We start from the raw sequence: 57,671 nt of genomic DNA, 5'->3' as shown, positions 1-57,671 counted from the left end.
GGCCGGCCAGGTCGGCGCTCTTGTGTTCGATGAAGTCCAAGACGTCCTCCAGGAAGTGCCAGGCGGCTTGCTTGGGCATTGCGAAGGCCTTGGGGTCCTCCCATTTTCTGACGGTGATCGGGCTGACGCCAAGGGCGTCAGCCACATCGACCTGATTCAGGCCGACCAGGTCACGAAGGGCCTGGAAGTCGGCCTTGGACCGCGTGCTCGCGGCGAAGATTCGAGTCATCGGTCAGCACCTTACGTATCGCTAAGAGATATCAAAATATCTCATAAGGATATCACGGAAGAGGATCATGGATCTGCGGCGGCGCAAGGGAGACGGAGCTCACGATCCTTCGGATCGCTCGCGCTGATTCCTGTCGTTCACCGCCCCAGGGCGGTTCACTGGACCAGACTCGTTCTACCTGGCCTGGGTGCGGATTGGCCGGACCCATCATGCCATGCGCCACGCCTCCCGGTGCTCTCGGTCGTCCTTCGGCCGCCCGGCGTCACGACCGGGCCATGTGCGCGGCAAGCGTCGCAGATGCCCCGATCGCGCCGTCGCACCGCTCGCCGTGTCGCCTGGCCTGACGTGCCCGTCCAATCCGAGAGCTCACGAAAGGCGAGACACCATGACGGACACCACGACGACCCCGGCCACCTGCCACCTGTGCGGCAGCAAGCAGGCTCCGACCCAATGCCATGAATGCGGCAAGGGCTGCTGCCCGGACTGCACGAGGCGCTGGGGGGCCTTCAACCATCTGTCGTTTATCCATGCTTTTGCCATATCAACCTCTATGCGTCAGATAACAATTTGTTCCATTTAGCGATATCCAGCACCAGCTAACGGCGGTGCGCGCTGACGCATAGGAACAGGTATGAGCCAAATACAGCAAACAATGAACGATAACCCGGCTATGACACCGACCAGGCTGCTGACCCCTGCGGAAGCGGCCGAGATCCTGGTGATACCGGTGAGCACCCTGAACGCCTGGAGGGCGCAGAAAATCGAGCTTCCGTACGTGCATATAGGTCGTCTGGTTAGATACCGGCCCGAGGATGTGGCGGCACTTATCCGTCGCAATACGGTGCGGCCGGAATGAGCCGGAATGTGCCCGAAGGCAAGGGCGATGTGCCCGAAATGTGCCCGATTCGGGGCATACAAAAAATTCCAAGGCCCGGAAGCCTTGGAATCATTGCTATCTCGTCGGGCCGGCGGGATTTGAACCCGCGACCCCTTGACCCCCAGTCAAGTGCGCTACCAAACTGCGCTACGGCCCGACGGTGCATCAGCACCGAGTAGAGATAGTAGCACAGCGTCACAGGACCGACAATGGTCCGGCGAGTCCTAGCAAACAAGTCCAGACAGACCGGGTCACATGATCGACTTGCTATCATGATTCTGGACGGTCGGCGCAACCCGCGTCGGCCGCAAGTCGTCCCAGCCCGGAAGGGGTTCAATGAGCACAGACGTTTTCGACCTTTCGGCCGCAAAGATGCGCGACAAGGGCATGAGCGAAGTCTCCATCAACCAGTTCAGGCACCTCTACGAAACCTGGGAACGGGGAGATGCCAAAGCCTGCGTGCGTGAAAAGGACATCACCCCGCTCAAGGACGTGCCCCGCACCAAGGACATCCATGACTCCATGGATATGGATATGGCCCTGGACGCATTCTCCCGCACCGCCTTCATCAAGCTCAACGGTGGGCTGGGCACCTCCATGGGCCTGGAAAAGGCCAAGTCCCTGCTGCCCATCCGCCGCCACAAGGCCCGTCGGATGCGCTTTCTGGACATCATCATGGGCCAAGTGCTGACGGCCCGCAAACGCCTAGGGGTACCCCTGCCGCTGATCTTCATGAACTCCTTCCGCACCTCACGAGACACCATGCGCGTGGTCAAGCAGGACCGCCGCTTCGTTCAGAATGATGTGCCCATGGAGATCATTCAGCACATCGAACCCAAAATCGACGCCGACACCGGTCGTCCGGTCGACTTCCCAGCCAAGCCTGAGCTTGAATGGTGCCCTCCCGGCCACGGTGACATCTTTTCGACCATCTGGGAGACGGGCTTGCTGGACACGCTCAAGGAGCAGGGGATCGACTACCTGTTCATCTCCAACTCCGATAACCTGGGTGCCAGGCCTTCAAGGACCCTGGCCGGTTATTTCGCGCAGTCCGGAGCGCCCTTCATGATCGAGGTGGCCGAGCGGACCGAGGCTGACCGCAAGGGCGGCCACATCGTCATCGACAAGGCCACCGGACGCCTCATCCTGCGGGAGATGTCCCAGGTGGATCCGCACGACCGCAGCTCGGCCATGTCCATCCGCAAGCATCCCTACTTCAACACCAACAGCATCTGGGTCCGGGTCGATGCCCTGCGCGACAAGCTGGCCGAATACGACGGGGTGCTGCCCCTGCCCATCATCGAGAACCGGAAGACCGTGGACCCCACTGACCCTTCCACCAGACCCGTGGTGCAACTGGAGACCGCCATGGGCTCCGCCGCCACGCTCTTTGAGGGAGCCATCTGTGTGCAGGTGGACCGCATGCGCTTCCTGCCCGTCAAGACCACCGACGACCTGTTCATCATGCGCTCCGACCGCTTCCATCTGACCGACTCCTATGAGATGGAGGATGGCAACTACGATTTCCCCAACGTCCAGCTGGATGAGCGCTACTACAAGTACATCGCCGACTTCGACGAGCGCTTCCCCTATGGGGTCCCCAACCTGGCGGCAGCCAACTCGGTCACCATCGAGGGGGACTGGACCTTCGGCAGGGATGTGACCTTGTATGCGGATGCCCATTTGAGCGACCAGGGGCGTTCCTCATACGTGCCCAATGGCCAGTATGTGGGACCCCAGGGTATCGAACCGGACGAGTGGGTCTAAAGCAAGGCGCAAGAGGGTTCAGCCTGTCAAGAAAAGGGACCGTATTTGAGTGTTTGGCTCCCACGTTCCTAAAAATGAATCTATGATAGACAGATGTGCGTTAGGCGCACTGATAGTCAAAATTTTAACGATACGCGAGGACTGATGGCAGAAGGCACGAACGGAAGACGGCGTTTCTCGGATAAGTGGGGCAAACACGAACTCGATGTCCTGGCCGTCTTATCGTCCGCTTTCCCTCAATGGTTGACTTCTCGGCAGATAGCGCAGCGGGTCAAGGCCTATGCCGACTCCTACGGCGAGCTGGCCGATCAGGCCGCCAAGGCCGCCTTCGCCAAACAGTTCCAGCGTGACCGAGCCAAGCTGGCAGCCATGGGAATCGCCATCGAATCCCGTCAGCCCGAGTACTCCTCCAAGTCCGAGGGGCAGGATTTCGCCTCCTACCGCCTGCAACTGGGGGACGAGCCCCGCATCCGTATGCACTTCAACCAGGAGGACATGCCGGTGCTGGCCGCAGCCAACTACCTGGCCCGATCCATCGCCATGTCCCAGGAGGCATGCGAAGAGCCGGTCCGCCCGGCCTCGCGCACCACTCCTCGGGTGCCGCAGGTGCCCATCCCTGGTCTGGGTCTGGATTCCATAGCTCCTGGACTGGGAACCCAGCGCATTCCCGACAATCTGGTCAAGGTCATCGACTCCCGCCGCTTCGCCGCCACCGTAGACGTGGACGGAGAGAATCTGAACGTGGCCTATGCCGATTCGGACGATCTGGCCATGTTCGTCCTGGAACACCCCGATGCCTCCATCGTCAGCCCGCAGGAGGCCGCAGACGCCTTCCGGCGGCGTCTGGATGCTGCCGCCCGCTTCAAGCTGGCCGACGAGTCGCAGAGCCCTGGCGCAGCAACCGTCATTTCCCCGGAGATCGCTCGCACCAGCGTCGAGCACTTCGCCACCGACCTCAGTGACGACGATACCGACCTCAGGCACGCCCGCCGAGCCAGCGCATCCTCCTTCCAGACCGGATCCGAGGTGGATCGCCGCTTGCGGCTCATGCTTTTCCTGTCCGCGCACCTGGGCGAGGAATTCTCCCTGGCCGAGCTGGCCGAGCGCTTCATCGGCCATCCCAACAGCAAGGAAGAGCTGCGCAAGTACGTCAACACCATCCACAAGGACATCAACACCCTGACCACGGTCTCGGACGACGGGGAGATGGCCGGCAGCCAGTTCTTTGACATCGACTGGTCCCTGCTGGATGACAGCGGCATCGTCTCGGCCACCAACTCGCTGGGACTGGAACGGCTGGCCGGCATTTCGCCCCAGTATCTGAGCATGCTGACCGCCTCACTCAACTACCTGGCCCATTCACCCCTGCTGCCCGAGCAGTCCCGCACCCAGGCCGAGTCGCTCTACCAGCGCCTGCGCACGCATGTAGGGCCGGGCGAGACACCATGGTTATCACTCACTGGGTATGAGACCGAGCCCAAGAGCTTCTCGGTGGTTCGCCGGGCCATCAAGACCGAGTCCTTGCTGGACATGGAGTACACGGATGCTGCCGGCCGGACCCGCCGCAAGGTGGTGGCACCTGCCAAGATCTTCGTGGACGAGGGCGTCTACTATGTCGCCGCCTGGACCGATATCGGCGACGCAGCAGAAGGCACTGAAGCTGCGGACGCTCCCTCGGATTCCAGCCGCCACCTCAAGCAGGGCACCGGACGCAACAGGCAGTGGCAGGTTCTGCGAATCGCCAGAATCGAGCATGCGACCATCGTCAAGCCCAGCCATAAGGTGGAGTTCCCGGATGTGCCGGTCAGCGAGCTACGCAAATGGTCCTTCGACAACGGCACGGCTGCCGTCTTCATCACCGACCGTCCTGACCTGCCCTACATCAAGTCCCTGCCGGGCGCCTCGGTGGAGCCCTGCGGATCAGGACAGAAGGTCCATCTGACCGTCTCCTCGGACTCCTGGTTCGTGGCCTTCTGCATCGCCCACGCCAAGCACATCACCGCAGTGGCGCCCAAGACCCTACGCACTATGATTCTGGCCCGCGCCCAGCGCGAGATCACCATCAGCGACGCTCACGACAAGGAGCAGGACCGGCGCTAGTCCCGGTCGGAGAGGAGTTCCATGCCTGGATGGATCTGGATCCTTCTGGTGATCTTCATGCTGGCCATGCTGATCGGCGGAGCCGTCTACGCCATCCGACATGCCATGGCAGCCAGCCGCTCCATAGGGCGGGTCTCAGAGGATCTGAACCGCCACATGCCCCAACCCCCGGCGGCAGGGCAGTCCCAGGCAACGGATAGGACTGAGGGACCGGCCTTCGCCCTGCCCCTGTCGCAGTCAACCGAGCGATACAGCCAGGCCCATGCCCTGGTGCTGGAGCGCAAGGAGCAGCGCAGGAGGAACCACGGCCTTATCTGGCGGCGGTGGAAGCATTTCAATAGGTAGTTCTTGGAGGAACATGTCAGGTCATCGTCACCACGGACAGGATTCATCAGCATCCGAACCGGGGCCGGCGGAACGCTACGCCCGTTTCAATCGTCACCGCAAACGCATGACCGGAGCGCCTGCACGCTTTCAGTCCAAGCTGCCCTTCCCCCTGGATGACTTCCAGCTGGAGGCCATCACCGCCTTGGAGGATGGCGACAACGTCCTGGTGGCCGCTCCGACCGGCGCTGGGAAGACCATCGTGGCCGACTTCGCAGTATTCCTGGCCCAGGAGCAGAACGTCAAGACCTTCTACACCACTCCTATCAAGGCCCTGAGCAACCAGAAATACCATGACCTGGTCGACCGCTACGGCGAGGATCGGGTGGGGCTGCTGACCGGCGACACCTCCATCAACTCCGAGGCGGACATCGTGGTCATGACCACCGAGGTCCTGCGCAACATGCTCTATGAGCAGTCCTCGACCCTGACTGCCCTGAAGTACGTGATCCTGGACGAGGTTCACTATCTGGCGGACCGCTTCCGTGGGCCCGTCTGGGAGGAAGTCATCATCCATCTGCCGGCCTCCACCCGCATTGTGGGGCTGTCGGCCACCGTATCCAACGTGGAGGAATTCTCCGACTGGATCTCCTCGGTGCGCGGACGCACCCATCTGGTGGTCTCCGAGCGCAGGCCCGTGCCGCTGGAGCAGCACGTCCTGGTCCAGGCCGACAGACACACCGAGCCAGAGATCCTGGACCTGTATCGGCACGACGGCTCAGGACGGCAGACCCCAAAGATCAACCCGCGTCTGGTCTCCCGGCTGGCCCAGCTGGACAAGGCCGGACAGGAGCATGCCCAGGCCCGTAACCAAGGGCATCATCATCGTCATGGTAGGGGTGGCAGGCCGGAGCGACGGATGGGGGAGCGGTATCGTCCAAGCCGGGCCGACGTGGTCGATGAGCTGGACTTCATGGACATGCTGCCTGGCATCTACTTCATCTTCTCCCGCACCGGCTGCGACCAGGCCGTCCAGCAGTGCATCCGGGCAGGGCTGCAGCTGACCACCGATGAGGAGGCCCGCCGCATACGGCACATCGTGGACTCCATGGCAGCCGGCCAGCTCAGCAAGGAGGATCTCAAAGCGCTGGGATTCGCCCAGTTCCGCTTCGCTCTGGAGCAGGGGTTCGCCGCCCATCATGCCGGCGTGGTCACCCTCTTCCGGCAAATAGTCGAACATCTGTTCGAATTAGGCCTGCTCAAGGTGGTCTTCGCCACCGAGACCCTGGCCCTGGGCATCAACATGCCCGCCCGCTGCGTGGTGGTCGAGAAGCTGGAGAAGTTCGACGGCACCGGCCATGTGGCCCTGACGCCCGGCGAGTTCACCCAGCTGACCGGCCGGGCCGGCCGGCGCGGCATCGACGACATCGGCCATGTAGTAGTGGTCGATCACCGGGACTTCAGTCCCAAGACCATGGCCGCCCTGTCCAGCAGGAGGGTCTACCCGCTGCACTCCAGCTTCCGGCCCACCTTCAACATGGCCGTCAACCTGCTCAACTCCTCCAGCTATAGCCGGGCCCGGGACACTCTGGACCACTCCTTCGCCCAGTGGGAGGCCAACCGATCAGCCTCGGAGCTGGAGGAACGCATCGAGACCCTGACCAGCGGCCTGGAGGACTACCGGAAGGCCGCCCAGTGCAGCCGTGGCGATCTGATCGAGTTCATGCGCATCCGTACAGCCTTGTCTTCAGCCCAGAAGAACGACCGCCGCCGCCTGAAGCGTCAACGTTTCACCAGCGAGAAGGCCCGCGACCGGGCGTTCCGAGACCTTGACCGGCACATCGACCAGCTGCGCGAGCAGGAGCGCAACCATCCCTGCCGCCAGTGCCCGGATCTGCCCAAGCACCTGCGCTGGGGGAACCGGTGGATCCGCATGGACAAGGAGCTGCAGCGCACCCGGGAACAGTACGAGTCCAAAACAGGGTCGGTTTCGCGCCAGTTCGACAGGATCTGCCGGATTCTGGCCGACCTGCGCTACACCCGGCCCGTGGATCCTGACGACTGCCGGTTGACCCGGAAGGGGCAGCTGCTCCGGCGAGTTTACAGCGAACAGGATCTGAGCCTTGCCGAGATCCTGGATCGGGGCATCCTCAACGATCTGGAGCCCGCTGAACTTGCAGCGGCCGTCTCCGGGCTGGTCTACGAATCCCGTCGTGGGGTAGGGGAGCAGCCGGGGGAGAGGGCCGGATATCGAGCTCCTAGGCTGGTTGAGGCCATGGAGGATATGAAGCGTCAGTGGTCCCAGGTGCAGGAACGCTGCGATCAGGCTGGATTGGAGCTGCCACCTGAACTCGACTTTGGCTTGGGGCCGACCATCTATGACTGGGCCTGCGGCGACTCGCTGATCACCATCCTGCGTGACAGCGATCTGACGGCGGGGGACTTCGTGCGCAACGCCAAGCGCCTGTCCGATGTGCTCACCCAGATCGTTCAGGTGGAGCCCTACCTGGGCAGGGGAGGGCATCACCTGGCCAGGACTGCCAGCATCGCCGCCGACCAGGTCAATCGCGGCATTGTGGCCTATACAGGCGTGGAGTGAACACGGCCGTATATAGGGAATAAGTTTCAGGTCAACACTGTTCTGTAGCTTGGAGGCAGTGACGGACACGAGTATGGAGGAATCATGGCAGAGCGCAGTCTTCGCGGCATGAGCATTGGGGCGAAGTCCCTGGAATCCGATCAGAATGTGGATTTCGCTGCACGCAGCGAGGTCGCCTATGTTTGCCCCAAGGGGCATCGGACTATCCTGCCCTTGGCCGAAGGCGCTGACGTACCGCAGGAGTGGGAGTGCCGCTGCGGGCAGATCGCTCATCTTGAAGGGCATGACGAGCAGGAGTCCGGCAAGACGGGCAAACCGACCAGGACCCACTGGGACATGCTGCTGGAGCGCCGGTCCGAAGACGAGCTCAAGGCTGTGCTTGACAAGCGTCTGAAAATGCACCGTGAAGGATGGTTCCCGGACTATGAGTAAATCACCGCGCCGCCTGGTTCTGCTGGATCTGGACGGCACCCTGACCGCCTCGCATCCGGGCATTATCGCCTCCGTGGTGCAAACTTTCAAAGAGCTTGGTCATCCTGTGCCCGATGAAAGCGAGCTTCGCCGATTCATAGGCCCTGCCGTTGAAGTATCCCTGCGCCGCAACGGCATCAGAGAAGAAGACATCGATAAGGGCGTCCAGATTTACCGGCGCTATTACAGCGAGATAGCGGCATTTGATGATCCTGACCACCCTGGACAACACATCCCTGGACGTCTGCTCGCTACGGTCTTTGACGGCATTCCCGAACAGCTGAATCGTATGCACGAGCATGGTCTGACCTTGGCCGTGGCCACCTGCAAACCCGAGTACCAGGCCCAGCCGGTATGTGACCACTTCGGACTGATGCCACTGGTAGATGGTGTCTATGGTGCCAGCAAGGACTCCACACGAATCACCAAGGCCCAGGTCATCACCCATGCTCTGCAACAGCTTGGCTTTGACACCAAACTCGGTGACCGTGCCCTTATGGTCGGCGACCGCTGGACTGATGCCGATGGTGCGCTGGAAACCGGTCTGGACTGTCTGGGATGCGGCTGGGGCTATGCTGAGCCCGGAGAACTTGAATCTCACGGCTGTTATCGAGTCATCAACCAAGTCGACCAATTGTGCCAGGCTGCCGAGGATTACTTCGACAACGATCCAACTGAGCACTGAGTCGGCTAGAACTGTATCGTCTCTTTTAGGGTCACCCGAGGTCACCTGGGTGACCCTTATAATTTGTGAGTGATGCTATTGCAACCTCACCGAATTGGCCACAACCGAGTAACCATGAAATCACCGGAAAACGAAAAATCGAATCGTGACCTAGTAAGCCGATAATGTACGTTATGTCAGATTACCTATCGTTTTTCTCCCCTGTTCAGCTTCCACAAGCCACTGGTGCGATTTCGCCATCGCGGGATTCATGCAGCCCGCTGACGCTGCTCGTGCTGCTGCTCCAAGCGCTGACGCAGACGCATAGCCGTCAGTTCGTCGATAGGTCGCTCAGGCAGACCCGGGGTCAGCTGTCCGGTAGTCAAATCCACGTGGTCACAGGTCTGCAGCTCCAGATCCATACGATGCCAGATAGCACCCACAGAGATGGCAAAAACGGCACGCCCGGACTGCATCAGTGCAAAGACCTGATCAGGTCCTGAACATTCGGTGACCTGATCACCATCGCAGACAACAGTCACATGCTCAAGTTGACCGACTGTTCGACGCTCGAGATAGTTCACCGTGTTCGTGGCATTGACCAAATTGACACCGGCATCCAAGAGACGCTTGAGGACAGCCAGGATAACCACATCTTTGAAGGAGTAGAGCCTGCGGGAGCCTGATCCGTGCGAGGCCTTGATTGACGGCTCTACAATCCTCTTGCGGGCCCAATAATCCAGTTGCCGATAGGTAATGCCAGCCACCTTGGCCGCGACCGTTCCCCGGTAACCCCGGGTCGTGCCCTCAGCCTGCTCAGGAGAAAAGAGTTCACCCTGTACCAGCGTCGGCATCTCACCGGCCATGTCATGCCCCCTTGTCAGTTCTTGGCGATGACTGCCCGATTATCGAAGTAGACCAATCTGAACTTGCCGATCATGATCTCGTCGCCATTGTGCAGGTCGGCCTGATCCACGCGTTCGCGGTTGACATAAGTGCCGTTGAGGCTGCCAGTATCCTCGACCCGAAAACCATGGTCAGTCCGCACGAATATGGCGTGCGCCCTGGAGACCGTCGAATCGTCCAACAGAATATCCGCCTTCGGATCGCGACCCACGCTGACCTGATCCTCGTCCAACAGATAACGCGATCCTGACACCGCTCCCCTGGTAGAGATCAGCAGGGCTGTGCCCTCAGGCAATCGCGCCATGGTCTCCAGGTCGTCCTTGGTCAGTGGACGGTCACCGTTGGAAGTGACTGGAATGTTCAGGGCCGGCATGCCGATGATGGTCGTCTCGCCCGCAGTGGGAATAGGATCTGTCATAATTGCCTATTCTACAGGCTTTGCATACTGGTAGTCCTGCACGCGTCGAACCTGGTCGATTCTGACACTATTTGACTGCTCCACGGATACGGTCGCATGGAACTGCACCTTGATCCGCGAACCCACTCCCCCGGCGATCTGAACGGCATTCTGCAGGCTGTCCGGATCCCCAATGGCCTTGACAATGTAGGGGCTGCGCAGCTTGGCGTGGTCGCATTGCAGGCCGGTGCGGGTGTCCAGCAGATAGGTGCTGGTAACCACTCGGACATCGTTGAAGGATATGACCTCGGCGCCAGCGTTGCGCAGTTCTTCGATCAGATTGAACATGGTAGAGGCGTCCACCCGGTCACTGTCCTCGGTGACTGTCACCACCACTCCCCTGCCCTGGGCAGGCAGCCGTCCGGCCAGGATGCCGCTGCTCTGCTCATTCTGCTGGGCTATGCGGGCGGCTTCCTTCTGCTTGTCGGCGGCTGACTTGATGGAGGTCAGCTGCTGGTTGAGCTGGCTCTTGCGCTCCTCCAGCTTGTCGACCTGGTTGCTGGTCTCGTCCAGCACCCGTACCAGCTCCTCCTCGGACAGACTCTGGTAGGAGGACTGGTTATTGTGCACCTGGACCGCATACCCGAAACCCAAGAGGGCGCACATAAGGGCTACCAGGACGCTGGTAACCAGTCTGACCCGAGTGGCGTTGGAATTGAGGGTGCGCAGAGGCCGACGGCGAACCACCGGAAAAGCACCGGTCTGCGTATCGTCGGCTGGAGCCCTGACCCGTCCGGGCCTCCTGGGCGGAATGCTCTTGGGCATTCCCTCGTCGCGCTTCTTCCTCAAGGTGTGTCTCATATGCTCACCCCTTGAAAATGAACCGTCGAATAGCGGAGACGTTGGAGAAGATGCGGATGCCCAGGACCACAATGACGGCCGTGGACAGCTGAGAGCCCACGCCCAGCTGGTTGCCCAGGAAGACCAGCAGAGTGGCCGTGATCACATTGGAGATGAAGGAAACCACGAAGACCCGGTCCGAGAAGCTGCGTTCGAAGTAGGAGCGGACTGCGCCCATCAGGGCATCCAGGGCTGCCACCACCATGATAGGCAAATAAGGCTGCAGGACAATGGGGATGTCGGGCTTGAGGAAGATGCCCGCCACCACGCCTAGGATCAGGCCGAGAATTGCCGACATGTCAATGACTCCTTCCGGCATAGGACAGATTGGGCAAACTCACTGCATTCAGATTCAGGCGCCGCTGCTTGGCCACATTGACAGTGATGTTCGCCCTTTTGAGGTCACGCAGGCGGCCCTGCAGATCGCTGCGAACCATCAGATCGGACAAGGCGCCTTGGTCGCCGATGGCTTCGATCTTGTAGGGTGACTCGATCGAGGTGGTCCCCACCAAAATGGTCTGACCGGCCGTACGCACTGATGTCTGTGTTCCTATTCTATTGCCATTGATGGCAATGGCTTCGGCCCCAGCAGACCAAAGCTTGGTCAGGAACCACTGCAGGTCCTGGTCGGTGAGCAGTTTGATCTGATCGGCATTGTCCCGGGAATCCTTGGAGGCAATGGGGTTGGCCAGGGTGATGACGACGCCCTGCCCCTGCACCTTGCTGGTGCCGTTGGTCAGATCGTCAGCGGTCTGCGTGCTGTTCTGCCCTTGGCCGCCCTCCTGAGCCGAGAGCGTGTCGATATTGCCGTTAAGGTCCGATATCTGACTGTTGAGGTCATTGGCACGCTTGCTGACTCCCTCCACCTGGGAGATGAGCTTCTCGCGTACCTTCTGACGCGGGTCCCGGTGCAACACCTGCACTATACCCGTGCCTGCCAGGCCGACCAGCACGCAAATGACGAAGACCAATATCCGATTGACCCAGACGCTCAGCGGCGATCTACGCTCAGCGGGCAGCAGACGGGCATCCTCGAACATGGGGTCCATGGGACGGTTGGTCAGGTCGTCAATCAGCCTCAGAGACTCATCAGCCATGCGCCGACGCATGGATTCCTGGGCGGGCTCCGAGCTTTCCTGGTCCACATAGTGGCGTTCCAGACCTGCGCTGGAATGCGAAAAAGCCGCCCGGCGGTGAATCAAGGCACGGTCAGGCGGCACAGGGAAGGACTCTGGGGTCATCTGCGGTTCAGTCATGATGGCGGTCCTGACGAAGCAGCCCGATGCCCTGACGTGCGTAGATCAGCCCTGCCAGCCAGTAAAGGCCAACCCCCCAGATGACAGCCGCAAGAGCCACCAGGTGGAAGAAACGGAAGAAAGCTGAAGTGCCCACATCCGCAAAAATCAGGGCCGGTATGGCCAGCATGAGCACGGCCGTTCCAGTCTTGCCGGCGAAATGCACCGGCAAGGGGCCATAATCATGCTGGGCCAGCGCCAAAACCAACAGACCCATGAGCACATCCCGGGCACCGACCAGAGCCAGAAGCCACCATGGCAGTATGGAGGCGATGCTCAGGGCAAGGACGGAACAGAGAATCAGCAGTCGATCGGCAACCGGGTCCAGGATCTGCCCCAGCTTGCTGACCTGGTTGAACCTGCGGGCAATGATTCCATCCACACCGTCTGAAAGGGCCGAAATCAGCATGACCACCAAGGAAATGATCAGATGCCGGTTGGCCACCAGATAGGCAATAAGAGGTATGGATAGGATACGAAGCAGGCTGATGACATTGGGTACGGTGAGAATCACCGACCGTGGCTCAGGGCTGTACCTGCTGCGTGAAATTCGATCAATCAGTGCCATCCGACTACATTCTAGAAGCTTGAAGGGCAGTTACAAGGATGGCACGCGCACCGATCTCATAGAGGCGGTCCATGAGGTTGTTCACCTGGTCCCTGGGGACCATGGCCCTGACTGCCGCCCACTGTTTATCGTGCAGGGAGGAGACCGTCGGCGACTCATAGCCGGGCGTGATGCCCACCGCCATGGCTACGCGCTCCACCGGGATGTCATAATCCATCAGTACATAGCGGCGGGCTGTCAGCACACCCTCCAGCCTGCGGGACATGACCGCCAACCGCTCATCATCTGGATCCAGACGGGGTGATCTGATGAGAATCCCCTCCGATTTCAGAATGGGATCGCCGAAGACCCGAAGCCCGGCGTTGCGCAGGGTGGTGCCCGTGGAGACCACATCGGCGATCAGGTCGGCTACCCCGAGCTGGACTGAGGACTCCACTGCCCCGTCCAAGTGGATCAGTTCGGCCTTGAGCCCCTTGCTGGTCAGGTAGTCCTCAAGAAGCCGGTCGAAGGTGGTGCCGATCCGTTTGCCGTCCACGTCCTGCAAGGTGCTGATGGAGCTGGCCTCCGGAGCGGCGAACCTGAAGGTGGACGCGCCGAATCCCAGTTGCATGACCTCGACGGCCCTGGTTCCGGAGTTGAGCAGCAGGTCACGCCCGGTGATGCCCAGATCGATGGTCCCCAAGCCGACATAGACCGCTATATCGTTGGGCCTTAAGTAAAAGAGCTGGATGTCGTTGTCGACGTCATCGACCACCAGTTGCCGGTCATTGGAACGCAGACGATAGCCGGACTCTGACAGCAGCCTCCATGCGGGCTGGGACAACATGCCCTTGTTGGGCACCGCGACCTTCAACACGGCAACCTCCTAATTGCGGAAGCGAATCTACAGCGGGATGGGATGGGGGTCACAGATACCTGTAGACATCCTCCAGGGTGATGCCCCGATCGATCATCATGACCTGGATGTGGTACAGCAGCTGGCTCATCTCCTCGGCCGTCCGCTCCTTGCCCTCATACTCAGCGGCGATCCAGGTCTCTCCGGCCTCTTCATTGATTTTCTTGCCGATGAAATGCGTGCCCTTGTCCAGCTCTTCAACGGTCAAGGATCCTTCTGGGCGCTCCTTGGCCTTGGCCGTGAGCTCCTCAAACAACCCATCGAAGGTCTTCATCTGGCTATCTCCATTCTTCCTGCAAAACCTGTCAGTCCTTGTAGCTTACCTGTGCGGCCTGCCTGATCTGGTCAATGGCCTTGGCCGGGTCGTCAGCGCCGTAGACCGCTGAGCCTGCCACCAGGACATCGGCTCCAGCCTCTGCCACGATGGGAGCCGTGGTGGGGCTTACCCCGCCATCCACCTGGATGTGGGTCTTCAGGCCACGGGCGGTGATCTGGTCACGCAGACGGCGGGTCTTAGGCATCTGATTGTTCAGGAACTTCTGGCCGCCGAAACCTGGCTCCACAGTCATGACCAGAATCATGTCAAACTCATCGAGAATGTCGAATATCGGCTCCACCGGTTCGGCGGGGCGCACGGCCAGGCAGGCCTTGACCCCCATATCGTGCAGCTGGCGGGCCAGACGGACCGGGGCATGAACGGCTCCGGTATGGAAGGTGACGGAGGCAACACCCAGCTTGGCGAATTCCGGGGCCCAACGGTCGGGGTCCTCGATCATCAGATGCACGTCCACCGGTAGGTCGGTCACCTGGCAGATGCGCTCCACCACGGGCTCGCCAAGGGTCAGGTTGGGAACGAAATGGTGGTCCATCACATCCACGTGAACCATATCGGCATTGGCAATAGCCTTGAGATCCCGCTCCAAGTTGGCGAAATCGGCGGAAAGAATGCTGGGTGCTATCTGAATGCTCATGGAGATTATTCTATGTTGTACGGAAGACCGGCGGCACCGGTTTGCGGCTCAATTGCACACCTACCGACCCACGGATAGCTAACCCCTGTCCTACTTGCTCTGGGCCTCGGATTCCTGACGCACCTCAAGCTCGGTGATGGTCCGCAGCTTTTCAGACAGCAGTGAGGTCGGCTTGCCCTTGCGCGCTATGAGGACGAAGGCTGCAGCCGCCAGGAAGAAGACCGTCATGGACACCCAGACGTTGACCCTGACACCCAGGAATTCGTGGGCGAAGTCGATGCGAAGGGCCTCGATCCAAGTGCGCCCCAGGGTGTACCACATGACATAGAGGGCGAAGAGGGAGCCGGCCTTGAGCACGTTCACGGCCTTGTGGCCGATCCAGACCAGGAGGGCCGCGCCGATCAGGTTCCAGATCATCTCATAGAGGAATGTGGGTTGGAAGAGGGTGCCGGTCGGGCAGGTGGCCCCGTCATAGCACTGTTCGCTGCTGCCGATGGCGGAACCTGCCGCATCGATCTTCAGTCCCCAGGGCAGCGTGGTGGGGGCCCCGTAGAGCTCCTGGTTGAACCAGTTGCCCAGTCGCCCGATGGCCTGGGCCACCAGAAGGGCAGGAGCCACGCTGTCGGCCAGCAGGGCGGTCGGGTAGCTCTTGTGACGGCACCAGGCCCAGGCTGCCAGTGCTCCCAGGAGGACTGCACCCCAGATGCCCAGACCGCCACGCCAGATGCGCAGAATGTCCGCTGGGTTGCCATCAGCTCCGAAATACCGCTCAGGGGTGGTGATGACGTGGTAGAGCCTTGCGCCGACGATGCCGGCCGGTACCGCGCAGATGGCGATGTCCAGAATCTGGTCGGTCCGGCCGCCCTCCTTCTTCCAGCGCCTGGCCGTGATCCAGGCGGCCACGATGATGGCCAGGAGCATGGTCAGCGCATAGAACCTGATGGTGACCGGCCCCAGATGGAAGCTGGATATTCCCGGCGATGGAATGTAGGCAAGCGTCATAAAGCCCCAATCTAGCCCTTGGGCCTTACAGCCCCATTCACTTCCTTGACTGGGAGATGCCCCAGCGCAGGTCGGAGCAAACCTCAGCCAAGGACTCCAGTGCCTTTCTGCGGTCCTTCCGCGGCCTGCCCTCGTCATCCAGAAGGCAGTGGACCAGGGCCGAGCCGACGATGACCCCGTCCGCGTAGGCCCCGACCTGGGAGGCCTGCTGGGCGGTAGACACCCCGATGCCCACGCAGACATAAGGGGCACCAGCCTGCCTGACTCTCGCCACCAGGTTCTGGGCCGAGTTGGACATGCTGGTCCGTTCGCCGGTCACGCCCATCCGGGAGGTCGCGTAGACGAAGCCCCTGGCTGCACGGGATGTGATCTGCAGACGCGCATCGGTGGAGTCTGGCGAGACCAAGTAAACCCGGTCAAGGCCATACCGGTCCGACTGCTCTATCCATTCCCCAGACTCGTCGACGATCAGATCCGGGGTGACCAGACCGGACCCGCCGGCCTCGGCCATGCGGGCGGCAAAGTCCGCCACTCCATGATGCATGATCAGATTCCAGTAGCTCATGACCAGAGCCCTGGCACCGTCCGCCTGGACCTGACGGACCGCGTCGAAGACACCCTCGACCTTGACGCCATTATCGATGGCGCACTTGCTGGCCGCCTGGATGACCGGGCCATCCATGACCGGGTCGCTGTAGGGCAGCCCGATCTCGACGATGTCAACCCCGCTTTTCACCATGACCCGCATGGCCTCCAGGGATGTGGGCACGTCCGGGAATCCATAGGGGAAGTAGCCGATGAATGCCGGCCTGCCCTCTTGGCGGAGGGCCTGCAGAGTGGACGCCACCGGGCTGGCCGTGCGGCTGAACCCCTTAGGCTGGACAGGCTGGGATTGCACAGGCTGGGGTTGGACAGGCTGGGCGGGGGCTTTCTGCCATTGCCATTGCTGGTTGACCATTATCGGGCCTCCTCTTCTGCTTGATCGCTTCTGTTGCGCCCGGCCTGGGCTTCCAGAGCGCTGACCTCCTGCTCGGACAGGTAGCCGAACCATCTGCCCGCCGTGGCTACATCCTTGTCGCCCCTGCCCGAGATGTTGATCAGAATGACAGGATTCCTGATTCCCTTGCGCAAAAGGTCGGTGGCCGCCTTGCTGGCTCCAGCCAAGGCGTGCGAGGACTCCAGGGCGGGGATGATGCCCTCGGTCCGGCACAGGTCGCTGAAAGCCTGCATGGCCTCCTTGTCAGTTGCATAGTCATACTTGACCCGGCCCATGTCGTGCAGCCAGGCATGCTCAGGCCCCACTGAGGCGTAATCCAGACCGGCGGAGATGGAGTAGGTGTCCATGGTCTGACCCTGGTCGTCCTCCAACAGATAGGACTTGGTCCCTTGGAAGACGCCGATCTGACCGGTGCCTGGCGACAGGCGAATGGCGTGCTTGCCCGACTTGGGCCCGTCCCCGCCGGCCTCATATGCGTAAAGGGAAACCCGGGGATCGTCCAGGAAGGTGTTCATGATGCCGATGGCGTTGGAACCTCCGCCGACGCAGGCCACAACCCCGTCGGGATGGTCGATGCCGTATGCGGACAGCTGCGCGGAAGCCTCTTCGCCGATGATCTTCTGGAAGTCCCTGACGATGGTCGGGAAGGGGTGGGGGCCGGCAACCGTGCCCAGCAGGTAGTGGGTCGTCTCCACGTTGGTCACCCAGTCGCGCAGGGCCTCGTTGATGGCATCCTTGAGGATCCTGGTCCCGGTGGTCACCTCGACGACTTCGGCTCCCAGCATTCGCATCCTGGCCACGTTCAGGGCCTGTCTGCGGGCATCGATCTGCCCCATGTAGATTCGGCACTTGAAGCCCAGGAGGGCACAGACCGTAGCCGTGGCCACGCCATGCTGGCCGGCGCCGGTCTCCGCAATGACGCGGGTCTTGCCCATACGCTTGACCAAAAGCCCCTGACCCAGGGCGTTGTTGATCTTGTGGGCGCCCGTGTGGTTCAGGTCCTCCCTCTTCAGAAAGACCCTGACCTGGCCGCCGACCCGATCGCCGATCAGCTTGGCGAACCGAGGCGCCGGCGTCAGGGCCGAGGGACGCCCCACATAGACCCGGTTGAGTCTGTTCAGCTCCTCACGGAAGGCCGGATCGGCCTTGGCCTCCTTGTAGACACGCTCCAGCTCGTCGAGGGCGCCCACCAGGGCCTCAGGGACGAAACGTCCGCCATAGGGGCCGAAATAGGGACCGTCATGGGTTGAGAGGGGCCTGGCCTCGGCGGCCTTGAAGCGGTGACCAGCCTGAACCAGCAAGCGGACGGTACCCTCCTGGTCCTGTGAGGTGACCAGACCTTCTCCTATCAGGACCGCATCGGCCCCGGCCCGGGCATACCGCTCCAGCTCGACCGTGCCGAACACTCCGGACTCGGCCACCTTGACCACATCCTTGGGCAGGTTGGAGGCCAGGCGGGCATACTGGTCAACGTCAACGCTCAGGTCCTTCAGATTCCGGGCGTTGATGCCGATCACCCTGGCGCCGGCCGCGATGGCCCGCTCGATCTCCTGACGATCATGGGTCTCGACCAGGGCAGTCATGCCCAGGCTCCCGGCAAGGTCCAGCAGGTGCTTGAGACGGGCGTCATCCAAGGCCGCCACAATCAGCAGGATCATATCGGCCCCGTTGGCCCTGGACTCCCAGACCTGGTAGTCGGAGACGATGAAGTTCTTGTTGAGCACGGGAATGCCCACGGCCTGCCTGACCTGCCGCAGATCCTCCAAGGATCCCAGGAAGCGTCTGCCCTCGGTCAGGACCGATATGGCCGAGGCACCCCCGTTGGCATACTGCCGGGCCAGGGCGGCGGGATTTTTGATGTCGGCAAGGTACCCCTTGGAGGGCGAGGCTCGCTTGATTTCCGCGATGATCGGAATGCCGACGCTCTCCCTGAGCAGTCGCGCGGCATCCAGAGGTTTGCGCTTCATGCTCCTGACCTGTTGCTTGAGGCTTTCCAAGGGAATCTGTTGCACCCGGCTCCTGGCATCCTCCACGGCGCCGGCCACCAGTTCATCCAAGACGGTCATAGAGCCCTTCCCTCCAGTTTCTTGTGTGTTCCCTGTCACAACCTTAGCGTCTTTCTGCACTGGATTACCCATTACCCTTCCTCGCTCTGCATCTGTGCCTGAGTACGATTGCCCTGCACCGCTGGCAAGGGTCCTCCGGCTTCAAAACACGACCTGTGTCCGGTGTGGCAGGCCGCCCCCACCTGGTCGACTTCGATAAGCAAGGCGTCCCCGTCGCAGTCGATGCTGACTGCCTTGACGTATTGGACATGCCCGGAGGTGTCTCCCTTGCGCCAGTATTCCTGCCTGGAGCGGGACCAGAAGGTGACCCTTCCCGTGGTCAAAGTCCGTCTCAAGGCCTCCTCATCCATGTACCCGACCATGAGCACCTGACGGCTGTCATACTGTTGGACCACAGCGGCCACAAGTCCCTTGGCATCCTTCTTCAGCCTAGCCGCTATGCTCGGATCCAAACGTGCTTCCTGATCCTTCGAAGACTGTGACATTGATCCTCATTCTCCTTGATTCATCTACTTGATTCAGCTGATTTGTCCGACATATCCCTGCCGGTTGATTGTTTCAGATATGGGTATGGTTTCCCGATGACTGCCAACATGGCCAGCAAATGCCATGCAGCATGCGGTGTCGAATTATCTGCGGGATTGGTTCAGGCCTGCCATCGAACCGGATACCCGGCCGCATGGAGCGCCTGCTTGACATCCTTGATGGACACCTGGCCGAAATGGAAGACGGAAGCCGCCAGGACCGCATCGGCCCCGGCCTTGACAGCTGGAGGAAAATCGGCGGCCTTGCCTGCGCCACCGCTGGCGATAAGGGGAAGGGATACGGCCTTGCGCACGTCGGCGATCATTTCCAGATCGAATCCCTGACGGGTGCCGTCTGCATCCATGGAGTTGAGGAGGATCTCACCGGCTCCGAGTCCTTGGGCCTGCTTGACCCAATCGATGGCATCGATGCCGGTGGACTGGTGGCCGCCCATGGTGGTCACCTCATATCCTGAGGTAATGCCCTGGGCATCGGATCGGCGGGCATCGACCGAGAGCACCAGGACCTGGCGACCAAACCGCTGAGCGATGTCGCCGATGACCTGCGGATTGGCAATGGCTGCCGTGTTGATGCCGACCTTGTCGGCCCCTGACCGCAGGAGAGTGTCGACATCCTGCGGCGTCCGCACGCCTCCGCCGACGGTCAATGGAATGAAGATCTGGTCGGCAGTGCTCTTGACCAGGTCCACCATGGTGGCTCGCCCGCTTCCAGAGGCAGTCACATCCAGAAAGGTCAGTTCGTCGGCGCCCTGTTGGTAGTAGGCGGAAGCCAGTTCGACCGGGTCGCCTGCATCGTGCAGATTCTTGAAGTGGACGCCTTTGACCACACGGCCCTGGTCGACATCAAGGCAGGGAATGACACGAACCGCTACCGTCATGCGACCCGCCTTCCTGCCTGAACCGATTTGTTTGAATCAAGACCTTAGCTTCTCTGGCATCCGAAGACCATGGCATGTCCACACTATGGCATGGTGATTGCAGAACGCCGGATTAGGCCTGGAGCTTGACGGCCTTGGCTGCCAGCTGGCCGCAGGCGCCGTCGATGTCTGATCCGCGGGTGTCCCTCATGGTTGCAGTGATGCCGGCCTTGTGGAGGATGTCCAGAAAGCGCTGCTCGTCCTCGGGCTTGGAGGCCGTCCAGCGAGACCCCTCAATCGGATTCAGGGGTATGGGGTTGACATGCGCCCAGTCGTCCCCGTAGTGGTTGAGGCGCTTGGCCAGCAGACGGGCATGCTCGGCCTGGTCGTTGATGCCGCGCATCAGGGCGTACTCGATGCTGACCCGTCTGCCGCTGGCCAGGTAGTAGTCGTGGGCCGCGTCCAGGACCTGGGTGGTATTGAAGCGCCGGTTCATGGGAACCAGCTCGTCGCGCAACTTGTCGCTGGGGGCATGGAGGGAGACGGCCAGACGGACCGGAATGCCTTCTTTGGTCAGCTTGCGGATGCCGGGCACCACGCCGACCGTGGAGACGGTGATGTTCCTGGCCGAGATGCCGAATCCCTTGGGCGGCAGGGCGCTGATCTGCCTGACTGCGGACAGGACGGCCCGGTAGTTGCCCATGGGCTCGCCCATACCCATGAAGACGATGTTGCTTAGGCGCCCGGGTCCTCCGGCGACCTGTCCGGACCTCATCATCCGGGATGCGGCCCTTACCTGTTCCAGAATCTCGCCGGTCGACATGTTCCGGGTCAATCCAAGCTGACCTGTGGCGCAGAAGGGGCAGCCCATGCCGCAGCCGACCTGGCTGGAAATGCAGAGGGTGGCTCTGGAAGGGTAGCGCATAAGTACGGACTCGATCCTGGACCCGTCGAAGAGCTCCCAGAGGGTTTTGATGGTCGTCCCCTGATCCGCCTTCTGGACGGTGACCGGGGTTATCAGTTCAGGAAAGAAGCGGTGTGCGGCATCCTGGCGGCTGGCCGCAGGAAGATCCGTGAAGTCGTCCGGATTGGTGGACAGATGGTTGAAGTAATGGTTAGCCAGCTGCGAGGCCCGGAATTTCGGCAGACCCAGTTGAGCGCAGACCTCCTGACGCTCCTCTAGGTCCATATCCGTAAAGTGACGCGGCGGCTTGCCTCGACGGGCATGGTCGGCCGCCAGAACGTCCCTGAAGGCGCCATTCTTGCCACCAGGGGTGATGCCGGTTTCAGGCTCGGCACCAGTCATGTCGACATCTGTCATACCTCTACCTCATCCCGTATCAGTCATCCGACCATCAATCCCGGTCACAGGCCGGTAATCAAAAGAACCAGTGTGATGAAGGGCGCGGACATGAGGATGGAATCCACCCTGTCCAGTACCCCGCCGTGGCCCTTGAGCAGGTGGCCCATGTCCTTGATCCCCAGATCGCGTTTGATCAAGGATGCGCTCAGATCCCCTAGGGTGCCTGTGGCTCCGACCATGATGCCCATGAGCAGGGCGACCCACCAGATCCTTCCCCAATCCGCCATGGGATAGGTGGCCGCGAAGATGACCAGGGCGCCAACCAGACAGCAGAGCATGGAGCCTGCCAACCCTTCCAACGACTTGCCGGGAGAGATGCGGGGCGCGATCTTGTGCTTGCCGAAGAGCGAGCCGAAGAGAAGGCCGCCGATGTCACTTAAGGCAGGCAGGAAAATCACCATGAAGGCATGTGCTGCAGGATGCCCGCCGAAGGTGGTGGGCAGGGTTATCAGACAGGCCAGGAGGGTGATGTAGACAACAGTCAGCAGGGTGACGCCCACATTGGCCAGGCTGCTGGACCGGCTCCCCTGCTCTGCAGCACCGTAGGAGGCGTCGGCCATGGTCTGCGCATCCTTGCCCGAGAGCTTGGCATTCACCGCCTTAGCCAGACGACCGCCCAGACGATGGTTGCGGGTGGCCGCAAGAGCCCCGACCAGGGCAGTGACCAGAACTCCGGCGGTCATGACCGCCACGTGATCCGGTGCGTAGAAGGAGGCCAGCATGGTGGCCGCCGAGCAGATCCAGAGCTCGACTACCGGTATATGCAGGCCCGCTGTGGCAAAGTCCACCCTGAGCTCCCAGAGCCCCAGGGTCATGAAGATCACGATCAGGTAGATGAATGCGTCGATGCGCACCAGGATGCAGGCCAGGATGATGACCACCAGAAGCGCGCCAGTGGCCACCGCCTGCGGCATGTTGCGCCCGGTTCGCTTGTTCAGAATTGCGACGGCATCCTGACCCGCCTTCTCGGCAGAGCTTTCCTTAGTACTCATGAAGTGTGGATCCTCCCCAGGCGGATCAGACCTCGAGGATCTCCTTCTCCTTGGCGTCCAGGAGCTGGTCGATCATGTCGTTCTTCTGCTTGGTGACGGTCTCCAGCTCCTTCTGCAGCCGGTTGCCCTCATCCTCGCCCAGGTCGCCATCCTTGACCTTGGACTCCAGCTCCTCCTTGACCTTGCGCCGAATGTTGCGGACGGCCACCTTGCCCTCCTCGGCCTTGGTCTTGGCCAGCTTGACATAGTCCCGGCGGCGTTCCTCAGTCAGCTCGGGCATGGTGACCCTGATGACGTTGCCGTCACGGCTGGGGTTGACGCCCAGATCCGAATCGCGGATGGCCTTCTCGACCGCGCCTGCCTGGGAGGGGTCGAAGGGGGTGACAGCCAGGGTTCGGGGCTCCGGGACGCCGATGGATGCCAAGGACTTGATGGGGGTGGGTGTGCCGTAATACTCCACCATGATGTCGTTGAGGAAGGAGGGGTTGGCACGCCCGGTCCTGATTCCCGAGAAGTTCTCCTTGGTCGCCTCGATGCTCTTGTCCATCTGCCTTCCGGCCTGGTCCACCACTGTGGTCATGATCTGCTCCTTGCTGTATGGACCATCCGCCTGTGCGCGCGAGGTCCGTCATTCTTATACTCTACGGCCATGGGGCCACTGGGGCCAAGCGGCGCAGGGTGTGCCCGCAGCCGGTCACAGGGTACGATCAGAACCGCCGTGGACCAAGGTGCCCAGGCGCTGGCCCCTGAGCGCTCCGGTCACGTTGCCTTCACCCTCCAGTCCGAAGACGCGGATGGGCATGTCGTTGTCCCTGGCCATGGACAGGGCTGCCGCGTCCATGACGGCCAGATTGTCCACCAGGGCCCGCTGGTAGCTCAGATTGGTGAACATGCGCGCAGAAGCCTGCTTGTTGGGATCAGCCGTGTATACGCCGTCCACGCCGTTCTTGCCCATGAGGACCTCGACGCAATGAATCTCCAGGGCCCGCTGGATGGAGACGGTGTCGGTTGAGAAGTACGGCATGCCGGATCCGGCGCCGAAGATGACCACGCGTCCCTTCTCCAGGTGACGGATGGCCTTGAGCGGGATGTAGGGCTCGGCAACCTGGCCCATGGTGATGGCTGTCTGCACCCTGGTGGCCTGCCCATCCTGCTCCAGGAAGTCCTGCAGGGCCAGGCAGTTCATGACCGTGCCCAGCATGCCCATGTAGTCGCCGCGCGAGCGTTCGATTCCGGCCTGGCTGAGCTCGGCTCCGCGGAAGAAGTTGCCGCCGCCTACCACGATGGCCACCTGAACGCCGCTCTGCACCGCCTGGACGATCTCCTTGGCCACCCGCTTGACCACCTGCACGTCGATGCCGACCTCGCCTCCCCCGAAGGCCTCCCCGGAGAGCTTGAGCAGCACACGACGAGGCGATGCTGGGTTTTGCGCTGAATCGGATCCGGTCATAAAAACCCTTTCTCCAGACATGATGACGGGCGGAATACGCCGCTAATAGGGTATCGAGGCTGGGCGACAACCCCTCCTTGAGCAGGCTGATGTGATAGGCCCAGGACGGAAGAAGGGGAGCGGCCACAAAAGCCACTCCCCTATCGTCAGTCATCATCAATGCCGGCCGTCTGTCTATCCCTCAGACAGGATCGGACGAGACGACCCAAGACATTGCTGGGCTACCGACTACTCCTCGTCGCCCTTGCCGACCTCGAGACGGGCGAAGGCCAGGGCCTTGCCGCCAGCCTGCTTGAAGAGGTCGCCAATGGTCTTGGAGGTGTCCTTGACGTACTGCTGCTCCAGCAGGACGGTCTCCTTGAAGAAGGCGTTCAGGCGCCCCTCGACGATCTTGGGAATGATCTTCTCGGGCTTGCCTTCGGCCTGGGACTTCTCGGTGGCCACGCGACGCTCGGACTCCACCACGTCGGCGGGCACATCCTCGCGGCTGAGCCACTTGGGGCTCATGGCGGAGATCTGCAGGGCCACCTCATGGGCCACCTGGGCGCCGGCCTCGTCAGTGGCGATCATGGCCACGATGGAGGGGGGCATCTCCACGGATTTGCGGTGGGCATAGATCTCCACACGGGGACCTTCGACCCGGGCCACCTGGCCGACCTTGACGTGCTCATGGAAGAGCGCGCCGGCCTCCTCAACGGTCTCCTTGACGGTGCCCGACTTGGATGGAGCGGCATCGACCTGCTCGGCGTTGGAGGCATCAGCCTTGGCCACGTCGTCGATGACCTCCTGGCCGAACTCGATGAACTGAGGGGTCTTGGCCACGAAGTCGGTCTCGGAGTTGAGCTCGACGGCATAGCCGATCTGGCCCTGTCCGCCCTCGACGACGGTGGAGGCTATCAGGCCCTCCTGAGCCTTGCGGCCCTCGCGGGCGCCTGCGGCCTGGATGCCGGTGGCGCGGATGATCTCCTTGGCGCGGGCCATGTCGCCCTCAGCCTCGGTCAGGGCCTTCTTGACGTCCATCATGCCGGCGCCGGTCTGATCACGCAGCTCCTTGATCAGTGCAGCGGTGATTTTTGCCATGAAACTCTCCTATCTGGTCTTTCCTGAATGCATCTGCCTAGACGCCAGATTTCAGGCGGCCTGATCAGCAGCGGGGGTCTCCTGCTGCGGTTGCGCAGGCTGCTCGGCCTGGGGAGCCTGGGCGGTCTCCTGGGCCTGCTCCTGCGGCTGTCCGTCCTTGTTCTCCAGCAGGTTCTTCTCCCACTCGGCCATGGGCTGGTCGGAGGCCTCCTCGGTCTTGGCGGCCTTGCCGGAGCGCTCCAGCAGACCGTCGGCCACGGCATCGGCCATCAGCCTGGTCAGCAGCTCGACGCCGCGAATGGCATCGTCGTTGGCTGGAATGGGGTAGGTGACGAGCTCAGGATCCGTGTTGGTGTCCACCAGGGCCACCACCGGAATGCCCAGCTTGTTGGCCTCGGAGACCGCCAGGGCCTCCTTGTTGATGTCGACCACGAACAGGGCCGAAGGGGTGCGGTTCATGTTGCGGATGCCGCCCAGCTGGCGCTCCAGCTTGTCCTTCTCACGCCGCAGGAGCAGGAGCTCCTTCTTGGTCAGCCCCGAGCCGTGCACGTCGTCGAAGTCCATCTCCTCCAGTTCCTTCAAGCGGCCGACCCGCTTGGTCACGGTCTGGAAGTTGGTCAGCATGCCGCCCAGCCAGCGCTCGGAGACGTAGGGCATGTTCACCCGGGTGGCCTGGGCCTTGATGGCCTCCTGGGCCTGCTTCTTGGTCCCCACGAAGAGCACGGTGCCGTTGTGGGCCACGGTCTGCTTGATGAAGTCATAGGCCTTGTCGATCAGACCGAGCGACTTGAAGAGGTTGATGATGTGGATGCCGTTGCGCTCCATCAGGATGTACTGCTTCATCTTGGGGTTCCAACGACGGGTCTGGTGTCCGAAGTGGACGCCGGCCTTCAGCATTTCGCTCATGGTGATCTGTGCCATGTCCGTACCTTTCATTGTCGGTTATTGCCTGGCCATGTGCACCTGCGTGCAACTCCGAGGAGCCGACCGACACAGGACGTCGCGGACATGGCGCGAATTTGCGGCGTGCGTTCGGGAATACTCTTGGCGCGCTTGCCCGCCCGTGACAGCAGACCTGCGCAATGACACGCCGAATTACCATGATACCTGAGGCCAATGACCTCGGGTATCGCGTTCGCCCTCTGCCTACCTGGCTGATCTGAGCTGCTGCATGGCCTTGCGGCGAACGTCGCTCTCCAGCCGATCCACATAGACATGGCCGTCCAGGTGGTCGCACTCGTGCTGGATCATCCGCCCCATGATGCCATGGCCTTCAAGAGTCACCGTCTTGCCGTCCAAGTCGATGCCGTGGGCTCGGGCGTAGTCGGCCCGCTTGGTCGGATACCAGAGGTTGGGCAGGGACAGGCATCCCTCCTCGCCATACTGCTCGCCGGAGGTCTTGTCGATGACCGGATTGATGATGTAGCCCACCTTGCCGCCGATGTTGTACGAGAAGACACGCAGGCCCACGCCGATCTGGTTGGCCGACAGGCCGGCCCGGCCCGGGTCGTCGACAGTGTCCACCAGGTCACGCACCAGACTGCGCACAGCCGGGGTGATGCTGGTCACTGGATCGCAGGGGGTGCGCAAAACCGGATCTGGAACCACTCTGATTGTACGAATCGCCACTGCTTACTCCTCGTCATCCCGGCCGTCGCGGCCGTCCTTCTCGTCCTCTGGTGCCGCTTCCTCCTCCTGGCGGACATCACGCATGCGTCCGGTCATGCTGGCCAGGGAGTCGCTCATGGTGGTCCGAGCCCTGCTGACGATGTCGTTCTCCTTGGCGGCCGGCTTGGCCGGCGTCCTGGGGGCATAGAGGACCTTGTCCACGAGTTCGGCATACTGGCGGAGCACCTCGGGGCGCACCACCTTCAGGCTGGGGGTCAGGGTGCCGTCCTCCTGGCTGAAGTCCTTGTCCAGCACCAGGAACTTGCGCACCGACTCGGCCCGCGAGACGTTGCAGTTGGCCTTGTCCACATACTGCTGGATGAAGGCATGGATGGCCTCGTTGTGGCTGGCCTGCTCCATGCTCATGTCAGCGTCCAGGCCCTGGGAGGTCAGCCAGGACTTCAGCATCCCGGCATCCAAGGTGACCAGGGCACCTACGAAGGGCCTGCCGTCGCCCACGACCACGGCCTGGGAGACTATGGGGCAGGTGCTGATGACATCCTCCAGGGGAGCCGGGCTCACGTTCTTGCCGCCGGCGGTGATGATGACGTCTTTCTTACGGCCGGTGATGAAGACGAAGCCCTGGTCGTCGATCTGGGCCAGATCTCCGGTGTGCAGCCAGCCGTCCTTATCGAGCACGGTGGAATCAAGCTCGGGCTGGTGGTAGTAGCCCATGAAGACGCTGGGGCCCTTGACCAGGAGCTCATCATCGTCGCTCAGCCTGACCGTGATGCCCGAGCCAGGGCGGCCGACCGATCCCACCTCGTTGGCATCCTCGAAGTTGACGATGCAGGGTGCTGCCGTCTCGGTCATCCCGTAGCCCTGAATGAAGGTGATGCCGTCGATCCCGTTGAAGAAATGGGCCAGGTCGGCATTCATGGGCGCGCCGCCGCAGGCCAGGTAGCTCAGGTTGGAGCCCAGGGCGGACTCGATCGTATTGCCGACGGTCTTGGTATAGAAAGCGTGGGCCAGGCGGGTAAACAACGAATGACCGTGCCCCTCCTGCTCGTCTTTGGACCACTTGATGAAGTGCTTGGTGGCCTTGGCGAAGACCTTCCCGGCCAAGCCTGTGCCGGCCTTCTGCGAGGCGGCGTTGTAGACCTTTTCGAAGACGCGGGGCACGCCCAGCAGATAGGTGGGCCGGAAGGTGCGCAGGTCGGTCAGCAGGTGCTTGGCGTTGGAGACGTATCCGACCACCCCCTGAGCGCCGATGGCCACGTACTGGATGTAGCGGGCGAAGCAGTGGGCCAGGGGCAGGAAGAGCATCAGGCGGGAGGGCGCTGCCAGCATGTGGTAGAGCACATCCCAGCCCACGAAGACGATGTGGACGAAGTTCCGGTTGGAGAGCATGGCGCCCTTGGGCTCCCCAGTTGAACCCGAAGTGTAGACGATGGTGGCCAGATCGTCGGCCTTGACCTGGGCGATGGCCTGATCCAGGCGCTCGTCTTCTATCCCCTGGCCGAATTCACTGACTGCGTTCAAGCCCCCGGCTTCGAAATTGAAGACGTACTTGAGCTTGGGCGAGGACCCCCGGACCTGCTCCAGGATCTGCGCGTGCTCAGAGTCGCCGGCAAAGGCCAGGACACAGTCCACGTCCTGGACGATCTTCTGGGCCTGGTTGGGCGAATCGGTCTCATAGATGGGCACAGAGACCGCCCCGATGGCAGCGCAGGCGAAGTCCGTGACCCCCCAGTCGTAACTGGTGGAGGCGTAGATGACCACGGTACTGCCCTTTTCCACGCCCAGGGCCATCAAGCCCTTGGCCACGGCGCGTACCCGTGCGGACATCTGCCCTGCCTTGACATCGTGCCAGTTTCTGGTCATGGGATCCTGCCACTGGGCAACCAGCTCCTCAGGATCGCGGGCGGTGCGTTTTGCCAGGAGTGAATAGATGGTGTCCTTGTCCGTCGTCGGGTGTTGAAGCTCGACCGTATATTCACGCAACATACCCACCATCATATGGGTCACCCCGCCAAAGCCGCCGCCTAACCCATGTCGAAGCGGACGCAAACCCAGCGCGAACCGCTTCTGGCGACGATCAGGTTGGTCAGCACTGTGCGCTCGCCGACCAGAAATCCGATGGTGGTTTCGTACCGGTCACGGTCTACGCGGTAGAGCTCGACCAGTTTAGGAATCAGCGGCAGGTATGTCATGCCGACGTGATCCGCCGTGCGGACCATGCCCAGATGCCGATCCCGCAGCAACTGGGCCAGCAGGGCCAATCGCTCCATGCAGACGCGGTTGAGCACACGGTCCAGGCTCTTCATAGGCAAACGGCCCCGCAACACATCGAAGACCCTGGATGCCAAGGCGCACAGATTGACAAGAATACGCTTGAGATCTGAAGACAGACCCTCATGCCCGGCAGCATCCCCCGGCCGAATGAAGTTGACCGTTCGCACGGTCAGATTGATGTCGCCAAGTCCCAGCGGCACCTGCGTACAGGTAGACGGCCACCAGCCGCCATTCTCCTGTCCTGCCGACTCCTCGGTTGCTTGATCTTGATCCCAGACCGGTGCCAGATCCATATACTCCGTCATACTTCTCTCCTCGCACTCCGATGTGCTTGTCCCCCCTCCCATGCCGGCGAGGCGCACTGGGCAACCGACGCAACGACAGCGATTACGTCCAGAGTAGGAATGCACAGAGGGATTGTAAAGGCCGGTTCAGGAATGTGGTCAACCTGAACCGGCCTTTATGCGGATTGTGGATAACTGGACCGTGAATGCCCTATTCTGCTCAGCAGCGGGGGCCGGGGGTCACTGCCACACGGCACTTCTGGAAGTTCTTGACATCCACATAACCGGTGGAAGCCATGGCCCGGCGAAGTGCCCCGATCAGATTCAGACTGCCGTCGGTGCGGTCGCTGGGACCGAAGAGTATGCGCTCCAGGCTGCCCACCTGGCCGACCTGGACCCTGCGGCCCCTTGGCAGTTCAGGATGATGAGCCTCGGCCCCCCAGTGCATGCCCTCGCCGGGAGCCTCCGTAGCCTTGGCCAGGGGCGTGCCCAGCATGACCGCGTCGGCCCCCATGGCCAAGGCCTTGACAAAGGAACCCGAGGTACCGGTCTCCCCGTCGGCGATGACCTGAACGTAGCGTCCGCCCGACTCGTCCAGGTAGTCGCGACGCGCCTCGGCCACATCCGAGATGGCAGTGGCCATAGGCGCTTGGATTCCGATGGTGGCGGAATCGGTGGAGGAGGCTCCCCCGCCGAACCCGACCAGCACCCCGGCGGCACCGGTGCGCATCAGATGCAGGGCAGCCTGGTAGGTGGCGGCCCCTCCGACGATGACCGGAACGTCCAGGTCGTAGATGAACTTCTTCAGATTCAAAGGCTCATGGCTGGTGGAGACGTGTTCGGCCGAGACCGCCGTTCCTCGGATCACGAAGAGGTCCACGCCCGCATCGACCACCGTGGTATAGAACTCCTGGGTGCGCTGAGGGGACAGGGCTCCGGCCACCGTGACCCCGGCCTTGCGGATCTCCTGCAGACGGCGGGTGATCAGCTCCGCCTTGACCGGTTCCCGGTAGGCCTCCTGAATGACCCCGGTCGCCTGCTCCGGCGAGGCATGGGCTATCCGATCCAGCTGGGGGCGCGGATCCTCGTATCTGGTCCACAGCCCCTCCAGGTCCAGCACGCCCAGTCCACCCAATCGTCCCAGAGCAATGGCCGTCTCAGGGCTGGTCACCGAGTCCATGGGCGCCGCCAGCAAGGGCAGGTCAAACTCGTAGGCATCCACCTGCCAGGCTGTGGAGACATCCTGGGGATCCCGGGTCCTTCTGGAGGGGAGTATGGAGACATCATCGAGCGTGTAGGCCACCGTGGCCTTCTTGCCGAGACCGATTTCGATATCCTGTGTCATGTCTGCCAGCCTAGCGCCTCATGATGACGCTCCGGCGTGCTACGAACGAGTTACGAGCCTGGGAACAGAGAGTAACAAAATTGGGATAGAACAGTTCGCAAGCGCAACTGCGGCACCGGGAGCAGGATCCGGCCCCCGACCCGCCGACCGATAGGAGGCCGCCATGGACAAGATCGCCGTGAAAGGACGCATCGTCGAGCTCGACGGTGACGAGATGACCAGGGTCATCTGGAAAATGATCAAGGAACGGCTGATTCTGCCCTATCTGGACGTGGACCTGGACTATTACGACCTGGGCATCCGCAACAGGGACGCCACCGACGACAAGGTCACCGTGCAGGCGGCCCAGGCTATTGAGCGCGAGCATGTGGGCGTCAAGTGCGCCACTATCACCCCTGACGAGGCCAGGGTGAAGGAATTCGGCCTCAAGCGCATGTGGAAGTCGCCCAACGGCACCATTCGCAACATTCTTGGCGGAACCATCTTCCGCGAGCCCATCGTCATCGATAACATCCCCCGGCTGGTTCCCGGGTGGTCCAAGCCCATCGTAGTGGCCCGACATGCCTTCGGCGACCAATACCAGGCCACTGATTTCACCGTTCCGGGGCCGGGAAAGCTCAGCGTCGTCTTCACTCCTGAAGACGGGAGCGACCCGGTGACACGGGAGGTGACCGTCTACCCAGGTCCAGGCGTGGCCCAGGTACAGTTCAACCTCGACGACTCCATCCGCGACTTCGCCCGCTCCTGCTTCAACTACGCCCTTCAGAGGCACTATCCGGTCTACCTGAGCACCAAGAACACCATCCTCAAGGCCTACGACGGCCGGTTCAAGGATATTTTCGCCCAGGTCTACGAGCAGGAATACCAGAGCCGGTTCGAGCAAGAAGGGCTGACATACCAGCATCGGCTGATCGACGACATGGTGGCCTCCTCGCTCAAGTGGCAGGGCGGCTACGTCTGGGCCTGCAAGAACTACGACGGCGATGTCCAGTCCGATGCGATAGCGCAAGGGTTCGGGTCTCTTGGCCTCATGACCTCCATGCTGATGACGGCCGACGGGCAGACCGTTGAAGCCGAGGCCGCCCATGGGACCGTGACCAGGCATTACCGGCGCTGGCTCAAGGGGGAAACCACCTCCACCAACCCGATCGCCTCCATTTTCGCCTGGACCGGCGGACTCAAGCAGCGGGCGCGGCTGGATGAGACACCCAAGGTGGCCGAGTTCGCGCAAACACTGGAATCCGTGGTCATCGAGACCGTTCGCTCCGGTCGCATGACCAAGGATCTTGCCAGTCTGGTAGGTCCTGATCAGCCTTGGCTGGACACCGAAGGGTTCATGGACGCCTTGGACCATGCTCTTGCCGAGCGTATGTCTTCAGGTGCCGCAGAGGCCAAGGGACACAAGGCGGCCAAAGCAGACTAGCAGATCAGAGAAACAACACCCGCCTTTTGCCATTGCGGACGGTTATTGCAGGCGGTTGATCTTTTCAGATCCGCCTTCACTGTCTGTACCATCAGCGAGGACCGTGTACGCGAAACATCGACCCTTCATACACTCCTGCCCGAGAGCCCATAGAATGGTTGCTCGGGACCCGGCCAGAGTCAGGCCCTGTCGGAACGAAGGAGCGAACGTGAAGAAGACCGGCTTTGCACGGCGTTTGTCCAGCTTGCTGGCCCTGCTGGCAGGCCTGGCCATGGTAGCCTCTGCTGCCGCTTGCGGTGGTCCGGCCTCGGGCAGTGGACAGCAGTCTCCGAGCGCCCCGCAGAGCCAGGGAACCGCTGCGGCCGCTGATGTCCCCGGTCGGGTGGCCATTTTCACTCCCTCCGACGGCATCACGCTCTCCCAGCACACGCCCATCAACAAGTGGGCCGCGCTGGTTCCTGAGCTCAAGGCAGCACTGGCCAAGGAGCATCTTTCCGATAAACACATCGACACCTACACCAGCGGAAATCTGGAGGATCAGAGCAAGGAGCTGCAGGATTACCTGGTCAACCGTCTTTCGGAGCGCAAGGCCGGGAAGGCTTCAGAGCCGACCACACTGGTGGTGGCACCCATGACCTCGCCTGACTCCATTACCCGCCAGTATGGCGACTACATCAGCAAGTCTCTGGTTGCCGACTCCAAAGACAAGGCGCGGGCACGTCTGGTCTCGTCTCTGCGTCTGGCTTCGGGCGCCGGCATGCATGTGGTTCTGCTGGCCAACCAGGTGCCGGGCATCCAGCCGGACCTGTTCGTGCAATTGTCCGATGCACGAGCCATTGGTCAGATGCAGGCGGACAAGCTGGCCAGCAAGCTGGAGCTGGACAAGGCCAGCAAGGACAACCCCTGCCGCATCGAGATTCTGCTGCCGAACCGGACAACTGATGCGTCATCTGATGAATCCCCTGCTGACAAGGGCGGTGAAGCAGGCCAGGCTGAGCGGAACCAGCAAGAGGATCAGGATGAACAGCATTCCTTCCCCGCCCAGGCTTTCGCTGGAATCTGGCAGGTGCTGGGGCCCTACTTCAAGGATGGACGGGCTGTCAGCCCCTCGGGGCTTCTGAAGGCAGACAGCACCGAGAAGGACTGGCAGGCGATCGCCTTCGATCCGGGCAAGGACGCTTCGGCTACCGGCAAAGAGCTGGCGACCCGCCTGGCCATGAACGATGGCGCCAAGACCCACACCGAGGTGGACGGCATTCTGGCCATGAACGACTTCATTGTTTCCGGTGTGGTCTCTGAGCTCGGGGATCTGGGATATCGGGGTTCTTCAGCGGACGTCAACCCAGAGATATCAATATCAGGCATTGTGGGATCCATGGTCGGTCGCCAGGATCTGCACCGGAAGCGCGTGCCCAAACCCGCTCAGAGCCCTACGGCACAGAATTCGACGGGGTCGCAGGAGGATCCTTCACAGGGCACGGGCAGGGCTCAGGATTCCACACCCTCGGACGACCACGCTGCCTGGCCCATCATCAGTGGATACGGCGCCTACGTAGACAACATCCCTCAAATCGTGGACGGACGGCAGTGGATGACTGGTCTGGAGGACAGACTGGGGCTTGCGGCTGATATTGCCAAGGCCTGTGTCGGACTCAACAGCCAGGGCAAGGTGCCGGCCATGGATACGATCCAGACCGTCAACCAGGACAGCAAGCAACTGCGCCGCCTATCAAGACCACTGGTTGCGGTTTCAGCCTCCAATCTCAAGGCGGCTCTGATTGATACAGGCTACATCAAGCCAGCCGACGCAGGTCTTTGAGCATAGATCCTCTGCTCGATCTGGTCTTCATACCGCTTGAGAACCTCCTGACGACGGGGCTTGTATGATGCGGTGAGCAGTCCGTTTTCACGAGTGAAGTCCTGGTCCAGAATCAGATAGCGACGGATCCCCTCGGCCCGGGAGACCTGAGCATTGGCCGCGTCTACCGCACGATCGATCTCCGTGCGGATGATAGGGTTCTCCCCAGCCGAAGCGGCATCGTCCAAGGGTTCAGCGCCCTGGTCCCTCAGCCACCTGTTGACCTCCTCGAGATTGAGGGTGATCAGGGCCGAGATGAAAGGCCTGCGGTCCCCGATGACCATGCAATGGCTGATAATGGGCGAACGCTCGACGGCTGTTTCCAGCAGCGACGGCGAAATGTTTTTACCCCCTGCCGTGATGATGATCTCCTTGCGCCGGCCGGTCAACCGAACGAACCCGTCCTCGTCCAGACTGCCCAGATCGCCGGTCAGCAGCCAGCCGTCGCGAATCTGCCTGGTGGTGATTTCCGGATGGTTGTGGTAGCCCATGCAAACATCGGGGCCCTTGACGCATAGCTGGCCCTCCTGGTCGATGCCCACGGTGATGCCGGGCATGGGCAGGCCGATGGTGCCCAGCCTGTAGCCTTTGGTGGGGTTGACCGTCACCGGACCCATGGTCTCGGTCATGCCGTAGCCCTCCAGCAGGGGCAGACCTATGCCGTTGAAGAAGTCCGCGATGTCCCTGTCCAGAGGAGCGCCGCCCGAAATGGCATACCGGACCCGGCCGCCCAGGGCCTCCAGGATCGGATCGTAAACGGTGCCCGTATACATGAGGTGCTTGGTCTTCAGCGACATGGGGACCCGGCTGCCGGTCTGCTGATGACGAGACCACTGCCTGGCCACCCCTGCGGCATCCAGGAAAATCCTGCCCCTGGCGCCTGCTCCGGCCCGCTGGGAGGCAGCGTTGTAGATCTTCTCGAAGATTCGCGGCACAGCCAGGATGAAAGTGGGCTTGAAGGTCTGCATGTCCTGCAACAGATTGCGGATGGACCCGGTAAGCCCCAGCGTGAGATCCGTGGCGATGGCGAAGAACTGCAGACAACGGGCGAAGGCGTGGGCCAGGGGCAGGCAGAGCAGAAGCCGTCTGCCCTCGCCTAGGCAGATGTCAGGGACTGCCTGGGTACCCGAACGAACGGTGAAGACGATGTTGCTATGACTGAGTTCTATGCCCTTGGGCTTGCCCGTGGAGCCTGAAGTGTAGACGATGGTGGCCAAGTCGGATCCCCGCACCGAGTCGGCACGGGATTGGAAGTCTGCCTGGTCCACCGCCCGTCCGTAGGCGGTCATGGTGGTCAGCGCTCCCCTGGTGATCACATACAAGTCGTTCAGATAGGCGCACTGGGAGCGAACCGCATCCACCCGGGCCCTCATGTCGTCATCCTCCAGAAAAGCCATGCCGACATGGGAGTCGTTGAAGATACGCCGGATCTGATCGGGAGAGTCCGTCTCGTAGACTGGCACCGTCACGGCCCCGATAGCCAGGATGGCCATGTCCAGGGCAGTCCATTCCCATCGGGTGTGCGAGACGATAGCCACTGAATCCCCCCGGTCTACCCCCCGGGCCATAAGCCCCTTGGCCAGCGCGACCACACGGTCGCGAAACTCCCGGGCCGTTATCGTGTTCCACTCGCGTCCGCTCCGGTATTCGATCAGAGGATCGTCGCCCAGGCGCTTCACCCTGTCCTCAAGCAGGGAGAAGACACCGGCATCGGCGTCTATGGGCTTCTCAAGCGGACGCGTAAATTCTTGCTGCATGTTCTGCATGACCACTCCCTGCTGAAACGGCGTTATGCTTTACGATTCTAACCGCTCCCCCGGGCCTGCGATATACCTGGTCTGCAGACGCGCGAGTCTTGCAGGCGGACCCCTGCACTCCTATAGAGGCTTGAGAAGAATGCGATGCCGTCCGACTTTAGCGCCTGGATCCAGATAGTGGTTATGACCATCTTTCAGCCCCCAGTGCAGGCAATCTTGGTCACAATGGTCAGAGACCCCATCTACCTTTCCCCAGACTGTGCCTGCCTGCAACCGGGTTCCCTCCGGCAACGAGCTCTTCGCTGGCTCATAGGTGGAGGTCAGTTTGCCGTGACGAATGGAGACCACGTCCTTGCCTGCTACAGAACCGGTGAAAGTGATGACACCGTCTGCTGGGGCCCGGATGCGCCTGCCTTGTTGCACTGCCAGATCAATCCCGCGATGACCGCTCAGCCATGGATGATCCGGAGGATCGAAGGGACGCATGACCTGCGGAACAGCCTTGTCGCCAGGCAGAGGTTCAAGGGGCCACAGCCAGCCCCGGCGGCAGGCAGAGGTCGATGAGGTAACTCGATCAATCTGCGCCGGAGCTGCAGCCGAAGGCAGGGTCGGCGCAGGCTGAGCCGCGACGGTTGCCGCAGGCCCTCCGGCCGACAGGACCAAGGCCAGCATCAATGCCAGCAGGGACCTGGGGAACCAGGGAGGCCAACAGCCGGAAGGCATGTCAGGCATCCGGCCGGTAACCCTCTGGATGCCCTTCTTCTTATGGTCACGCGCACAGGCCATAATCGCACCTTCATTCCGTCATCACGGATGCCCGATTGAGCGTCCACCATCATGATGGACTTGATGCCGGAACCGCAGTAATCAAGCAGGAGCATGTGGTCGAATATGGAGTCGTGCACAGTTCGTCCAGCGAGGAACCTAATAGTGATCGTTCGTGCAAGAGTGCAAGGAATGAGGAAAAGATTTGTCAAAAGCGTTGACTGAATCTTATATTTCGTAAACCGATAACCCTTCTAATAAAAGTAGGTAAAGGCCACGCTAGCAGTTATTGAATGCATATAGATCCTCATGTACATTTCGTCTAATATAGATATACGATTGAGAAACAACTTCCAGGCTACTAGACAATTCGGCGAATTAAAATCAATGAATCATAGAGATGGCCAGTCTTAAACTGAATTCACTAAAAAATACTTCAACAAATAATCTCATTCTTGCAAGTATCGAATCACATTCAAAGGTCAAGCCGCATCTGCTTGGTTTGTTGCAGTCACTGCTACAGTATGTTTTTCTGTTGGGAAAGCCAAGGTCGAATCACGCTCTACGAGCCGGAAATCGGTTACAAAAGTCCTCGGTTTGCCCTTGTACCCATTGATGCGCTCAATCAACATATCAATTGCATGCTCAACATAGTCATTCAGGCACGGATCAATGGTGGTTAGCGATGGAGTCGAGTAAGACGATTCCGGCACATCGTCGAACCCCACGACTTGGACATCTTCAGGAATACGAATTCCCTCGTTCTGCAAACCATGCAAGGCACCCAGTGCCATGGCATCAGTCAAGCAAATAATCGCATCCGGACGTATACCTCTGGACAACATTTGTGTCACAGCCTGTACGCCGCTAACTCCTTCCATCCAATCCTTGGGCAGGAGCATCTGCCAATCCACCGATAGTCCCCGCTCTTCGAAGGCCTCGATATATCCCCTAATCCTCAGTTCCTGCAGGCCTTCAGTAGCGCACATGTATTCATTGCGCGTCTTTGGCTTTTCCGGTGCACCGAAGACTGCTATATGACGACATCCCATATCGAGCAACCTGCCTGTGACATACCGAATGGCTCTCGTATTAGGCATAGTCACCCAGTCAACACGATCATAAGAGTTGTAATCACCGGCTAGAACAATAGGATAGGGCTGATCAAGGATGATGCCTTCATTCTTTAAAGGTTGGTCCGAAAAAAGCAGCCACCCATCTGCTGATAGCTGAGTGATTTCATCCATGATGACAGGCAGACCTGATCCGTCCGACCCGTAAGTGCTAATTACTGTTCCATATCCATGTTTTCGTGATATGTCTATGACCTTATCTGCCAAATAAGGGGCGAATGGCTGCGAAAAATCGAAAATTCCCAGACCTAAAAGTTTAGTCGCACCCGTTTTTAATGAACGGGCCGATACATTGACCATGTAGCCAAGTTCACGAATGGAGTCCTGCACGCGTTTTCTGGTGGAATCACGCATGCTGCCAGTACCGTTGATAACATTGGACACTGTTTTGATGGAAACACCAGAATGCCTGGCTACATCCTTGATAGTCACTCTGGTTGTCAATAGAGCCCCTTACCAATCGGCAATTACATATATTCCGAATTCGCACAACTCCGCATAGTGAACTTGTGCGAATTCGGAATACGTAACAACAATTCTATTTTCAGTTTATCTCAACTAAGAAAATGTAGCTTTAACATCAGGCCTCCCTTGAATCATGATTTGACAGATCCGGCCGTCAATCCCCCTACCCAGTACCTTTGTAGGAAGAGGAAAGCCAAGACCATGGGAATGATCGAGATGAAGGCTCCAGAAGTCACCAGATTCCAAACCTGTTCTGATGCTGCTCCGGCCTGGGATTTTGTCTGCCATTGGGTCAGCCCGACCGTAATCGGGAACAACTTTGGATTAGTGAGAACAACCTGGGGCAGGAAGAAGTTGTTCCAAGCACCGACGACGGAAAGCAGAAAGACTGTAGTAATTGCTGGGGTCATAATAGGCAGAGAAACTTGTGTGAAAGTTCTCAACTCACCTGCCCCATCAACTCGAGCCGCCTCAATCATTTCATCGGGTAGGGATTGCATGCAGTAGATTCTCATCAAGTAAACACCCATTGGATTGAGCAGGGATGGCAAAAGCACAGCCCAAATGGTGTTGGTCATACCAATGTCAGACATCAACAGGAACGTGGGTATCACCAAGGCTGTCGAAGGAATCATCAAAGCACCGAGAACGATGTTGAAGTACAGATTTCGTCCGCGGAATCTGAACTTGGAGAAACCATATCCAGCCATAACCGCCACTACTGTGGCGCCGAACCCTCCTACAAGAGCGTAAAGGAAGGAGTTGAAAATCCAACGCCAATAAATGCCATCCTGATAGCTCGTAAGCTGACCGATGTTCTTCCAAAGGTCGAAATCCTTATCGAACCACATAGAGCCATGGGCACCGAAGAACAATCCCGAATTTGACTTTGTGGAAGCGACGATCAACCACCATACAGGCAGGAGGAAGTAGACCATGGCCAATATCAGTACTACATAAACGAAAACGCTGGTATTACCTTGAATGCGTCTGGCGCTTCTGCGAACGCCGCTTGTTCTTGTGGCTGACATGTCAGTCCTCCAATCCAGACTGATTACGAGTCAGTCTCATGAACAAAACGCTGAATATCACCACGACCAGTCCCAGCGCGAATGAAACCGTAGCAGAGTAGTTGGTCTGGTTGTAATTGAAAGCAAGAGCTTGCGCATACATATTGGGCGTGTACTCCGGCGGTATGACCGTCGGCGCCTGATTACGCAAAATAGTGGGTTCTGTATAGAACTGCAGGGTGCCGATAAGCGAGAAGATGGTCACCATGACCAATGATCCTGAGACCATCGGCACTTTGATCCTTGTAGCAATCTTCAGTTCTGATGCCCCATCTATTCTGGCCGACTCGTAGAGTTCATGCGGAATGGACTGCAGGGCCGAATATAAAATCACCATGTAGTAACCCGTCCATTGCCATGTCACGACATTGACCAATGAACCGAAGATGCCGTTGGCAGTAAGGAATCCGGGGGTCTGCATTCCAAACAGCCCGAATATGGTAGTAAACGGGCCCATATTCTTGGAGTACATAAATCCCCACATCAATGCACCGATGACTCCAGGAATTGCATAAGGTAGGAAGATAACCAGCCGGGAAACTGAGGCAAACTTGTTCTTAAAGGAGTCCAGGAGCAGAGCGAATATCAGCGCTAGTCCCAGCTGGATCGGAACCATGACAACGGTGTAAAGAATGACGCGGCCCATACCGACCAGAAATATCGAGTCAGTAAAAACGCGCTGATAATTGGCGAACCCCGAGAAGGACTCCCCTTTGACCTGTGTATAAGTAAACAACGATACATAGAATGCGTAAGCAAGCGGTATCACAAGGAACAACAGAAAGATGACCCCAAAAGGAGCAGTAAAGAACCAGCCCCACATCCCTCTATGACTGCTACCGACATTGGATTTCGTCTTTCTGGGCTTGTCTATTGCGTTCGAAGCCATTTCAGAACCTCCTAAAAAGGAGGGATACCGATGACGACATCCCTCCAATTAAATGAGCAGTCACTCTGTAGTGAAACCTTGCTGCTTGGCATAATTGTTCAGCTTGGTTTCCAGAGTCTTCAGGGTCTCCTTGCAATCATTGCCTTTCTTAACGATTGCAGAGAAAGACTTAGTCTGTTCGTCATAGGCATAAGTCTGGAAGGGCAGGAACTCGTCGCCTTTCCAAGCATTAGCCACCGGAATGGTGACTTCATTAGGCTTTTGGTTGCCCAAAAATGGCTCTTGCATGTTCTTGAAAGCGTCCGATGCGAGCTGCTTCTTCCAAGATGGGAACAATGCACCATCGGTGACACCGATATGCTGTGCTGTATCTGAATCGAACAGATCGTGAGCAACGCTGGCCGCTGCTTTGGTGTCTTTGGCCTGATCAGTTACAGCCCAAGCGGATCCTCCCTGGTTGACCTGAGGCGTGGAGTCATCCCAAACCGGTGCCTTATAGATCCTGAAATTGCCGCTTGAAGAATTGTCCAAACCCTTGATGTAGCCAGTCAGCCAGGAAGCCTGAACATAGGCGGCATACTTGCCAGAAATCATATTGTTGTTCCAGTCGGTCGTATTGGCGTCCGTGGTGTCGACCAGACCCTCCTTGACCAGGTTCTGCCAGTATTCTAGAACCTTCTGAACGCCTGGGGTATCCAACTTAATACCTACCTTGTCAGGCGTCTTTGACGAATACTCGTATACCTTCTCTCCTGCCTGAGCAAAAAGTGCAGGATTGACAGCAGTGCCGTTAGGAGCCCAATCGCTCAGGAATCCGTCGAAACCAGCAGCTTTAAGATCCTTGCCTGCCTGCTCGAATTCCTTCCAAGTAGTAGGAACCTTGACGTGGTATTTATCGAAGATGTCCTGACGCACATACATGACGAAGGGACCAAGATCGACAGGAACGCCATAAACGGAGTTGCCGCCACCCATGCTCACGCTCTTCCAGGCGCCTTCCGTGTACTCCTGCTTGTGATCATTCATGCCATACCTGCTAAGGTCAACCAGATGCTTTTGAGCTCCCGCGACAAATTGCGGCATTGCTTCATACTCAAGCTGGATGATGTCAGGACCGCCGGACTTGGCTTTTATAGCATTATTGAATTTGGTGTATTCGGGACTTCCCTGACCAGCATTCGTCCAGCACACTTGAATATCATCATGATTCTCGTTGTAGTCATCGACTACTTTCTGAATGGCCGGATACCAGGCCCATACGGTAACCTTTTCTGCATTTGGCTTCTTGACCTTGTTCTGGCATTGAGCATTGGCATTCGCAGTTTTATCGCTGTGCTCAGCCTGACTTTCATTCTTGGCTCCTCCGCCACCGCCACAGGCAGCCATGGAAATCGCCAAGACTCCCGAGAGTGCCGCTGCAATGATTCTCACAGTTCTCCTCATTATTTCTCCTTTGAATATATGTGGAAACCAACAATTTGTAATTATCAATCTAAGTGGATAGCCGTCCACGAAACCGGAGGAAGCATGATGCTCAGTTTGCCGTTCTCAAAGGTAAAGTCCTTACGCGTCTGCAAACCGATACGTTCGGGATCCTCAAGCGTATTGCGAGCATCAACATCGTCATCATGAAGGCTCTGGACAACCACTTTCCCAGCTTTATAGAGTCCAGAAAGGTCGGAACGATACTCCACGCTCCGATCAAGACTGCGGTTGACAACAAAAACAGTCAGCGAACCATCAGCTCCTCTGACCACCACAGAGTCCGTCATCGGCACATCGCCGTATTGGCTGGTTTCGCATGTTTCAGCATCTTCCTGAGAGGGTAAGACACTGCCACCCTTGGCGTATTTGGCAGTCAGAGCAAATGGGAAGAAGATGGTTTGTCTCCAAGCAGGGCCGCCGGGTTCTGTCATGATGGGTGCAATGACGTTGACCAGCTGAGCCAGACTGGCGGAATGCACGATATCAGCATTTCTGAGCAGGGTGATCAGTAGATCGCCAAACACCACTGCATCAGCAACCGAATATATATCTTCCAGAAGTCTGGAACCCTGAGGCCAGTTGCCTATGCCTACTGGAGGCTTACTCGGTTCTGCATCCTGATACCAGACATTCCATTCATCGAAAGATATATAGACCTGATGCTTGCTCTTGAGTCTGCCTCGAACTGCAGCTATGACCGAAGCCACATCGCGGATGAACCCATCCATATCGACGCCGGAAGCCAAAAAGCTGGCCATATCACGATTGTGCGGCTCATAATACGCGTGGCAGGAGATGAAGTCGATTTGATTGTAGGCTTCCTCCAATACAGTCCGTTCCCATTCACCAAATGTAGGCATACTGTGTGAAGAAGAGCCACAGGCCACCAACTCTAGATCGGGATCGACCATACGCATCGCCGTTGCAGTCTGAGCAACCAGTCTGGCGTATTCGTGGGCGGTCTTGTGCCCGATCTGCCAAGTACCATCCATCTCATTGCCTAAGCACCACATTCGAATTCCAAACGGTTGCTCACGGCCATTGCGCCGACGCATGTCAGACAAAGCCGTGCCAGAAGGAATATTGGCGTACTCAAGTAGATCAAGGGCCTCTTGAATACCCCGTGTACCAAGATTGACAGCTTCCATGAGCTCGTTGCCGCCCAACTCATCCAGCCAATCCGCCATCTCATGAAGACCGAATTCATTGCTTTCGCCCGAATGCCAGGCCAGATCGATACGCTTAGGACGTTCGGAGCGCGGACCGACACCATCCTCCCAGCGATACCCGGATACAAAATTCCCGCCGGGATAGCGGATGGCAGTGACACCAAGCTCCTTTACCAAATCAATGACGTCCTGTCTGAATCCCGCCTTGTCCGCAGTCGGATGGTCTGGTTCATAGATGCCTGTATAGATACCACGACCCAAATGCTCAATAAACGAGCCGAAAATGCGTTCATTGATGGGAATGGACCTTGTCCGCGTGTCCAGAATCAGATGCGCTTTTCCAGGCTTTGATTGTTGCCGTTCTTCCATGGATCTGGTCTCCTTCCCCCTGCCTTTTGTGTCTATCAGCAGTGCAGGGTTTTACGTTTTAAGTACAACGTTGTTTTCATTACGAAATATGCAGAAGTATCATTTCTTTGCCTCGCTTTTCTTCGTGCAGCCCTGCACATCGCTGCTTACACTATACAACAAAATGAAAGAGCAGAATCAACAACACATACAACGTTGTTCTAGTTTGCCTGAAAAGAAGCGCGACACGCCATCCGCAGCAACACGATGTTTGAGGGATCTGTCGGGTCTTATGACTGTTGTTATCCATAGGTATAGCTCAAAGTCGACTATCTATTCACTGAGTTAAAGAAAATACATAGAGAGGCAGAGCCACGACTATCTCCTATGAGCCACTCAGTCGAAACCAATAAGCTAGCCCATTGCAATGACGAGCCTGTTCGTAGCAGATAGCACCAGTATGCTTATATAAAGAAAAACCGCCGGATAACCGGCGGTTGGAAGCTCCCGCAGCTGGGCTTGAACCAGCGACATTTCGATTAACAGTCGAACGCTCTGCCAACTGAGCTATGCGGGAATGTCCCGTTCAACTCTCGCTGAACACAGTTACCATACTATAGTCAGGACTCTCGTATCCGACAACTTGGCGTGTCGATTACATGAGAACCCGATCCATGGGCATGGCCGAATCGATGGAGAAGTCAGGAGCAGAGGGAGCCAGTCCGGCCTGAACCAGATTGACGCCCAGCATGGCCACCATGGCGCCGTTGTCCGTGCACAGGTTGATCTTCGGAATGCGGACCTTGATGCCCTCCTGGTCGCCGAACTCCTGGAGCTTGCCACGCAGCTGCGAGTTGGCCGAGAACCCGCCGCCGACAATCAGGGTATCCGTGTCGAACCTGTGGCAGGCGGCCATGGCCTTGCGGGACAGGACGGTGGCCACGGAATCAGCCAGGGAGGCGCAGACATCATCCACGGGAATGTCGAGCCCGGCCTGCCGTCTGCGTTCGACCCATCGAGCCACGGCCGTCTTGACCCCGGAGAAGCTGAAGTCATAGGGATGCTCGGCTCCGGCCCGGCCTTTGGTCAGACCCTGGGGCACGGCAATGGCATGAGGATCGCCCAGACAGGCGTGGCGGTCGATGTGGGGGCCGCCCGGATAGGGGAAGCCGAGCAGACGGGCGATCTTGTCGAAGCACTCCCCCGCTGCGTCGTCCAAGGTGGTGCCCACCACCTGGACCGATCGCGCCAGATCATCCACATGCAGCAGTGAGGTGTGGCCGCCGGAGACGATCAGGGCCAGGGCATTCTGAGGGAAGGGGCCGAACTGGAGCTGGGTGACCGCTATGTGTCCTATGACGTGGTTGATGCCATACAAGGGCTTTTTCGCCGCCCAAGCCAGCGCCTTGGCACCGGAAACGCCTACAGCCAGGCATCCAGCCAATCCAGGACCAGCCGAGACCGCTATGGCATCCACCTGGGACAGGTCCATATCCGCATCCTTCAGGGCCTTGGAGACGACCGGCACAAAGGACTCAGCGTGTGCCCGCGAGGCGATCTCAGGTATGACGCCGCCGTAGCGGGCGTGCTCGTTCATGGAGGATGCGACCACGTTGGACAGCAGTCGGTTGCCCTGGACCAGGGCGGCAGCGGTCTCGTCGCAGGTGGATTCGATGCCCAGCACCAGGGGCTCACTCATGGTCAATGATCCTTTCCTGTCCCTCCGAAAGCTTGTTGCTGACAAAACCCACCGGACCCGGTCCAATCGAGCTTAAAGGTCTGGTCATAGCCCAGGCGTCAACATCCTCAGGCTGATAGTAGCCCTTGCACAGACCCGTCTGTGAGAAGCCGAAGTCCTTGTAGAGGTCAATGGCCGCAGGGTTGTCTACGCGGACCTTCAGGTTCATGCGTTGCAGACCCTCGCGATCGGCTCCGGTAATTATCCTGGCCAGCAGAGATCCTGCAATGCCGCGATGCCGGGCTTCCGGCAAGACCCCGAGGGTCATCAGCTCGGCATCCCTTTCGCCTGACCAATAGCCTCCGTAGCCCAGTATGGCACCCTGGTCTTCCCATACCAGGTAGGTGCGTGAAGGCGCAGACAACTCGAACCGCAGCTCCTGCCGGCTCCAGGCCTGGTCGCCGAAGACGCGCGATTCCAGATCGACCAACCGGTCCAGATCCTCTAAGACCGCCCCGCGAATCATGATTGGACTGCCACATGCTTAAGCGGATTGGGCACGGAGACATCCGGCCGGCGAAGATAAAGTGGCTCCACCGGGTCGATCAGACCATGCTGGGCACGTCTGGCAGCGCAAGCAGCCATCAGGCCTGTCCCCCGTGTCCGATCCTCCAGGAAGGATCCTTCGTCCAGCACAACCCGCATATCGGAATGCTGATCCAGACGCTCCCACTGGTCGGCATAGCGGGTGGCTCCATGGCCGCTGATGACCAGAGTGACAGGGTCCTGATCCACAGACTCCCGCTCTTCCGCAATGGCCGCGATCTTCTCACAAATAACCGCCGGATAGTCTATGCTCATTTCGGTCAGCGGCCGTGCCGGAGCCTCTGCGCCACCGAAGTCGTCAAAGAGACGGTAATAGAGCTGCCGCCGTCGAGCATCGTTGACAGCCAGAACCAGAAGCCGTGCATGGTCTTGGCCCTGCCGCTTGAACCTGCTGTAGGCATAGCGGGCCTGCGGCTCCAGGATGTCCTGTCCCAGCAGACAGGCACCCGTGGCGAACGCCAGGGCTTTGGCGGTGACGATGCCTGCCCGCAGACCGGTGAAAGGCGCAGGCCCCAGTCCCACTACGATGGTCCGCAGATCGTCTGCAGACAGCCCAGCCTGGTCCATGACCTTGGCGATATTGACCTGGAGGCGTTCAACGTGCGAGCGCGAGTCGGTCTCGATGCACGGCTCCCGCCCTGGCAGCCCCACAGTCGAGCCATATGAGGTATCGATCACCAAAAGGGACGTATCGGTCCCACTCATGCCGTCATCGCCTTTCTCAGCTGATCCATTCTATTGGCCCATGACGGGCCCACTCCACGCAGACGTACCATACGCTGACCCTGGGAGCTGGGTGGCGCCTCAGGATCTTCCCGGGGATCCACGGGTCGGGCGATGCTCACTTCCAGACGTTGATCGGCCAGGGCAGAGGCCATCTGCTCGCCCCATTCCATCAGAATGATGGTCCTTTGGCCAGGGTCTTCCAATTCCTCATCCAGACCAAGGGACTCCAGCTCGTCCAGGAGCCGATCCACGGCATCCTCCCCGGGCAGATAGCCCTGTCCACCCAGCCGGTAGGCATCCACGTGGATCAGGGTAACCGGCGAGCCGTCGGACAGATGGCCATGCAGCTCTCTTGCGATGGTGAAGGTGGGCGAGACCACAGGGCCGTCCACTCCAAGTCCGTGGCCCAGCCCCTGGGCCAGCGTGGTCTTGCCTGCCCCCAGAGGCCCGGACAGGAGGATCACGTCCCCGCCTTGTAGACACGAGGCCAGGTTTCTGCCCAGTCCTTGCATGTCCTCGCCTGTAGGCACAGCCAGTTCAAATCCGTCCTGTTGCCGGGCACTGACCTGCAAGCTCATGCCAATGTCCTTCCCTTGGCGGCGATCAGCTCCACTGCCCGTTCCAGGGCATAGCGGGCGTCGCCGCTGCTGGTCTTGCTGATCTCATCAGCTCGGGCCAAGGCCTCGATGCAGGCCGCCAGGCCGGCGGAGGTCCATCCATGCAGCTGTCTCTTGGCCTCCCGCAACTGCCAGTAGGCGGCCTTGGCCTCGGCTGTGGTAATGGATCCCGACTCGATGGCCGCCTCCTTGCCTAGCGTCCGCAGCTTCAGGGCCAGTACGCCAATCAGGGAGACGGGTTCGTTGCCCTGCTCCAGGGCTGTACGCAGAGCGACGACGGCTTGGGCCGGACTGCCGGCAAGGGCCCTGTCCGCCACCGCGAAACCGGATACAGCCGGGTTATCGGTCAGATAACGGTTGACGATCTCCAAGGTCATGGGATCCTGGTCGAAATCGAAGCAGAGCTGGGAGCACATGGCAGCCAGTTCCGGAGTGCGCTCGCCCAGGACATCAACCAGGCGCTGGGCCGCCCGTGGCTGGATGCGGCGCTGATGGGCTTTGAAACGCCCGTAGACGAAGTCGACCTTGTCGTCGAACTTCTTCAGATCCGGCATCCGCTCCGTCACCGCTCCGGCCCGCGCCATTTGGTCCAGAAGCCTGCGACCCCGGTTGCCCCCGTCATGACGTGCGATGACGATGCTGGATCCGGCCCCTGCGCTCTCACGGCAGAAATCGATCAGGGCCTGGCTCAGGGCTTCATCAGCCGCCTGCAGATCATCCAGACAAACCACAGATGTCTGACTGAGCAGGGAGGGTCCGACCGCCTCCTGAAAGGCGTACGCGTCGCAGTCTGACGCGTCCAGCTCAATGTATTCGCTGTCCGGATGGGCGGCGCATGCCTGCGCGCACAGCTCTTTGAAACGCTGAGCGTTGAGGAAGGGATCGCCGCCGACCACCAGATGGACGGAAGGGTTCTCCTGCTGAGCTTTGGTCATGACTCAAATCTCCCTTCATCGCTGGACATTAACCTGGGTCGTTTTTGAAGACCAGCTGGGCTAGAAGGCCATAGGTCTGCCGCAGCCAGCGCTTGGCTGACAACCAGGCCGACGGCCGGAATGGAACCCCCGAATTCGCCCCTGTCACAGCCGGCCATGAATGGTCCCGCCCCCGAGCACGGATGAATCGCATCAACCGATGATCGATCAGGGTCATGAGACCCAGACCGACCAGGCAGGCGCTGCCGACCGGCCCCGGTGGCCAGGCCGCCGGAGCAGCCGCTTCGCCCAGCCAGGTGGCGGCAAAAGCCATGACTCCGGTACCCAGGGAGGTCAGTCGGGCCAGCAACAGACCCACTGGAGGCCAGAGCCAGGAGGTGAGCAATGCCAGCAGGCCGGTCACTGTGGCAGCGTCGACCACAGGGGTGACCAGCAGGTTGGCCAGTGGAGCCAGTAGAGGTAACCCAGGACTCATCAGCACCTGCACGGGCAGCGTACCGGCCTGGGCGCACATGGTCGTGGCCAATGGACGTGCCAGAAATGCCGGCAGATGATCCTCAAGGAGGGCCGACAACCGCCGGTTGCCCAAACCGATGCCCAGCACGGCTCCACAGGAGAGAGCGAAGCCGAAGCTGGCAGCCATGGAAGGTCGCACGATCAGAACCAGCAGGACGCACCAGGACAGCGTGTTCAATGACTGGGCAGGCCGGCAGGCGGCCAGAGCCAATGCCGAAAGAAGCCCCATGGCCTGAGCTCGCAAGACTGAATCCCCGGGAACCATCAGCATGCCCAAACCCAGATAGGCGGCAGACAAAACCAAGGCCATCAGCAAGGGCGGCGAGCGCAGGGCTCGCATGATCCTCACCAGCAGCGAGGCCAGGATCATGAAGTGCCCGCCGGAGACAGCCATCAGGTGCAGGATGCCCGATGCCCGGAAGTCCTGGGTCAGACGGGTTGCATAGGCGGGCTCCACTGCCGGTCTGCCCAGGGAGCCATCCGATCCGGGCAGGGCCTGGTTGCCGAGGATGCCCATGGTCAAACCCGGCACCAGGATCCTTCCCTGATCGTCCAGTCTGCCGGTCTGTTCGAGAAAGGCCCTTTGCATACGGGCGATCAATCGTCTACAGGGGCCTGGCGGCTCGACCTGTTTTGTGCCGTCTTCCACAGCCAACCAGGGAATAGGACGGCCGTAAGCAGGGGGCTCCAACAGGCCCCGCGCAAGATACTGCCCGCCCTGTTGCAGCAGGCATGATCGGCTTCGAGCGAAGAGCATGATCCGTTCATCGGAAGGCATGCGCACCCCGGCCACAGTCACCCATTGCAGCCTGATCTCCGCCTGACAGTCCCAGCCTCGCCGAGAGGATGCACTCATAGGGCCCACAGCCCGGCCGCGAATCTCGGCCAGCGCTTTTCCCTGACGGATCTGCCGGGCTGCCGGCCCGCTGCGCGCTGACTCATGACCGACTGCGGCGGCCAATGCTGCAGTCAGAGCCACCGCAGCCAAGACAGCCAAGGTCGGCACGGTGGGGATACACGGAGACTCACAACCTTGGGGCAGCCGGTTCCGTGGGCATGTGCGAGAGGGGTGACGCAATACCTGACCCTTGCAATCGGAGTTCTCTGCAGCGACCAAGCAAACGAGTTTGAAGGCAAGCAGGACCATTGCTATGAGTAATGGAAGCGCCAAGACAAGCGGCATCAACCAGACTGAAATGCCCGTGCCCCCACCAGCTATGCCACCTCTGGACTCCCCTGCCGTCTTGGACCAGCCGCCGCTTTTGGCTGACCCGGCCACGGATCCGCCCATGATGCGGTCCAGAAGCCACGGGATCAGCAGGGCAATCGCCCAGGCCAGACAGGCAGCGGGGAGCATACGAAGATTGCGATTGCCGTTTTCTCGATCAGCAGCAGGACGATCTCCTGCCTGGCCGGCCATCATTGCGCCACCAGATATGGGCGTAATCGGGCCAGGGTCTTGGCACCGATGCCGGGGACATCCAAAAGCTGATCGACCGAGGCGTAGCGACCGCCGATAGCACGACGATGCTCCAGTATTTTTGCTGCTGTGACCGGTCCGATTCCCTTGACATTCTCCAGATCCTCTTGGCTGGCGCTATTGAGATTCACTCGGCCAGTCTGATCTACTGTTCCTGCGGAGGTGCTGGTGGCCGGAGCAGCAGAGGGATTGCCCGCCCTTTCACCATGCTGAGCGGAATCTGAGACCGAGTCAGTATGCTCGCTGCCTTCATCACCATGGGTGTTCCGACTGGGATCGTTTCCTGAAACATGCTTGCTTCGGTGTGCAGCACTGTTGGCATCGCCGTCTGCAGGAGTCGATGAGATGCCCCCGGATCCGTCGACTGCTACTCCTGCAGCCAGCGCCCGTTCCTGCTGGACCAGCAGGGTCAGGCTGACAGCAAGGGCAACCACCAGCATAAGAATGGCTGTCAAGGCCTGAAGCGGGGTAAACGACCAGACGGGCCGATTACGCCGAGTCTGGGATTCGGCCATGCCTTCGGCTGACCCCTCTGACCGGGCAGATTGATTCAGAGCCAGAGCTTGCAAGGGCGGCGCCGGCGGCTGGGTGATGTTGATGCTCATGGACCCAGCCTGGCATGAAAAAGCCCCCCGATATGAGGTCGGGGGGCTATGTGGTCGAAGGTCATCGCCTGTCCACAGCCTGGCTGCGGGCAGTGCAGGGTCACGCTGGCACGACCGAAACGATCTTGGGCGCCTTGACGATGACCTTGCGAGGCTCCTTGCCACCCAGCCGTTCCTGAACGGCGGGCAGTGCCAGGGCCATGGCCTCGAGCTGGTCGGGCGCGATGTCGGGGCTGACCTGCAACTTGCCGCGGATCTTGCCCTTGACCTGAACTACGGCGGTGACCGTGTCCTCGCCAAGATAGCGATCATCCCAGGTCGGCCACTGGGCATGCGCCAGGGATTCCTTGTGACCCAGACGGCTCCAGAGCTCTTCGCAGATGTGGGGGGCGATGGGCGAGAGCATGAGCACCAGTGGCTCAACGGCTGCCCTGGGCGTCGGATTCAGCCCGGTCAGATGGTTGTTGAGCACGATCATCCTGGCGATGGCTGTGTTGGGCCGCATGGCCTCCATCTCCACAGTCACGTCGTGGATGGTGGTGTTGAGCAGCTTCAGGGTCTTCTGGTCGGGCTCACCCTCGTCCAGGACCACCTCACCGGTCTGCTCGTCCACCACGTTGCGCCAGAGCCGCTGCAGGAAGCGCATGCCGCCCACCACGTTGCGCGTGTTCCAGGGCCTGGACTCGTCCAGGGGTCCCATGCTCATCTCGTAGAGGCGGAAGGTGTCGGCCCCGTAGGTGCGGTACATGTCGTCCGGAGTGATGATGTTCTTGAGGCTCTTGCCCATCTTGCCGAACTCGCGGTTGACCGGCTGCCCCTGCCAGGTGTAGCTGACCTTGCCGCCCTCCTCATGCTCCTCCACCTCGGCGGCGGGCACGTACTGGCCGCGCTGGTCCGTGTAGGCGTAGGCCTGGATCATCCCCTGGTTGAAGAGCTTGTGGAAGGGCTCCTTGGACGAGACATAACCCAGATCGTAGAGGACCTTGTGCCAGAAGCGGGCATAGAGCAGGTGCAGCACGGCGTGCTCCACGCCGCCCACGTAGAGGTCGACGCCGCCCGACTCACCGGCCGTGGCGTTGTGCCTGGGCCCCAGCCAGTAGTCGTATTCCTCCGGATCGACCATGTGCTGGTCATCCTTGGGATCGATGTAGCGCATGTAGTACCAGCAGGAACCGGCCCAGTTGGGCATGGTGTTGGTGTCCCTGTGGTAGACCTTGGGGCCGTCGCCCAGATCCAGGGTCACGTTCACCCAGTCCTGGTTGCGGCTCAGCGGTGCCTCGGGGCTGGACTGGGCATCCTCGGGGTCGAAGGTCTTGGGCGAATAGTCGGGCACGTCCGGCAGGGCCACCGGCAGCTGGTCGTCGGGCAGCAGGTGGGGCAGGCCCTGGTCGTCATAGACCACCGGGAAGGGCTCGCCCCAGTAGCGCTGACGGGAGAAGAGCCAGTCGCGCAGCCGGTAGGAGACCGTCCCATGACCGACTCCCGCCGACTCCAGCCATTCAGTGACCTTCTCAATGGCCTGGTCAACCCGCAGACCGTCCAGGCTGAGCGGGTCGCCAACGGCCTGAGTGGCATGGACCGAAGAGTTGACCACAATGCCGTCGTGGGAGACGAAAGGCGCCTTGCCCCGATAGTCGTCCAAGGTCTGTCCGGAATCGGCCAGCGGGCTGACCGTATAGACGACGGGCAGGCCATACTTGACGGCGAAGTCGTAATCGCGCTGATCGCCGCCTGGCACAGCCATGATGGCTCCAGTGCCGTAGTCCATCAGCACGTAGTCAGCAGTGAAAATAGGCAGCTTGGCCCCGGTGATGGGGTTGAGAGCGTACAGCCCGGTAAACAGGCCTGTCTTGGCCCCGCCCTCGTCCACGCGATCCTTGGCGGTTTTGGCCTCGGCGGCCCTGCGATAGGCCAGCACGCCCTCCGCAGGATTGGCATAGCCGCCCTTCCACTGCTCAGGCACATCCTCAGGCCACTCCTGGGGCAGGTGCTGCAGCAGGTCGTGCTCGGGAGAGACCACGGCGAAGGTGGCGCCGAAAAGCGTATCGGGACGGGTGGTGTAGACCTCCATGGTCTGATCGCCGTCAGGGCTGGGCACAGTGAAGTCCACCGAAGCCCCGTGCGACTCCCCGATCCAGTTGCGCTGCATGAGCTTGACCTTTTCGGGCCAGTCCAGAATGTCCAGATCCTCCAGAAGCCGGTGACCGTAGGCGGTGATGCGCATGGACCACTGCTTGAGCTCACGCTGGTAGACCGGGTAGTTGCCGCGCTCGGAGCGCCCTTCAGCGGTCACCTCCTCGTTGGCCAGGACCGTGCCCAGCCCGGGGCACCAGTTGACCGGCGAGCGTGAGATGTAGGCCAGGCGGAAGTCGTTGAGCACCTCGGAGCGCTCGGCATCGTCCAAATCATCCCAGGAGGCGTCGGGATGGCCAGGGATGGCCTTGCTGCCGGACTTGAAGGCTTCGACCAGTTCGCTGATAGGCCTGGCCGAGCCCGTCCCCCCGTCGGCACGGCGGTAGTCGGGGTCGTACCAGGACTCGTAGATGCGCGAGAAGATCCACTGGGTCCAACGCACATAGTCGGTATCGATGGTGGCGAAGGAGCGGCGGTCGTCGAAGCTGAGCCCCAGCCGGTGCAGCTGCCAGCGCATGTTGGCGATGTTCTGCTCGGTGGTGACCCGGGGATGCTGGCCGGTCTGGACCGCATACTGCTCAGCGGGCAGGCCGAAGGCATCGTAGCCCATGGCGTGCAGGACGTTCTCGCCCTTCATCCGGTGGTAGCGGCTGACCACGTCGGTGGCGATGTAACCCAGGGGGTGACCCACATGCAGGCCCTTGCCCGAAGGATAGGGAAACATGTCGATGACGAAGTAGGGACTGCGGCCCCCAGCATGATCGCCCTGGGCATCGGTCAAGTCGCCCTTGGTGTTGGCGGCCCAGAAGGTGCCCTCCTTGTCCCAGCGCTGCTGCCAGTGCTCCTCGATGGTCTGAGCCATGGCGGCATCGTAGCGGAACTTGGGCTGATCGGATTCCTGGGTCTGCTGATGATCCCTGTCTTCATTCGCGTTCATATGGTGAATTATCGCCATTCACATGGACACGGCCGAGCCAGTGTCCAGCATCCGTCATCCTGGCGGAAGCCTTGCTCAGCGATCGCCGGGCCGCAGCGTGCGGGCGGCGGCATCAATGGAATAGCCGATGGACCTGGAGGCCCGGCCCAGGGCGGCCTTGAAGGAGCCGTCCCGCATCATCCTCTTCAAGGCCTGGTCGATGACGTCCACCAGCTCCGGATCCCCGTGGGGCACGCCGATGCCGTAATGTTCGTTGGAGAAGGGCTTGCCGACCAGGCGCAGTTGGCCGCCGCCACGAACATGAGCCAGTCCGGCCAAGGCAAAATCGTCACCGCTGGCGGCATCCGTATCCCCGCTGAGCAGGGCCGTGACGCACTCGGGGAACTCCTCACGCTCCTGGACCTGGGCTTGAGGGGCCAGCGAGCGCACCAGGGCCCCGGAGGTGGACCCCGCTGCCACGCAGACCCGCTTCTGGGCCAGATCCTCCACCCCGGCGATGTCATTCTGTGTTCGACGAACCAGCAGGTCCTGCCCTGCAGCCAGGTAGGGTCCGGCGAAATCCACCAGCTTCTGCCGATCCTGGGTGATGGAGTAGCCGGCCACGACCATGTCCACCTGGCCTTGTTCGAGCATGCGCTCGCGGTCTGCAGGCTTCACCTGGCGGAAGACAATCTGCGACTCGGCGTATCCCAGCTCGTGGACCACGTACTGGGCCACATCCACATCCAGACCCCGGTACTGGCCGGACTGGGCGAATCCAAGCCCGGGCTGGTCGAAGGAGATGCCCACGCTGATCTTGGGCCCGATGGAACCCGCCCGGTAGCGATCCTCCTGACGGCCGCACCCGCTCAGGGGCACCGCCAGAACCAGTGCCAGCAGAGCCGCCGCAATCCTGCGTGCAAACATGATCGGCACCTACTTGAACATTCTCGAGCGCGTCAGGAACCAGGTCACCAAGGCGGTCACCAGACCCGAAAGAATCACCACGACCGCAAACCCCCAGGGCTTGTCGGTGAAGGGCATGCCGAACATGCCCTGGTTGAAGTTCATGCCATACATGGAGAAGATCAGCGTGGGCACCGACAGGCTGATGGAGATGATGGTGAAGATCCTCATCACATTGTTGACGTTGTTGGAGACGATGGAGGCGAAGGCATCGGTCATGTTCGAAAGCACGCTTGAGTAGATGTTGGCCATCTCGATGGCCTGCTTGTTCTCGGTGATCACGTCGCCCAGAAGGTCCTCGTCGTCCGGGTAGCGCTTGATCCGCTCCAGCCCGGTCAGCTTCTCCAGGACGATCTCGTTGGACTTGAGGCTGGTGGCGAAGTAGACCAGGGTCTTGTTGAGCTCCAGCAGCATAAGAATCTCGCGGTTCTGCATGGAGTGGCGCAGCTTGAGCTCCAGCCGGTCCGACTCGCGGTCGATGATGCGCAGGTAGCGCAGGTAGAGGGTGGCGTTGCGGTAGAGGATCTGCAGGATGAAGCGGGACTTCATGAAGGTGTTGAAACCCCGGATGGTGCCCTCCATAAAAGGATGGAGCAGGACGGTGTCCTGCATGCAGACGGTGACGATCAGATCCTCGGTGACGATGATGGACAGAGGGATGGTCTCGTAGTAGTCCCGGCCGTCGCGTTCCTCAGCCCGGGGAATGTCGACGATGACCATGGTGTACTCGTCCTCAACGTCCACACGCGAGCGCTCCTCATCGTCCAGGGGGGCACGCAGGTCAGCCAGGTCGATACCGGTGGTCTGGGAGACGTTGGCCAGCTCGACATCGGTGGGCGCCGATAAGCATATCCATGAGCCCTTGGAAGCCTTGCCGATCTGCTCGATCTGCCCGTTCATGGTGCTGAATACTCTCATCATCGCCATCACCGCCTCTCGTGCTCGAACCTGGCCGACGTTTCTGGCCGAACCGATAGTAGCAGACAACCAGTTACCGCCGTGTTCAATTCCGCAGGGTAGTCCCCGGTCATCCCCGCCATGGCCGCAGGACGGCGGGTTGGATTTTGGAGGCGTCGAAGCGAAAATGCCCGGTGATGGGACGGTGGCCTGGCGAGCCCAGGTAGTCGTTCTCCCTGTCGCGCTGGCCCATGTTGTGCAGAAGCAGGGGAATGCCACGGCTGTCCCTTCTATCGGAGGCCATGCCGATGTGCCAGGAGGTGTCGAAGATGACGATGTCGCCCTGCTGCCACTGGTCGGTGGTCGCAGTGTCGTTGGTCAGACGCTGGGCATGCCGGGACAGGAATACGCCGAGGACGTTGGTCCGCCTGAAGTCGATGTTCGGATCCGGGCTGTTGATCACTCCGGCATAGGCCCCAGGAGACGAGGCGATATCGGCATCGACCATGGTCTTCAGATCGTAGCCGGCCTGCCGGAAGGCCCTCCAGATCTCGTCGGTGCAGGCGCCGCGGTCATCGGGAGGATAGCCGCCCTGGTAGTAGCCGCTGTCATAATGAGGATGGCGGCGGGCCTCCTGATGGGCTCCACGCACCATGGCCGTGTAGTCATCCACGCCGTCATGGTTGTAGTCTACAGGCGAGGTCAGAGGCGAATGGGCCGCGGTCTGCTCTGGAGAATATCCAGGAGGGCCGTGAGAAGCGGTCCTGGGGCCGTTTGCGGAGGAGTTTTGATTGTCTGAATGGCGAGCAGGCCCGACGCCCACCAGCCTGCCAGCCAGGGCCAAGGAGCCCGCCACAATCAATGCAAGCGCCAGCAGGACGGCCGCCCACCGCAGAACCACTGTCCGCCGCTGGCTGCGGCCGCCGCGGTTTCGCTCTGTAGACACAGCGGTCACCTCATCCGGTTGCGCAGGGGCCTGCCATCCATGAACCGATGAAGGTTATCCAGGCAGATTTCCCGAACCTTGTCCATGTTGGAGGGCAGGTAGGCTCCCCCGGCCACATGCGGGGTGAGCAGGCAGCGTGGTTGCCTCCAGAGCGGGTGGTCTTCAGGCAGGGGCTCCGGTTCGGTCACATCCAGACCTGCACCGAAAATGCCGTCCTTATCCAGGGCTTGGGCCAGAGCCATGCAGTCCACGGCATCTCCCCTGCCCGCGTTGATCAGCACGGCGGTGGACTTCATCAATGCAAGACGATGGTCATCGATGATGTGCCGGGTCTGCGGCGTTGAAGGCAGGGCCAGAGCCACTACATCCATCTCAGGCAGCAGGGCATCCAGATCATCAAAACCAGCCAGACGGTCGAACCCCTCCACCGGCTGGTCGGGATGGCGCCTGATACCGATGGTCCGAGCGCCTACGGCCTTGGCCAGACGAGCGAAGGAGGCTCCGATATCCCCTGTGCCTAAAACCAGGACCTGGCAGCCATGCGGCGAAAGGACGGCCCCGCGAGGTTCCCAACGGCCCAAACGCTGATTGTCCCGGTAGGCCGGCAGGTCCTTCATCAGAGCCCACATCATGGCGAACATGTGCTCGGAGACCGACTGCCCGTAAGCGCCTGAGGCACTGGTCAACATGGCGTCCGGAGGCAGAACCCCCGGTTTCATGTAGGCATCCACACCCGCGCTGCTGGTCTGCAGCCAGACCAGGTTACGGCAGGCAACCACCTGCTCGGCCGGCGGATTACCCAAAATGATCGTGGCCTCCGATCGGAGGGATTCAGGGACATCGATGAGCCAATGCATGCTCTGCCGCATGTCCGTGTCGACAATGAACTCCTGACGAACGCCTGGAGCCGCCTGGAGGAATTCCTGTCGTTCACTCTGGTCCAAGGGCAGGCAGTTGATGATGAGCTGGTCCCCAGGATGGTTCTCGTTCCGCTTTTCAACCCGCACTTCGGCATCGTTTTTGCCGGTCATGGTCCGCCGCCTTTCCGTTGCTGCCGACCCCCTTGGTCGCCCCTTGTTCATCATGCTAGCGCACTTGCAAGCTCAGGAATGACTCCAGACCATTCGAGGATAAAATCCATCAATTAGCTCACAATCCCTGCAATTCCGGGGCAACACACTGAGTTGCTCCATTTGCCAATCCCGGTGTACTATAAGCAAGGCTTCACCAAGCAAGGCAAGCACGGGGCTATGGCGCAGCTGGTAGCGCGTCTCCATGGCATGGAGAAGGTCGGGGGTTCGAATCCCCCTAGCTCCACAGATAGGATCTCGAGGTCACCTCGGGATCTTTTTATATTCATTGGGCTTGCAAACGCCAGATCGGGGCCTATAGGAACTAAACGCGTTGTTTTAGGTTCTGTGTGTGGGTTTGGTTGTGTGTT

The 57,671-nt window shown here is 60.3% G+C and carries 52 protein-coding genes, 3 tRNA genes and 2 pseudogenes (1 of these 57 running past the window's edge); 11 read left to right on the top strand and 46 right to left on the bottom strand.

What is annotated here, in order from left to right; genetic code table 11:
- Positions 1 to 229: the start of a helix-turn-helix domain-containing protein gene (locus QRX40_RS03875; protein WP_045924386.1), read on the bottom strand. The gene continues 236 nt to the left of window position 1, outside the view; 229 of the gene's 465 nt are visible here — the first part of the coding sequence; its start codon is at positions 227 to 229; the stop codon falls past the left edge of the window.
- A gap of 631 nt (positions 230 to 860) precedes the next feature.
- Between QRX40_RS03875 and QRX40_RS03870 the strand changes: the two genes are divergently transcribed.
- Entirely contained in the window at positions 861 to 1,085 is a 225-nt protein-coding gene (locus tag QRX40_RS03870) for a helix-turn-helix domain-containing protein (protein WP_045924380.1), read from the top strand.
- Between the two features lie 104 nt (positions 1,086 to 1,189).
- Here the strand turns inward: QRX40_RS03870 and QRX40_RS03865 are convergent.
- A tRNA-Pro gene (locus tag QRX40_RS03865) sits at positions 1,190 to 1,263 on the bottom strand.
- A gap of 179 nt (positions 1,264 to 1,442) precedes the next feature.
- Between QRX40_RS03865 and QRX40_RS03860 the strand changes: the two genes are divergently transcribed.
- The 7 genes and pseudogenes from QRX40_RS03860 (at position 1,443) to QRX40_RS03835 (ending at position 9,052) form a co-directional block, all read left to right on the top strand.
- Entirely contained in the window at positions 1,443 to 2,873 is a 1,431-nt protein-coding gene (locus QRX40_RS03860) for a UTP--glucose-1-phosphate uridylyltransferase (RefSeq protein WP_313836430.1), read from the top strand.
- 144 nt (positions 2,874 to 3,017) lie between these two features.
- Positions 3,018 to 3,801 (top strand): annotated as a pseudogene (locus QRX40_RS08760) (WYL domain-containing protein); the annotation flags it as partial.
- Between the two features lie 74 nt (positions 3,802 to 3,875).
- Positions 3,876 to 4,973 (top strand): annotated as a pseudogene (locus QRX40_RS08755) (helix-turn-helix transcriptional regulator); the annotation flags it as partial.
- A gap of 21 nt (positions 4,974 to 4,994) precedes the next feature.
- Entirely contained in the window at positions 4,995 to 5,318 is a 324-nt protein-coding gene (locus QRX40_RS03850) for a hypothetical protein (protein WP_101432313.1), read from the top strand.
- Between the two features lie 13 nt (positions 5,319 to 5,331).
- Positions 5,332 to 7,896 carry a DEAD/DEAH box helicase gene (locus QRX40_RS03845; protein ID WP_313836428.1) on the top strand — a complete coding sequence of 855 codons (2,565 nt, stop codon included), beginning with the start codon at positions 5,332 to 5,334 and terminating at the stop codon, positions 7,894 to 7,896.
- An 84-nt stretch (positions 7,897 to 7,980) separates the two neighbouring features.
- A complete protein-coding gene (locus QRX40_RS03840; protein WP_198189708.1) occupies positions 7,981 to 8,328 on the top strand; it encodes an RNA polymerase-binding protein RbpA in 348 nt (115 codons plus the stop codon).
- A complete protein-coding gene (locus QRX40_RS03835) occupies positions 8,321 to 9,052 on the top strand; it encodes an HAD hydrolase-like protein (protein ID WP_313836427.1) in 732 nt (243 codons plus the stop codon). Before QRX40_RS03840 ends, QRX40_RS03835 begins: the two co-directional genes overlap by 8 nt.
- A gap of 248 nt (positions 9,053 to 9,300) precedes the next feature.
- Here the strand turns inward: QRX40_RS03835 and QRX40_RS03830 are convergent, their stop codons facing one another.
- The 24 genes from QRX40_RS03830 to QRX40_RS03715 form a co-directional block, all read right to left on the bottom strand.
- Positions 9,301 to 9,897 (bottom strand): MerR family transcriptional regulator, encoded by a 597-nt coding sequence (locus tag QRX40_RS03830; protein ID WP_024627698.1) that lies wholly within the window; start codon positions 9,895 to 9,897, stop codon positions 9,301 to 9,303.
- 14 nt (positions 9,898 to 9,911) lie between these two features.
- The gene (locus QRX40_RS03825) at positions 9,912 to 10,355 is read right to left on the bottom strand and encodes an FHA domain-containing protein (protein WP_024627697.1); all 444 of its coding nucleotides are present in this window, start codon (positions 10,353 to 10,355) and stop codon (positions 9,912 to 9,914) included.
- 6 nt (positions 10,356 to 10,361) lie between these two features.
- The gene (locus tag QRX40_RS03820; protein ID WP_101432310.1) at positions 10,362 to 11,195 is read right to left on the bottom strand and encodes a DUF881 domain-containing protein; all 834 of its coding nucleotides are present in this window, start codon (positions 11,193 to 11,195) and stop codon (positions 10,362 to 10,364) included.
- A 4-nt stretch (positions 11,196 to 11,199) separates the two neighbouring features.
- Positions 11,200 to 11,532, bottom strand: a complete 333-nt coding sequence (locus QRX40_RS03815; protein WP_015021764.1) for a small basic family protein — start codon at positions 11,530 to 11,532, stop codon at positions 11,200 to 11,202.
- 1 nt (position 11,533) lies between these two features.
- Positions 11,534 to 12,490: a DUF881 domain-containing protein gene (locus tag QRX40_RS03810; RefSeq protein ID WP_313836423.1), complete on the bottom strand. Its 957-nt coding sequence runs from the start codon at positions 12,488 to 12,490 to the stop codon at positions 11,534 to 11,536.
- Entirely contained in the window at positions 12,483 to 13,097 is a 615-nt protein-coding gene (locus QRX40_RS03805) for a CDP-alcohol phosphatidyltransferase family protein (RefSeq protein ID WP_045924372.1), read from the bottom strand. The genes QRX40_RS03810 and QRX40_RS03805 overlap by 8 nt, the downstream gene beginning before the upstream one ends.
- A 4-nt stretch (positions 13,098 to 13,101) precedes the next feature.
- On the bottom strand, positions 13,102 to 13,953 hold the full coding sequence (gene hisG / locus QRX40_RS03800) for an ATP phosphoribosyltransferase (RefSeq protein WP_313836420.1): 852 nt from the start codon (positions 13,951 to 13,953) through the stop codon (positions 13,102 to 13,104).
- Between the two features lie 49 nt (positions 13,954 to 14,002).
- Positions 14,003 to 14,266: a phosphoribosyl-ATP diphosphatase gene (locus QRX40_RS03795; protein ID WP_101432307.1), complete on the bottom strand. Its 264-nt coding sequence runs from the start codon at positions 14,264 to 14,266 to the stop codon at positions 14,003 to 14,005.
- 31 nt (positions 14,267 to 14,297) lie between these two features.
- A complete protein-coding gene (rpe, locus tag QRX40_RS03790; protein ID WP_046322854.1) occupies positions 14,298 to 14,963 on the bottom strand; it encodes a ribulose-phosphate 3-epimerase in 666 nt (221 codons plus the stop codon).
- 90 nt (positions 14,964 to 15,053) lie between these two features.
- Positions 15,054 to 15,965: a prolipoprotein diacylglyceryl transferase gene (lgt, locus tag QRX40_RS03785; RefSeq protein WP_313836418.1), complete on the bottom strand. Its 912-nt coding sequence runs from the start codon at positions 15,963 to 15,965 to the stop codon at positions 15,054 to 15,056.
- A 37-nt stretch (positions 15,966 to 16,002) separates the two neighbouring features.
- Positions 16,003 to 16,923, bottom strand: coding sequence for a tryptophan synthase subunit alpha (gene trpA / locus QRX40_RS03780; RefSeq protein ID WP_313836417.1), 921 nt, complete (start codon positions 16,921 to 16,923; stop codon positions 16,003 to 16,005).
- On the bottom strand, positions 16,923 to 19,028 hold the full coding sequence (gene trpB / locus QRX40_RS03775; protein WP_313836416.1) for a tryptophan synthase subunit beta: 2,106 nt from the start codon (positions 19,026 to 19,028) through the stop codon (positions 16,923 to 16,925). Before trpB ends, trpA begins: the two co-directional genes overlap by 1 nt.
- A gap of 71 nt (positions 19,029 to 19,099) precedes the next feature.
- On the bottom strand, positions 19,100 to 19,513 hold the full coding sequence (hisI, locus tag QRX40_RS03770) for a phosphoribosyl-AMP cyclohydrolase (protein WP_045924367.1): 414 nt from the start codon (positions 19,511 to 19,513) through the stop codon (positions 19,100 to 19,102).
- Between the two features lie 161 nt (positions 19,514 to 19,674).
- Positions 19,675 to 20,451: an imidazole glycerol phosphate synthase subunit HisF gene (gene hisF, locus QRX40_RS03765; RefSeq protein ID WP_313836415.1), complete on the bottom strand. Its 777-nt coding sequence runs from the start codon at positions 20,449 to 20,451 to the stop codon at positions 19,675 to 19,677.
- 112 nt (positions 20,452 to 20,563) lie between these two features.
- Positions 20,564 to 21,751 (bottom strand): 23S rRNA (adenine(2503)-C(2))-methyltransferase RlmN, encoded by a 1,188-nt coding sequence (gene rlmN, locus QRX40_RS03760; protein WP_396176792.1) that lies wholly within the window; start codon positions 21,749 to 21,751, stop codon positions 20,564 to 20,566.
- Between the two features lie 44 nt (positions 21,752 to 21,795).
- Positions 21,796 to 22,785 (bottom strand): phosphatidate cytidylyltransferase, encoded by a 990-nt coding sequence (locus tag QRX40_RS03755; protein WP_313836414.1) that lies wholly within the window; start codon positions 22,783 to 22,785, stop codon positions 21,796 to 21,798.
- Positions 22,786 to 22,810: 25 nt separating this feature from the next.
- A complete protein-coding gene (frr, locus tag QRX40_RS03750; RefSeq protein ID WP_045924363.1) occupies positions 22,811 to 23,365 on the bottom strand; it encodes a ribosome recycling factor in 555 nt (184 codons plus the stop codon).
- Between the two features lie 114 nt (positions 23,366 to 23,479).
- Positions 23,480 to 24,235: a UMP kinase gene (pyrH, locus tag QRX40_RS03745; protein WP_313836413.1), complete on the bottom strand. Its 756-nt coding sequence runs from the start codon at positions 24,233 to 24,235 to the stop codon at positions 23,480 to 23,482.
- A 228-nt stretch (positions 24,236 to 24,463) separates the two neighbouring features.
- A complete protein-coding gene (gene tsf / locus QRX40_RS03740; RefSeq protein ID WP_029678902.1) occupies positions 24,464 to 25,315 on the bottom strand; it encodes a translation elongation factor Ts in 852 nt (283 codons plus the stop codon).
- Between the two features lie 51 nt (positions 25,316 to 25,366).
- Complete coding sequence (gene rpsB, locus QRX40_RS03735; RefSeq protein ID WP_306222108.1) at positions 25,367 to 26,236, bottom strand: 30S ribosomal protein S2; 870 nt, start codon at positions 26,234 to 26,236, stop codon at positions 25,367 to 25,369.
- Between the two features lie 225 nt (positions 26,237 to 26,461).
- Entirely contained in the window at positions 26,462 to 26,944 is a 483-nt protein-coding gene (locus QRX40_RS03730; protein WP_313836412.1) for a peptide deformylase, read from the bottom strand.
- A 3-nt stretch (positions 26,945 to 26,947) separates the two neighbouring features.
- Positions 26,948 to 28,930 carry a long-chain fatty acid--CoA ligase gene (locus QRX40_RS03725; RefSeq protein ID WP_045924360.1) on the bottom strand — a complete coding sequence of 661 codons (1,983 nt, stop codon included), beginning with the start codon at positions 28,928 to 28,930 and terminating at the stop codon, positions 26,948 to 26,950.
- A 38-nt stretch (positions 28,931 to 28,968) separates the two neighbouring features.
- Positions 28,969 to 29,523: a hypothetical protein gene (locus tag QRX40_RS03720; RefSeq protein WP_313836410.1), complete on the bottom strand. Its 555-nt coding sequence runs from the start codon at positions 29,521 to 29,523 to the stop codon at positions 28,969 to 28,971.
- Between the two features lie 199 nt (positions 29,524 to 29,722).
- Positions 29,723 to 30,847, bottom strand: a complete 1,125-nt coding sequence (locus QRX40_RS03715) for a GuaB3 family IMP dehydrogenase-related protein (protein ID WP_313836409.1) — start codon at positions 30,845 to 30,847, stop codon at positions 29,723 to 29,725.
- Positions 30,848 to 31,010: 163 nt separating this feature from the next.
- Here QRX40_RS03715 and QRX40_RS03710 point away from each other — a divergent pair, with 163 nt between their 5' ends.
- Together QRX40_RS03710 and QRX40_RS03705 are read left to right on the top strand one after the other, a co-directional pair.
- Positions 31,011 to 32,270 (top strand): NADP-dependent isocitrate dehydrogenase, encoded by a 1,260-nt coding sequence (locus QRX40_RS03710; protein ID WP_045924357.1) that lies wholly within the window; start codon positions 31,011 to 31,013, stop codon positions 32,268 to 32,270.
- 208 nt (positions 32,271 to 32,478) lie between these two features.
- A complete protein-coding gene (locus tag QRX40_RS03705) occupies positions 32,479 to 34,089 on the top strand; it encodes a hypothetical protein (protein ID WP_396184264.1) in 1,611 nt (536 codons plus the stop codon).
- On the opposite strand, the gene QRX40_RS03700 is transcribed toward QRX40_RS03705, so the two are convergent.
- The 20 genes from QRX40_RS03700 to QRX40_RS03605 form a co-directional block, all read right to left on the bottom strand.
- Positions 34,059 to 35,885, bottom strand: coding sequence for an AMP-dependent synthetase/ligase (locus QRX40_RS03700; RefSeq protein WP_313836725.1), 1,827 nt, complete (start codon positions 35,883 to 35,885; stop codon positions 34,059 to 34,061). The genes QRX40_RS03705 and QRX40_RS03700 overlap by 31 nt on opposite strands.
- Before the next feature lie 120 nt (positions 35,886 to 36,005).
- A complete protein-coding gene (locus tag QRX40_RS03695; protein WP_313836408.1) occupies positions 36,006 to 36,671 on the bottom strand; it encodes a peptidoglycan DD-metalloendopeptidase family protein in 666 nt (221 codons plus the stop codon).
- A gap of 461 nt (positions 36,672 to 37,132) precedes the next feature.
- Positions 37,133 to 38,227 carry a LacI family DNA-binding transcriptional regulator gene (locus tag QRX40_RS03690; RefSeq protein ID WP_306222102.1) on the bottom strand — a complete coding sequence of 365 codons (1,095 nt, stop codon included), beginning with the start codon at positions 38,225 to 38,227 and terminating at the stop codon, positions 37,133 to 37,135.
- A gap of 152 nt (positions 38,228 to 38,379) precedes the next feature.
- Positions 38,380 to 39,279, bottom strand: a complete 900-nt coding sequence (locus QRX40_RS03685) for a carbohydrate ABC transporter permease (RefSeq protein WP_306222100.1) — start codon at positions 39,277 to 39,279, stop codon at positions 38,380 to 38,382.
- 1 nt (position 39,280) lies between these two features.
- Positions 39,281 to 40,207 (bottom strand): carbohydrate ABC transporter permease, encoded by a 927-nt coding sequence (locus QRX40_RS03680; RefSeq protein ID WP_306222098.1) that lies wholly within the window; start codon positions 40,205 to 40,207, stop codon positions 39,281 to 39,283.
- A gap of 60 nt (positions 40,208 to 40,267) precedes the next feature.
- Positions 40,268 to 41,638, bottom strand: a complete 1,371-nt coding sequence (locus QRX40_RS03675; protein ID WP_313836405.1) for an extracellular solute-binding protein — start codon at positions 41,636 to 41,638, stop codon at positions 40,268 to 40,270.
- A 56-nt stretch (positions 41,639 to 41,694) separates the two neighbouring features.
- The gene (locus QRX40_RS03670) at positions 41,695 to 43,230 is read right to left on the bottom strand and encodes an alpha-N-arabinofuranosidase (protein ID WP_313836403.1); all 1,536 of its coding nucleotides are present in this window, start codon (positions 43,228 to 43,230) and stop codon (positions 41,695 to 41,697) included.
- 483 nt (positions 43,231 to 43,713) lie between these two features.
- Positions 43,714 to 43,786 (bottom strand) — tRNA-Asn (locus QRX40_RS03665).
- 78 nt (positions 43,787 to 43,864) lie between these two features.
- Positions 43,865 to 44,908 carry a tRNA (adenosine(37)-N6)-threonylcarbamoyltransferase complex transferase subunit TsaD gene (gene tsaD / locus QRX40_RS03660; RefSeq protein ID WP_313836401.1) on the bottom strand — a complete coding sequence of 348 codons (1,044 nt, stop codon included), beginning with the start codon at positions 44,906 to 44,908 and terminating at the stop codon, positions 43,865 to 43,867.
- A complete protein-coding gene (gene rimI / locus QRX40_RS03655) occupies positions 44,901 to 45,413 on the bottom strand; it encodes a ribosomal protein S18-alanine N-acetyltransferase (RefSeq protein WP_313836400.1) in 513 nt (170 codons plus the stop codon). The genes tsaD and rimI overlap by 8 nt, the downstream gene beginning before the upstream one ends.
- Complete coding sequence (gene tsaB, locus QRX40_RS03650; protein ID WP_313836399.1) at positions 45,410 to 46,198, bottom strand: tRNA (adenosine(37)-N6)-threonylcarbamoyltransferase complex dimerization subunit type 1 TsaB; 789 nt, start codon at positions 46,196 to 46,198, stop codon at positions 45,410 to 45,412. Before tsaB ends, rimI begins: the two co-directional genes overlap by 4 nt.
- Positions 46,195 to 46,797 (bottom strand): tRNA (adenosine(37)-N6)-threonylcarbamoyltransferase complex ATPase subunit type 1 TsaE, encoded by a 603-nt coding sequence (gene tsaE / locus QRX40_RS03645; protein ID WP_313836398.1) that lies wholly within the window; start codon positions 46,795 to 46,797, stop codon positions 46,195 to 46,197. The genes tsaB and tsaE overlap by 4 nt, the downstream gene beginning before the upstream one ends.
- Positions 46,794 to 47,771 carry a DNA polymerase III subunit delta gene (gene holA / locus QRX40_RS03640; protein WP_313836397.1) on the bottom strand — a complete coding sequence of 326 codons (978 nt, stop codon included), beginning with the start codon at positions 47,769 to 47,771 and terminating at the stop codon, positions 46,794 to 46,796. The genes tsaE and holA overlap by 4 nt, the downstream gene beginning before the upstream one ends.
- Positions 47,772 to 47,799: 28 nt before the next feature.
- A complete protein-coding gene (locus QRX40_RS03635; RefSeq protein ID WP_313836396.1) occupies positions 47,800 to 49,293 on the bottom strand; it encodes a ComEC/Rec2 family competence protein in 1,494 nt (497 codons plus the stop codon).
- Between the two features lie 413 nt (positions 49,294 to 49,706).
- The gene (locus tag QRX40_RS03630; RefSeq protein WP_313836395.1) at positions 49,707 to 50,372 is read right to left on the bottom strand and encodes a helix-hairpin-helix domain-containing protein; all 666 of its coding nucleotides are present in this window, start codon (positions 50,370 to 50,372) and stop codon (positions 49,707 to 49,709) included.
- A gap of 100 nt (positions 50,373 to 50,472) precedes the next feature.
- Positions 50,473 to 53,442, bottom strand: coding sequence for a leucine--tRNA ligase (gene leuS / locus QRX40_RS03625; RefSeq protein ID WP_313836393.1), 2,970 nt, complete (start codon positions 53,440 to 53,442; stop codon positions 50,473 to 50,475).
- A 75-nt stretch (positions 53,443 to 53,517) separates the two neighbouring features.
- The gene (locus QRX40_RS03620; protein WP_313836391.1) at positions 53,518 to 54,348 is read right to left on the bottom strand and encodes a glutamate ABC transporter substrate-binding protein; all 831 of its coding nucleotides are present in this window, start codon (positions 54,346 to 54,348) and stop codon (positions 53,518 to 53,520) included.
- A 9-nt stretch (positions 54,349 to 54,357) separates the two neighbouring features.
- Positions 54,358 to 55,308 carry a magnesium transporter CorA family protein gene (locus QRX40_RS03615; protein WP_024627661.1) on the bottom strand — a complete coding sequence of 317 codons (951 nt, stop codon included), beginning with the start codon at positions 55,306 to 55,308 and terminating at the stop codon, positions 54,358 to 54,360.
- Positions 55,309 to 55,414: 106 nt separating this feature from the next.
- A complete protein-coding gene (locus QRX40_RS03610; protein ID WP_029676252.1) occupies positions 55,415 to 56,230 on the bottom strand; it encodes a DUF1287 domain-containing protein in 816 nt (271 codons plus the stop codon).
- A gap of 5 nt (positions 56,231 to 56,235) precedes the next feature.
- Entirely contained in the window at positions 56,236 to 57,261 is a 1,026-nt protein-coding gene (locus QRX40_RS03605; RefSeq protein ID WP_306222078.1) for a D-2-hydroxyacid dehydrogenase, read from the bottom strand.
- 213 nt (positions 57,262 to 57,474) lie between these two features.
- Here QRX40_RS03605 and QRX40_RS03600 point away from each other — a divergent pair.
- Positions 57,475 to 57,547: transfer RNA gene (locus QRX40_RS03600), tRNA-Ala, on the top strand.
- Positions 57,548 to 57,671 lie beyond the last annotated feature (124 nt).

Source organism: Bifidobacterium sp. H6bp9, assembly GCF_032193695.1.
GTDB lineage: Bacteria > Actinomycetota > Actinomycetes > Actinomycetales > Bifidobacteriaceae > Bombiscardovia > Bombiscardovia kimbladii.
The sequence above is the reverse complement of the archived record's forward strand: the minus strand, read 5'-3'. Positions and strand labels throughout refer to the sequence as shown.

Coding starts and splice junctions, on each gene's coding strand:
- tsaB (WP_313836399.1), bottom strand. CDS start 46,198: ATGAGTGGGACCGATACGTCCCTTTTGGTGATCGATACCTCATATGGC.
- QRX40_RS03810 (WP_313836423.1), bottom strand. CDS start 12,490: ATGACTGAACCGCAGATGACCCCAGAGTCCTTCCCTGTGCCGCCTGAC.
- QRX40_RS03815 (WP_015021764.1), bottom strand. CDS start 11,532: ATGTCGGCAATTCTCGGCCTGATCCTAGGCGTGGTGGCGGGCATCTTC.
- QRX40_RS03825 (WP_024627697.1), bottom strand. CDS start 10,355: ATGACAGATCCTATTCCCACTGCGGGCGAGACGACCATCATCGGCATG.
- rimI (WP_313836400.1), bottom strand. CDS start 45,413: ATGATTCGCGGGGCGGTCTTAGAGGATCTGGACCGGTTGGTCGATCTG.
- QRX40_RS03700 (WP_313836725.1), bottom strand. CDS start 35,885: ATGCAGCAAGAATTTACGCGTCCGCTTGAGAAGCCCATAGACGCCGAT.
- QRX40_RS03605 (WP_306222078.1), bottom strand. CDS start 57,261: ATGACCGGCAAAAACGATGCCGAAGTGCGGGTTGAAAAGCGGAACGAG.
- tsf (WP_029678902.1), bottom strand. CDS start 25,315: ATGGCAAAAATCACCGCTGCACTGATCAAGGAGCTGCGTGATCAGACC.
- QRX40_RS03870 (WP_045924380.1), top strand. CDS start 861: ATGAGCCAAATACAGCAAACAATGAACGATAACCCGGCTATGACACCG.
- QRX40_RS03725 (WP_045924360.1), bottom strand. CDS start 28,930: ATGTTGCGTGAATATACGGTCGAGCTTCAACACCCGACGACGGACAAG.
- QRX40_RS03710 (WP_045924357.1), top strand. CDS start 31,011: ATGGACAAGATCGCCGTGAAAGGACGCATCGTCGAGCTCGACGGTGAC.
- QRX40_RS03715 (WP_313836409.1), bottom strand. CDS start 30,847: ATGACACAGGATATCGAAATCGGTCTCGGCAAGAAGGCCACGGTGGCC.
- holA (WP_313836397.1), bottom strand. CDS start 47,771: ATGACCAAAGCTCAGCAGGAGAACCCTTCCGTCCATCTGGTGGTCGGC.
- QRX40_RS03805 (WP_045924372.1), bottom strand. CDS start 13,097: ATGGCACTGATTGATCGAATTTCACGCAGCAGGTACAGCCCTGAGCCA.
- QRX40_RS03670 (WP_313836403.1), bottom strand. CDS start 43,230: ATGGAAGAACGGCAACAATCAAAGCCTGGAAAAGCGCATCTGATTCTG.
- QRX40_RS03630 (WP_313836395.1), bottom strand. CDS start 50,372: ATGAGCATCAACATCACCCAGCCGCCGGCGCCGCCCTTGCAAGCTCTG.
- rpe (WP_046322854.1), bottom strand. CDS start 14,963: ATGAGCATTCAGATAGCACCCAGCATTCTTTCCGCCGATTTCGCCAAC.
- QRX40_RS03795 (WP_101432307.1), bottom strand. CDS start 14,266: ATGAAGACCTTCGATGGGTTGTTTGAGGAGCTCACGGCCAAGGCCAAG.
- QRX40_RS03695 (WP_313836408.1), bottom strand. CDS start 36,671: ATGGCCTGTGCGCGTGACCATAAGAAGAAGGGCATCCAGAGGGTTACC.
- tsaD (WP_313836401.1), bottom strand. CDS start 44,908: ATGAGTGAGCCCCTGGTGCTGGGCATCGAATCCACCTGCGACGAGACC.
- rpsB (WP_306222108.1), bottom strand. CDS start 26,236: ATGGCACAGATCACCATGAGCGAAATGCTGAAGGCCGGCGTCCACTTC.
- QRX40_RS03850 (WP_101432313.1), top strand. CDS start 4,995: ATGCCTGGATGGATCTGGATCCTTCTGGTGATCTTCATGCTGGCCATG.
- trpA (WP_313836417.1), bottom strand. CDS start 16,923: ATGGTCAACCAGCAATGGCAATGGCAGAAAGCCCCCGCCCAGCCTGTC.
- QRX40_RS03685 (WP_306222100.1), bottom strand. CDS start 39,279: ATGTCAGCCACAAGAACAAGCGGCGTTCGCAGAAGCGCCAGACGCATT.
- QRX40_RS03615 (WP_024627661.1), bottom strand. CDS start 55,308: ATGATGAGAGTATTCAGCACCATGAACGGGCAGATCGAGCAGATCGGC.
- rlmN (WP_396176792.1), bottom strand. CDS start 21,751: ATGACAGATGTCGACATGACTGGTGCCGAGCCTGAAACCGGCATCACC.
- QRX40_RS03835 (WP_313836427.1), top strand. CDS start 8,321: ATGAGTAAATCACCGCGCCGCCTGGTTCTGCTGGATCTGGACGGCACC.
- QRX40_RS03860 (WP_313836430.1), top strand. CDS start 1,443: ATGAGCACAGACGTTTTCGACCTTTCGGCCGCAAAGATGCGCGACAAG.
- leuS (WP_313836393.1), bottom strand. CDS start 53,442: ATGAACGCGAATGAAGACAGGGATCATCAGCAGACCCAGGAATCCGAT.
- QRX40_RS03840 (WP_198189708.1), top strand. CDS start 7,981: ATGGCAGAGCGCAGTCTTCGCGGCATGAGCATTGGGGCGAAGTCCCTG.
- QRX40_RS03680 (WP_306222098.1), bottom strand. CDS start 40,207: ATGGCTTCGAACGCAATAGACAAGCCCAGAAAGACGAAATCCAATGTC.
- pyrH (WP_313836413.1), bottom strand. CDS start 24,235: ATGACCGGATCCGATTCAGCGCAAAACCCAGCATCGCCTCGTCGTGTG.
- frr (WP_045924363.1), bottom strand. CDS start 23,365: ATGACCACAGTGGTGGACCAGGCCGGAAGGCAGATGGACAAGAGCATC.
- QRX40_RS03830 (WP_024627698.1), bottom strand. CDS start 9,897: ATGGCCGGTGAGATGCCGACGCTGGTACAGGGTGAACTCTTTTCTCCT.
- QRX40_RS03845 (WP_313836428.1), top strand. CDS start 5,332: ATGTCAGGTCATCGTCACCACGGACAGGATTCATCAGCATCCGAACCG.
- QRX40_RS03755 (WP_313836414.1), bottom strand. CDS start 22,785: ATGAGTACTAAGGAAAGCTCTGCCGAGAAGGCGGGTCAGGATGCCGTC.
- QRX40_RS03620 (WP_313836391.1), bottom strand. CDS start 54,348: ATGTTTGCACGCAGGATTGCGGCGGCTCTGCTGGCACTGGTTCTGGCG.
- tsaE (WP_313836398.1), bottom strand. CDS start 46,797: ATGAGCTTGCAGGTCAGTGCCCGGCAACAGGACGGATTTGAACTGGCT.
- QRX40_RS03720 (WP_313836410.1), bottom strand. CDS start 29,523: ATGACGGAGTATATGGATCTGGCACCGGTCTGGGATCAAGATCAAGCA.
- hisF (WP_313836415.1), bottom strand. CDS start 20,451: ATGACGGTAGCGGTTCGTGTCATTCCCTGCCTTGATGTCGACCAGGGC.
- lgt (WP_313836418.1), bottom strand. CDS start 15,965: ATGACGCTTGCCTACATTCCATCGCCGGGAATATCCAGCTTCCATCTG.
- trpB (WP_313836416.1), bottom strand. CDS start 19,028: ATGACCGTCTTGGATGAACTGGTGGCCGGCGCCGTGGAGGATGCCAGG.
- hisI (WP_045924367.1), bottom strand. CDS start 19,513: ATGTCACAGTCTTCGAAGGATCAGGAAGCACGTTTGGATCCGAGCATA.
- QRX40_RS03820 (WP_101432310.1), bottom strand. CDS start 11,195: ATGAGACACACCTTGAGGAAGAAGCGCGACGAGGGAATGCCCAAGAGC.